The organism is Streptomyces sp. NPDC127119 (assembly GCF_042677425.1).
GTDB lineage: Bacteria > Actinomycetota > Actinomycetes > Streptomycetales > Streptomycetaceae > Streptomyces.
Genome location: NZ_JBHXTO010000030.1, coordinates 1 through 56,250, shown reverse-complemented (window position 1 = coordinate 56,250; position 56,250 = coordinate 1). Strand labels below are relative to the sequence as shown.

General features: G+C 69.4%; 52 protein-coding genes and 3 pseudogenes (1 of these 55 only partly in view). 29 read left to right on the top strand and 26 right to left on the bottom strand.

Going from position 1 to position 56,250, the window contains the following annotated elements; genetic code table 11:
- Positions 1-592, top strand: a pseudogene (locus tag ACFVH5_RS16360) (glycosyltransferase); it begins 631 nt to the left of the window's first position.
- 76 nt (positions 593-668) lie between these two features.
- On the opposite strand, the gene ACFVH5_RS16355 reads toward ACFVH5_RS16360, so the two are convergent.
- A complete protein-coding gene (locus ACFVH5_RS16355; protein WP_385834354.1) occupies positions 669-1,112 on the bottom strand; it encodes a MarR family winged helix-turn-helix transcriptional regulator in 444 nt (147 codons plus the stop codon).
- 110 nt (positions 1,113-1,222) lie between these two features.
- On the opposite strand from ACFVH5_RS16355, the gene ACFVH5_RS16350 reads away from it, so the two are divergent.
- Both ACFVH5_RS16350 and ACFVH5_RS16345 read left to right on the top strand, forming a co-directional pair.
- Positions 1,223-1,951: a hypothetical protein gene (locus tag ACFVH5_RS16350; RefSeq protein ID WP_385834353.1), complete on the top strand. Its 729-nt coding sequence runs from the start codon at positions 1,223-1,225 to the stop codon at positions 1,949-1,951.
- A gap of 16 nt (positions 1,952-1,967) precedes the next feature.
- A complete protein-coding gene (locus tag ACFVH5_RS16345) occupies positions 1,968-2,858 on the top strand; it encodes an SDR family NAD(P)-dependent oxidoreductase (protein WP_385834352.1) in 891 nt (296 codons plus the stop codon).
- A 62-nt stretch (positions 2,859-2,920) separates the two neighbouring features.
- Here ACFVH5_RS16345 and ACFVH5_RS16340 read toward each other — a convergent pair whose 3' ends face one another.
- Positions 2,921-3,424, bottom strand: a complete 504-nt coding sequence (locus tag ACFVH5_RS16340; RefSeq protein ID WP_385834351.1) for a MarR family winged helix-turn-helix transcriptional regulator — start codon at positions 3,422-3,424, stop codon at positions 2,921-2,923.
- Positions 3,425-3,572: 148 nt separating this feature from the next.
- On the opposite strand from ACFVH5_RS16340, the gene ACFVH5_RS16335 reads away from it, so the two are divergent.
- The 3 genes and pseudogenes from ACFVH5_RS16335 (at position 3,573) to ACFVH5_RS16325 (ending at position 6,159) form a co-directional block, all read left to right on the top strand.
- Complete coding sequence (locus ACFVH5_RS16335) at positions 3,573-3,998, top strand: Rid family hydrolase (RefSeq protein WP_385834350.1); 426 nt, start codon at positions 3,573-3,575, stop codon at positions 3,996-3,998.
- A gap of 487 nt (positions 3,999-4,485) precedes the next feature.
- Positions 4,486-5,349: pseudogene (locus ACFVH5_RS16330) on the top strand (chitinase); the annotation flags it as partial.
- Positions 5,350-5,382: 33 nt separating this feature from the next.
- Positions 5,383-6,159: a polysaccharide lyase family 7 protein gene (locus ACFVH5_RS16325; RefSeq protein WP_385834349.1), complete on the top strand. Its 777-nt coding sequence runs from the start codon at positions 5,383-5,385 to the stop codon at positions 6,157-6,159.
- A gap of 204 nt (positions 6,160-6,363) precedes the next feature.
- On the opposite strand, the gene ACFVH5_RS16320 is transcribed toward ACFVH5_RS16325, so the two are convergent.
- From ACFVH5_RS16320 to ACFVH5_RS16305, 4 genes are all read right to left on the bottom strand, one after another.
- Entirely contained in the window at positions 6,364-7,359 is a 996-nt protein-coding gene (locus ACFVH5_RS16320) for a pentapeptide repeat-containing protein (RefSeq protein WP_385834348.1), read from the bottom strand.
- Between the two features lie 235 nt (positions 7,360-7,594).
- Positions 7,595-8,563, bottom strand: a complete 969-nt coding sequence (locus ACFVH5_RS16315) for an ADP-ribosylglycohydrolase family protein (RefSeq protein ID WP_385834346.1) — start codon at positions 8,561-8,563, stop codon at positions 7,595-7,597.
- Positions 8,564-8,785: 222 nt separating this feature from the next.
- A complete protein-coding gene (locus tag ACFVH5_RS16310; protein WP_385834345.1) occupies positions 8,786-9,163 on the bottom strand; it encodes a hypothetical protein in 378 nt (125 codons plus the stop codon).
- Between the two features lie 333 nt (positions 9,164-9,496).
- Positions 9,497-10,027 (bottom strand): AAA family ATPase, encoded by a 531-nt coding sequence (locus ACFVH5_RS16305; protein ID WP_385834344.1) that lies wholly within the window; start codon positions 10,025-10,027, stop codon positions 9,497-9,499.
- A gap of 365 nt (positions 10,028-10,392) precedes the next feature.
- On the opposite strand from ACFVH5_RS16305, the gene ACFVH5_RS16300 reads away from it, so the two are divergent.
- From ACFVH5_RS16300 to ACFVH5_RS16285, 4 genes are all read left to right on the top strand, one after another.
- The gene (locus ACFVH5_RS16300; protein WP_385834343.1) at positions 10,393-11,499 is read left to right on the top strand and encodes a sugar ABC transporter substrate-binding protein; all 1,107 of its coding nucleotides are present in this window, start codon (positions 10,393-10,395) and stop codon (positions 11,497-11,499) included.
- Between the two features lie 142 nt (positions 11,500-11,641).
- On the top strand, positions 11,642-12,427 hold the full coding sequence (locus ACFVH5_RS16295) for an ATP-binding cassette domain-containing protein (protein ID WP_384810416.1): 786 nt from the start codon (positions 11,642-11,644) through the stop codon (positions 12,425-12,427).
- Positions 12,424-13,704 (top strand): sugar ABC transporter permease, encoded by a 1,281-nt coding sequence (locus ACFVH5_RS16290; protein ID WP_385834342.1) that lies wholly within the window; start codon positions 12,424-12,426, stop codon positions 13,702-13,704. Before ACFVH5_RS16295 ends, ACFVH5_RS16290 begins: the two co-directional genes overlap by 4 nt.
- 13 nt (positions 13,705-13,717) lie before the next feature.
- On the top strand, positions 13,718-14,923 hold the full coding sequence (locus ACFVH5_RS16285) for an ROK family protein (RefSeq protein WP_385834340.1): 1,206 nt from the start codon (positions 13,718-13,720) through the stop codon (positions 14,921-14,923).
- A gap of 105 nt (positions 14,924-15,028) precedes the next feature.
- Here the strand turns inward: ACFVH5_RS16285 and ACFVH5_RS16280 are convergent, their stop codons facing one another.
- Positions 15,029-15,847, bottom strand: coding sequence for an endo alpha-1,4 polygalactosaminidase (locus tag ACFVH5_RS16280; protein ID WP_385834339.1), 819 nt, complete (start codon positions 15,845-15,847; stop codon positions 15,029-15,031).
- Positions 15,848-16,278: 431 nt separating this feature from the next.
- Between ACFVH5_RS16280 and ACFVH5_RS16275 the strand changes: the two genes are divergently transcribed.
- Positions 16,279-17,670 (top strand): M1 family metallopeptidase, encoded by a 1,392-nt coding sequence (locus tag ACFVH5_RS16275; RefSeq protein ID WP_385834338.1) that lies wholly within the window; start codon positions 16,279-16,281, stop codon positions 17,668-17,670.
- Positions 17,671-17,925: 255 nt separating this feature from the next.
- A complete protein-coding gene (locus ACFVH5_RS16270) occupies positions 17,926-18,837 on the top strand; it encodes an alpha/beta fold hydrolase (protein ID WP_385834337.1) in 912 nt (303 codons plus the stop codon).
- A gap of 51 nt (positions 18,838-18,888) precedes the next feature.
- On the opposite strand, the gene ACFVH5_RS16265 is transcribed toward ACFVH5_RS16270, so the two are convergent.
- Both ACFVH5_RS16265 and ctaD read right to left on the bottom strand, forming a co-directional pair.
- A complete protein-coding gene (locus ACFVH5_RS16265; RefSeq protein WP_385834335.1) occupies positions 18,889-19,353 on the bottom strand; it encodes a hypothetical protein in 465 nt (154 codons plus the stop codon).
- Positions 19,350-21,191, bottom strand: coding sequence for a cytochrome c oxidase subunit I (ctaD, locus tag ACFVH5_RS16260; protein WP_385834334.1), 1,842 nt, complete (start codon positions 21,189-21,191; stop codon positions 19,350-19,352). Before ctaD ends, ACFVH5_RS16265 begins: the two co-directional genes overlap by 4 nt.
- Before the next feature lie 579 nt (positions 21,192-21,770).
- Here ctaD and ACFVH5_RS16255 point away from each other — a divergent pair.
- Positions 21,771-22,571 carry a DUF4142 domain-containing protein gene (locus ACFVH5_RS16255; protein WP_384810434.1) on the top strand — a complete coding sequence of 267 codons (801 nt, stop codon included), beginning with the start codon at positions 21,771-21,773 and terminating at the stop codon, positions 22,569-22,571.
- 84 nt (positions 22,572-22,655) lie between these two features.
- Here ACFVH5_RS16255 and ACFVH5_RS16250 read toward each other — a convergent pair whose 3' ends face one another.
- The 3 genes and pseudogenes from ACFVH5_RS16250 to ACFVH5_RS16240 form a co-directional block, all read right to left on the bottom strand.
- Positions 22,656-23,273, bottom strand: a complete 618-nt coding sequence (locus ACFVH5_RS16250; protein WP_385834333.1) for a vitamin K epoxide reductase family protein — start codon at positions 23,271-23,273, stop codon at positions 22,656-22,658.
- Between the two features lie 92 nt (positions 23,274-23,365).
- Positions 23,366-23,863, bottom strand: a pseudogene (locus tag ACFVH5_RS16245) (hypothetical protein); the annotation flags it as partial.
- Between the two features lie 231 nt (positions 23,864-24,094).
- Positions 24,095-24,673, bottom strand: coding sequence for a dihydrofolate reductase family protein (locus tag ACFVH5_RS16240; RefSeq protein ID WP_385834331.1), 579 nt, complete (start codon positions 24,671-24,673; stop codon positions 24,095-24,097).
- Between the two features lie 208 nt (positions 24,674-24,881).
- On the opposite strand from ACFVH5_RS16240, the gene ACFVH5_RS16235 reads away from it, so the two are divergent.
- Complete coding sequence (locus ACFVH5_RS16235; RefSeq protein WP_385834330.1) at positions 24,882-25,685, top strand: GAF domain-containing protein; 804 nt, start codon at positions 24,882-24,884, stop codon at positions 25,683-25,685.
- Between the two features lie 10 nt (positions 25,686-25,695).
- On the opposite strand, the gene ACFVH5_RS16230 is transcribed toward ACFVH5_RS16235, so the two are convergent.
- From ACFVH5_RS16230 to ACFVH5_RS16210, 5 genes are all read right to left on the bottom strand, one after another.
- Positions 25,696-26,112: a hypothetical protein gene (locus tag ACFVH5_RS16230; RefSeq protein ID WP_385834329.1), complete on the bottom strand. Its 417-nt coding sequence runs from the start codon at positions 26,110-26,112 to the stop codon at positions 25,696-25,698.
- Positions 26,113-26,392: 280 nt separating this feature from the next.
- A complete protein-coding gene (locus ACFVH5_RS16225) occupies positions 26,393-27,475 on the bottom strand; it encodes a LacI family DNA-binding transcriptional regulator (RefSeq protein ID WP_385834327.1) in 1,083 nt (360 codons plus the stop codon).
- 66 nt (positions 27,476-27,541) lie between these two features.
- Positions 27,542-28,408 (bottom strand): carbohydrate ABC transporter permease, encoded by an 867-nt coding sequence (locus ACFVH5_RS16220; protein ID WP_385834326.1) that lies wholly within the window; start codon positions 28,406-28,408, stop codon positions 27,542-27,544.
- Entirely contained in the window at positions 28,405-29,364 is a 960-nt protein-coding gene (locus ACFVH5_RS16215) for a carbohydrate ABC transporter permease (protein ID WP_385834325.1), read from the bottom strand. The genes ACFVH5_RS16220 and ACFVH5_RS16215 overlap by 4 nt, the downstream gene beginning before the upstream one ends.
- A gap of 12 nt (positions 29,365-29,376) precedes the next feature.
- On the bottom strand, positions 29,377-30,714 hold the full coding sequence (locus ACFVH5_RS16210) for an ABC transporter substrate-binding protein (protein ID WP_385834324.1): 1,338 nt from the start codon (positions 30,712-30,714) through the stop codon (positions 29,377-29,379).
- A gap of 181 nt (positions 30,715-30,895) precedes the next feature.
- Between ACFVH5_RS16210 and ACFVH5_RS16205 the strand changes: the two genes are divergently transcribed.
- Entirely contained in the window at positions 30,896-32,905 is a 2,010-nt protein-coding gene (locus ACFVH5_RS16205; protein ID WP_385834323.1) for a hypothetical protein, read from the top strand.
- Positions 32,902-34,635 carry an amylo-alpha-1,6-glucosidase gene (locus ACFVH5_RS16200; RefSeq protein ID WP_385834322.1) on the top strand — a complete coding sequence of 578 codons (1,734 nt, stop codon included), beginning with the start codon at positions 32,902-32,904 and terminating at the stop codon, positions 34,633-34,635. The genes ACFVH5_RS16205 and ACFVH5_RS16200 overlap by 4 nt, the downstream gene beginning before the upstream one ends.
- 54 nt (positions 34,636-34,689) lie before the next feature.
- Here ACFVH5_RS16200 and ACFVH5_RS16195 read toward each other — a convergent pair whose 3' ends face one another.
- The 3 genes from ACFVH5_RS16195 to ACFVH5_RS16185 form a co-directional block, all read right to left on the bottom strand.
- Entirely contained in the window at positions 34,690-35,775 is a 1,086-nt protein-coding gene (locus ACFVH5_RS16195) for an alkene reductase (RefSeq protein ID WP_385834320.1), read from the bottom strand.
- A 137-nt stretch (positions 35,776-35,912) separates the two neighbouring features.
- Positions 35,913-36,515, bottom strand: a complete 603-nt coding sequence (locus ACFVH5_RS16190; RefSeq protein WP_385834319.1) for an NADPH-dependent F420 reductase — start codon at positions 36,513-36,515, stop codon at positions 35,913-35,915.
- A 20-nt stretch (positions 36,516-36,535) separates the two neighbouring features.
- Entirely contained in the window at positions 36,536-37,543 is a 1,008-nt protein-coding gene (locus ACFVH5_RS16185; RefSeq protein ID WP_385834318.1) for an alcohol dehydrogenase catalytic domain-containing protein, read from the bottom strand.
- 107 nt (positions 37,544-37,650) lie between these two features.
- Between ACFVH5_RS16185 and ACFVH5_RS16180 the strand changes: the two genes are divergently transcribed.
- Positions 37,651-38,259 (top strand): TetR/AcrR family transcriptional regulator, encoded by a 609-nt coding sequence (locus ACFVH5_RS16180; protein WP_385834317.1) that lies wholly within the window; start codon positions 37,651-37,653, stop codon positions 38,257-38,259.
- 227 nt (positions 38,260-38,486) lie between these two features.
- On the opposite strand, the gene ACFVH5_RS16175 is transcribed toward ACFVH5_RS16180, so the two are convergent.
- Both ACFVH5_RS16175 and ACFVH5_RS16170 read right to left on the bottom strand, forming a co-directional pair.
- The gene (locus tag ACFVH5_RS16175) at positions 38,487-39,134 is read right to left on the bottom strand and encodes an HAD family hydrolase (RefSeq protein WP_385834316.1); all 648 of its coding nucleotides are present in this window, start codon (positions 39,132-39,134) and stop codon (positions 38,487-38,489) included.
- Positions 39,135-39,377: 243 nt separating this feature from the next.
- Entirely contained in the window at positions 39,378-39,923 is a 546-nt protein-coding gene (locus ACFVH5_RS16170) for a TetR/AcrR family transcriptional regulator (protein ID WP_385834315.1), read from the bottom strand.
- An 87-nt stretch (positions 39,924-40,010) separates the two neighbouring features.
- Here ACFVH5_RS16170 and ACFVH5_RS16165 point away from each other — a divergent pair, with 87 nt between their 5' ends.
- From ACFVH5_RS16165 to ACFVH5_RS16115, 11 genes are all read left to right on the top strand, one after another.
- On the top strand, positions 40,011-40,418 hold the full coding sequence (locus tag ACFVH5_RS16165; protein WP_385834314.1) for a nuclear transport factor 2 family protein: 408 nt from the start codon (positions 40,011-40,013) through the stop codon (positions 40,416-40,418).
- A 462-nt stretch (positions 40,419-40,880) separates the two neighbouring features.
- Positions 40,881-41,228, top strand: coding sequence for a putative quinol monooxygenase (locus tag ACFVH5_RS16160; RefSeq protein ID WP_385834312.1), 348 nt, complete (start codon positions 40,881-40,883; stop codon positions 41,226-41,228).
- 117 nt (positions 41,229-41,345) lie between these two features.
- Positions 41,346-41,561, top strand: coding sequence for a MerR family transcriptional regulator (locus ACFVH5_RS16155; RefSeq protein ID WP_385834311.1), 216 nt, complete (start codon positions 41,346-41,348; stop codon positions 41,559-41,561).
- 153 nt (positions 41,562-41,714) lie between these two features.
- Entirely contained in the window at positions 41,715-41,885 is a 171-nt protein-coding gene (locus tag ACFVH5_RS16150) for a hypothetical protein (protein ID WP_385834310.1), read from the top strand.
- A gap of 73 nt (positions 41,886-41,958) precedes the next feature.
- On the top strand, positions 41,959-43,149 hold the full coding sequence (locus tag ACFVH5_RS16145) for a sensor histidine kinase (protein WP_385834309.1): 1,191 nt from the start codon (positions 41,959-41,961) through the stop codon (positions 43,147-43,149).
- A complete protein-coding gene (locus ACFVH5_RS16140; protein ID WP_385834308.1) occupies positions 43,146-43,808 on the top strand; it encodes a response regulator in 663 nt (220 codons plus the stop codon). The genes ACFVH5_RS16145 and ACFVH5_RS16140 overlap by 4 nt, the downstream gene beginning before the upstream one ends.
- Before the next feature lie 114 nt (positions 43,809-43,922).
- A complete protein-coding gene (locus tag ACFVH5_RS16135; protein ID WP_385834307.1) occupies positions 43,923-44,561 on the top strand; it encodes a GPP34 family phosphoprotein in 639 nt (212 codons plus the stop codon).
- A 21-nt stretch (positions 44,562-44,582) separates the two neighbouring features.
- Positions 44,583-46,214: a carboxylesterase/lipase family protein gene (locus ACFVH5_RS16130; RefSeq protein ID WP_385834306.1), complete on the top strand. Its 1,632-nt coding sequence runs from the start codon at positions 44,583-44,585 to the stop codon at positions 46,212-46,214.
- A 273-nt stretch (positions 46,215-46,487) separates the two neighbouring features.
- Complete coding sequence (locus ACFVH5_RS16125; protein WP_385834305.1) at positions 46,488-47,075, top strand: SRPBCC family protein; 588 nt, start codon at positions 46,488-46,490, stop codon at positions 47,073-47,075.
- A 69-nt stretch (positions 47,076-47,144) separates the two neighbouring features.
- A complete protein-coding gene (locus ACFVH5_RS16120; RefSeq protein ID WP_385834304.1) occupies positions 47,145-47,660 on the top strand; it encodes a cupin domain-containing protein in 516 nt (171 codons plus the stop codon).
- Between the two features lie 358 nt (positions 47,661-48,018).
- The gene (locus ACFVH5_RS16115) at positions 48,019-48,204 is read left to right on the top strand and encodes a hypothetical protein (protein WP_385834303.1); all 186 of its coding nucleotides are present in this window, start codon (positions 48,019-48,021) and stop codon (positions 48,202-48,204) included.
- A gap of 29 nt (positions 48,205-48,233) precedes the next feature.
- On the opposite strand, the gene ACFVH5_RS16110 is transcribed toward ACFVH5_RS16115, so the two are convergent.
- The 4 genes from ACFVH5_RS16110 to ACFVH5_RS16095 all read right to left on the bottom strand — a co-directional run bounded on the left by ACFVH5_RS16110 (position 48,234) and on the right by ACFVH5_RS16095 (position 54,704).
- Positions 48,234-48,956 (bottom strand): TetR/AcrR family transcriptional regulator, encoded by a 723-nt coding sequence (locus ACFVH5_RS16110; RefSeq protein ID WP_385834302.1) that lies wholly within the window; start codon positions 48,954-48,956, stop codon positions 48,234-48,236.
- Positions 48,957-49,060: 104 nt separating this feature from the next.
- Positions 49,061-50,110 (bottom strand): medium chain dehydrogenase/reductase family protein, encoded by a 1,050-nt coding sequence (locus ACFVH5_RS16105; RefSeq protein WP_385834301.1) that lies wholly within the window; start codon positions 50,108-50,110, stop codon positions 49,061-49,063.
- A gap of 172 nt (positions 50,111-50,282) precedes the next feature.
- A complete protein-coding gene (locus ACFVH5_RS16100) occupies positions 50,283-53,093 on the bottom strand; it encodes an AAA family ATPase (RefSeq protein ID WP_385834300.1) in 2,811 nt (936 codons plus the stop codon).
- Between the two features lie 108 nt (positions 53,094-53,201).
- Positions 53,202-54,704: a multicopper oxidase family protein gene (locus ACFVH5_RS16095; protein WP_385834299.1), complete on the bottom strand. Its 1,503-nt coding sequence runs from the start codon at positions 54,702-54,704 to the stop codon at positions 53,202-53,204.
- Between the two features lie 267 nt (positions 54,705-54,971).
- On the opposite strand from ACFVH5_RS16095, the gene ACFVH5_RS16090 reads away from it, so the two are divergent.
- Positions 54,972-56,150, top strand: a complete 1,179-nt coding sequence (locus ACFVH5_RS16090; RefSeq protein ID WP_385834298.1) for a cytochrome P450 — start codon at positions 54,972-54,974, stop codon at positions 56,148-56,150.
- The last annotated feature ends 100 nt before the right edge of the window (positions 56,151-56,250 follow it).

Genomic DNA, 56,250 nt, shown 5'->3' with positions numbered 1-56,250 from the left:
CCGCGACTGGCGACCCGGTCTGGGCGTCGCCGGGTACTGGTGGCCGTACGACCGGGACCGCCAACTCCCGCACGCGCTGCGGGACTTCCTCGATGCCGGGCCCCCGCCGGTGTTCTTCGGGCTGGGGAGTGCCACTGTGCCGGATGCGGAGCGGCTGGGGGAGGAGGTCGTGCGGGCCCTGCGCGCGGCCGGGGTCCGGGGTGTCGTGCAGCGGGGCTGGGCCGGGCTGTCGGCCACCGGTGACGACATGTTCACTGTCGACGAGGTTCCGCACGCGGCGCTCTTCCCTCGGATGGCCGCGGTGGTCCATCACGCGGGTGCCGGGACGACCGGGGCGACGCTGCGTGCCGGTGTTCCCGCCGTGCCGGTGCCGATCCAGTTCGACGAGACGTTCTGGGCCGCGCGGCTCGTCTCGCTCGGGTTGGCCCCGGCGGCGGTTCCGCTGCGCGGGCTCACCGCGGACGCTCTCGGTGCCGCCGTGGCCCGAGCCGTGACCGACCCCGCCTACAGGCAGCGAGCGAAGGAACTGGCGGCCCGGCTCGGTGGCGAGGACGGGGTACGGCCCGTCCTCACCGCCGTGGACCGGCTGTGAGGTAGCGCAGATTCACGCTGACCTTCGTCGGTCAACGGTCAACGGTCGACGGCCAGCGATCAACGGCCGACGGTCATCAGGCATCGTCGTTCCGTGCGTTCTCGTCGGACATCGCCTTGGTCATGAGCCGGTGCAGTTGACGCTGCTCGGCATCGGTCAAGTGGGTGATGGGCGTGCGCGTGGAGGCCGCGTGGACGAGCCGTCGCCTCGCCGTGCGCCCCTGCTCGGTGAGGTGGAGAACCTTCGTCCTCCGGTCGTTGAGCGCCGGGGCGCGGCTGACATAGGACAGCTGCTCCAGCCGGTCGGCGAGGAACGTCACGGTCGACGGATCGCAGTGCAACCTGGCGGCCATCTGGCGCATGGACGGGGCAGGTGCGTCCGGATCCAGTTGCCACAGTGCGTCGGCCAAGGGGTGGGTCAGTCCGAGTTCGGCGATCATGTCGCGGATCGCGTTGTTCGTCGCACCGTCCATGGCGTGTACGAGCCGCAGCAACTGATACGTCAAAGCCTCACCGTCCATTCCAGCACAGTACTTGGACTCTCCAATGCTTGACAACTCCAAGCTTCTCTCGGCAAGGTGGCGGAACAATGCTTGGAGAGTCCAAGCAATAGATGTGTGGAGGGACGGTCATGAACGTGACCGGGGAACGGCCGCGGACGATGCGCGACCGAGTGCGTCGACGGCTCCTGACGGCCGTACTGAGCCGGATAGACAACCAGGCGTACATGCAGCACGCGACCGCCATCGACGCCGACCGGACCACCGCGAACTCGGGGAACGGGCCGTACTACGTGAGCGGCTCACCGCACCGGCGTGACATCCGGGAAGGCCGCGACGGCGCCCCGCTGCTGCTGCGCATTCGTACGGTCGAGGTGGGCACGTTGGCGCCGGTGGCGGACGCGACCGTCGAGGTCTGGCACTGCGACGCGCACGGGGTCTACTCGGGATACCAGCGGTACGGCGCGGACAAGTTCCCCGCCCTCGTGTCGTTGACGCTGCGCCGGTTCCGGCCGACGGACAGTGCGACCTTCCTGCGGGGTGAGCAGACCACCGACGGCGACGGCCAGGCCGAGTTCCAGACCATCGTGCCCGGCTGGTACACCCCGCGCACCGTCCACATCCATGTCCGGGTCAGCCGTGCGGACAAGCCCCTGCTGACGACCGAGCTGTACTTCTCCGACGACTTCGCCGCGCACATACAGTCGCTGCCGCCCTACGCCGACCGCGGGCGCAGCCCGTTCGTCAACACCAACGATGTCGAGATCCGGCTGGCCAAGGGATCGCCCGGAAGCTGGCCGACCGTACGGCCGATCACGGACGGCCATCAGGCCGACGTCACCCTGCAAGTCCGTCCCTGAACGAGGAGCACCACCCGTGAACACCCCAACTGCCGTCGTCACAGGCGCGGCCGGCGGCCTCGGACAGGCCACGGCCCGACAACTGCTGGCCGCCGGATTCCATGTCGTCGCCGTGACCCGCGACGAGCTCAGCGCGCGGACAACCCTGCGCGCCCTGGCGGCACATGCACAGGTGCCTGCGCAGGCGCCTGTGCAGGCGGGCAGGGTCCACGCCCTGCACGCGGACCTCATGGACCGCGCCGCGATCCGAGCACTCGCCGTAGGGCTGCGCGACACCGTGGCGCAGGTCGACGTGCTCGTCAACAACGCGGGCGCGGCCTTTTCGCACTACGCGGAGACCGCCGACGGCATGGAGCGCACCCATGCGCTGAACCACCTGGCGCCGTTCCACCTGACCCATCTGCTGCTCGCCGACGGGCTGCTGGCTCCCGACGCCCGCATCATCAACATCTCCAGTGACCTCGTGACGCGCGGACGCATCGAGGTCGACGCCCCGGACGTCACCGGCGTCTCCTGGCGCGACCGCTTCTCGCAGATCGCCGTGTACGGCACGGCCAAGCTCACCGGCGTACTGGCGACCACCGCGCTCGCGACCAGGCTGCCGACTGGAATCCACATCTACAGTGCCAACCCGGGTGTCGTCAGAACGGCGTTCAACAGCAAGTCCGGCGGATTGCTGAAGGCGGCGTCACTGGCCAGTGGACTGTTCGCCCAGACGCCGGAGAAGGCGGCCGGCCTCCCGGTCCGCCTTGCCGCGGCCCCGACACCCATGACTCCGAACGGCGGCTTCTTCACCAGGAAAGCAGCCGCGACCCCACCTGAACCGGCTCGGGACGCGGAGCTTGCGGCGCGAGTCTACGAGGACACGGCGCGCGTACTGGGTCTCGTCCCGCTGCCGGCGAGGTGAACCAGCCGTACCTGTAACTGCGTCGATGCCGGCTCGTCTTGGATTGTCGTGCGGGACGGCTGTCAGCCGAAGTCGTCGGGGACGATGCGGAGTTTTTGAGCGATGCGGGTGAGCGCCTTCTGGTCGGCGCTGTTGAGTGAGTCGAGGACGATGCGGCGTACGGAGCGCAGGTGTGTGGGCGCTGCCAGGCGCACGATGTCGAAGCCGGCGTCGGTGAGTTCGGCGAGGGTGTAACGGCCGTCGGCCGGGTCAGGCGTCCGTACGACCCAGCCGCGCTGTTCGCAGCGTTTGGTGACGTTGGACAGGCGGGAGAGCGACCCGCTCGCGAGGAAGGCGAGTTCTCCCATCCGCAGCTTGCGCTGCGGGGCCTCGGAGAGATGGCTGAGCACGAGGTACTCGAACAGGGTGAGGCCGTGTTCCTGCCGCAGCGGTGACTCCAGTTTGCCGGGCAGCAGCAGGACGAGGGAGATCATCCCCGTCCACGCGGCCTTCTCCTGCTCGTCGAGCCATCGCAGCTCCTCGTCGTCCTCGTGTTCGGCCGCGCCGGTTTCGCCTGCGCCGTTCATGGGTCCTCCTGTGCTGGTCACGAAGCTCCCCGCTCTTCGGTGAAGCCCGCCATCACTTTACGCGTGAAGTCATAGAGTGTTAGTCTCACTTTACGCGTGAACTCATGGATGAGGAAACGCGCCCCCATGAACAGGAAGAGGAAGCATCATGAGCACTGTCACCTTCGGCGTGGTTCCGGGCTACGGCGAGAAGCTGCACGCGGCCCTCGGTTACAGCGGGGCCGTCCGTGTCGACGACCGGGTCGAGATCTCCGGCCAGGCCGGAGTGGATGACGACCTGGTCATCCCCGACTCGCTGGAGGACGAGATCATTCAGGCCTTCGACAACGTGGAGCGCACGCTCGCCACGGTCGGCGCGACATGGAAGGACGTCATCCATGTCAACTCGTACCACAAGGTCGCGCCGGGAGATGATGTCATCGGGGACGACCACAACAGCGTCATGGCCGAGCAGTTCCGTCGCCGCCTCGACGGCCGCGCGCCGATCTGGACGGAGACCGGCGTCACGGTCCTCGGGCTCGCCGCCATGCGGGTGGAGATACGAGTCACGGCCATCGTCGGCTCCGGGAACTGAAGCACGCCTTTTGCTGCGGGGGTTGACCGGCGCGATCGTCCATCCGCTCGTGCGCGCGGGCGCCGATGTTGTCGGTGAGGAGGTGGGTGGTCCTCGTCAACCCTCGCCCGCGATTCGCCGCTGAGTGTCTGAACCGCGGTGGGCGGTGGGGCAGTTGTCCGGCGCGACCGAATGGAAGCTCTGAGTCGGCGGGGCCCGACTGTGGACCGCCGGCGTCCTGCCCCGTACCTCTTGACGCCTTTGGTTCAGACCTTTAGGTTCTTCCGCACACCGCGTGTTCATAGGTGAACTCATCGTTCACCACCATGAACCAGCCTCCCCCACCGTCTGCTCCTGACGAAAGGCTGCGATCACCCCCATGACCGTGCGAACCCGAACCCGAATCCATTCCCACGCCCTCCGCGGCGGACTCGCCCTGGCGGCCCTGCCCCTGGCGGCCGGTCTCCTCGCCGCCCCGCACGCCGACGCCGCCCCGGCGGCCCCCTCGACCGCCGTCGCCCCGTACCTCTACAACGGCTGGGGCAACCCGCCCAGCCCGACGACGATCACCCAGGCCACCGGCGTGAAGTCGTTCACGCTCGCCTTCATCCTCAGCAACGGCTACTGCAACCCGCAGTGGGACGGCAGCCGCCCGCTCACCGGCGGCGTCGACCAGCGCACCATCACCACGATCCGCAACGGCGGCGGCGACGCCATACCGTCGTTCGGCGGATACAGCGGCAACAAGCTGGAGAGCTCCTGCTCCAGCGCGAGCGAACTCGCCGCCGCCTACCAGAAGGTCATCGACGCCTACACGCTCAAGGTCATCGACATCGACATCGAGGCCGCCGCGTACGACAGCCCCACCGTGCAGCAGCGGACCGTCGACGCCCTGAAGACCGTCAAGTCCCGCAACCCGGGCCTGAAGGTCCACATCACCATCGGCACCGGACAGAGCGGTCCCGACACCAGCCTGATCAAACGCGCCGCCGCGTCGGGCCTGTCGACCGACAGCTGGACCATCATGCCCTTCGACTTCGACGGCGGAAGCCAGAACATGGGCACCCTGACCCTGCGCGCCGCAGAAGGCCTGAAGACCGCGCTGAAACAGGCGTACGGCTACAGCGACGACCAGGCCTACCGGACCATGGGCATCTCCTCCATGAACGGCGTCACCGACCAGAACGAGAAGGTCACCGTCGCCGACTTCCGCACCATCCTCGGCTACGCCCAGCAGCACCACCTGGCCCGGCTCACCTTCTGGTCCGCGAACCGCGACCGGCCCTGCACCGGCGGCGACTCCGAGAGCTGCTCCGGCGTCTCCCAGGCCGCCTGGGACTACACCCGTGTCTTCGCCCAGTACACCGGCTGACCCCCACCGTTCCTCGTCGCGGAAGGACCACACATGATGCGCTTCAAAGTCCTGGCCACCGCAACCGTCGCGGGCCTCGTCAGTACGATCGCCGTCCTGAGCACCGGCAGCGCCGCCGCGGCCGACCCGAACAAGGCTCCGGGCGGCAACTTCGACCTCTCCGTATGGCAGTTGCAGGAGCCCGTCGGCTCTCCCGGCTCACCGACCACCATCTCCTCGTCCCGGCTCCAGGGCGCTAACGGCTTCCAGGACTCGTACTTCTACACCGACACCCGGGACGGGGCGATGACCTTCTGGGCCCCCGAGAAGGGCGTCACCACACCCAACTCCAACTACGCCCGCTCCGAACTGCGGGAGATGAACCGCAACGGCAGCGCCGCCGACTGGTCGCTGAGCGGCAACCACCGTATGAACGCGACCCTGCGTGTGGTGTCGGTGACCTCCAACGTGTGCGTGGGCCAGATCCACCTCGGCTCCGGAGGGTCCTCCACGAAGCCGCTCGTCGAGCTGTACTACCGTGCGAACGGCGACATCGTGGCGGGCATCGAGAACTCACCCGCCGGCGGCCAGACCCCGCACACCGTCGGCCACGTCTCGCTCGGCAAGACCTGGACGTACTCCATAGCCGTCTCGAGCGGCCGCACCATCGACCTGACCGTCAACGGCAGCACCACGCACTACACGATCCCGACGTCGTTCGACCCGTACAAGCAGTACTTCAAGGCCGGTTCGTACAACCAGTCCTCCTCGGACAGCACGACGAAGGGGGCCCGAGTCGCCTTCTACGGCTTGACGGTCGCCCACAACTGATGCCGGCTGGGGGTGCGGGTCACGGGTGCGCACCCCCAGGAAGCGGCGGTAGCCGGGGGAGGCCGACTCCGTTCAGCGCGTCGTCGACGCAACCTTGCGGTTCTGGTCGTTTGTGCGCGCTTTGTTGCCGTCCACATGTACCTGGGCCGGAGGCATGGCCGGTCAGCTTGCTGAAGGTGCCACCGAAGCAGGCCGCTGAGGAACCTAGAGAGCTGGCGGTTGCCAGGAAGCCGGCAGGAAGAGGCCGTCTGGCAGGGGGAGGTCTGCTGTCGGAATCAAACCGGTCGGAGCGGTTCCCACCGCTTCGCTGAAGTCGACTGTGCCGCCTGAGAAGGTCGCCTGGCTGAAGTCGACTGTGGCGCCTGAGAACACTGCCCTGCTGAAGTTGACGGAGCCGCCGGAGAACGTCGCCTCATGGAAGTTGACCGTGCCGCCCGAGAACAGCGCTTCGCTGAAGTTGGCCGTGCCGCTGGCGAAGTCCGCTCCGCCCAGGTGATCTGCGCCGCCGAAGTTGACGGTGGCGCCGGAGAACACGGTCTTTCTGAAGTTGATTGCGGTGCCGGTGAACACCGCCCCGTGGAAGTGGACCGCGCCGCTGGAGAACACCGCCCCGCCGAGGTCTCCGCCGTCGAATATGACGCCGGTGAAGTCGAAGTTGTGGCCCTGCCAGGAGTGTTGATGATCGAGAGGGAGCCGGAGGTGATCGCGGATGAGCCGAATGGTGGTGCGCCGGACCTCCCGCAGGGCCAAGTAGGTGTGCCGGGCTTCCCTATTGTCGGCCGGGAGGTCGGGTTCGTGAGTGTAGGGCAGTCGAAGGTAGGCGCACACAACATCGATGCATGTCTGGCGTAGTCCGCGGGTGGGTGCGTCGTCGGCGAGGCCTGCCAGCGCGTGGATGCCGCCGAGGCGTACGGCTACGGATTCGTCGCCGAGCTGCGAGACGGCGGTGGTGAAGCGTTCGGTGTGCAGGCGCGTGGCGTCGCGCAGGGCGCCGTCCTCGTCGACGCGCTGACGCCGGTAGGCCATCACCAGGGCGACCAGAGCTCCAGCGCCCGCTACGACGCCGAAGGCGAGCTTGATCAAGTCGAACAGCGTTGTCGAGTCGACGCGACGTTCGGGCTTCAACTCGCGCGCGCCGAGCAGGTCCCAACCGGCATAGAAGACCGTGGCCCCGACCAGAACCGCAGTGGTGAAAGCCAAGGCCAGGACTATACCGACGGGCCACAGGCGCAAGCCGTGCCGTTCGTTCCGGTGCCGAGGCAGACGTGGACTCATGACCATCAGGACTGCCCAGGCGTACGACTGTGTGCAGCCGGCCGCCATGACTTCGGCACTGTGGAGAGGGGAGCAGCATGGCTACGCGGCCTCGGTGTTCCGTGGGGCGGCGGCGACGCCGAGAATCGGCCCGGCCGTTGCGCGGGTTCCCACACCTGTCTCAGCGACAACGTCCGTCCTCCAGCAGATCACCCGCGTGAGCACCTTCGAGGCGGTGTGCAAGATGGAGCAGGTCCGTCAGATGCAGGACCCGTCCGCCGAATCCTGGGAGGGGGACATGGAGCGGCTGGGTCCAGTGGGCGGGGATCGCGTCCAGTCCGTAGTACGCCCCCGCGAGGCCTCCTGTCACCGCGGCGACGGTGTCCGTGTCGCCGCCGAGGTCGATCGCCGCGCGTACCGCTTCTTCGAAACTGGAGTTGGTGCGCAGGGCCCAGACGGCGGAGCCCAGGCAGGGCCAGACGGCACCGTTGAATTCGGTCGCCTGATCGGGGTGCCAGTCGAGGGTGAGGACGGTTGCGTAGCGGTCCCGGTGCTCGGGATGGACGACGGCCAGGATGTCCGGGAGCGCGGTGAGGGGGTCGGCGTCCTCGAATATGAGGCGGATGAGTTCGTGGAAGATCGCGGTGCCTTCCCAGGCCGCGCGGTCGCCGTGGGTGAGAGCGGCGATGCTGCGGGCCGCGTCCATGGTGACCTTCTGGCCGCCGGCCGCAAAGTAGACGGCGGAGGTCGATGCCCGCATCAAGGAACCGTTACCCGCGGCCCGTTGGTTGACCTGGAAATGGATCGCTGAGGCCAGATCCCAGGGCATGCCGTTGGTCAGGACGTCTTCGGTCTGCAGGCCGATGTCCTTCGGCTCCGACGCTGCCCACCGCTGGAAGCGGGTGAAGATGTCCGGCAGATCCAGTCCGCCCTGCTCCAGGAGCGACTGCGCGACCAGCACGGCCATCTGAGTGTCGTCGGTGGCCTCGCCGGGATCCCAGCCACCACCTCCGCACATCTCGGCACCCGCACCGTGCACGGGAAACCGCGCGGAGAAGGCTCCCGGGGGCCCGAACTCGAAGGGGCCGCCCAGCGCGTCGCCCACCGCTGAGCCGACGACCGCGCCAACAGCCCGCTGAATCCGCTTCATTCACGCAGGCTATCCACGTCGCGCCGACGGGTGCGCGGCATTTGTTCCTTCTACCGTTCACCCGCCATCGGCGGCAAGCGTGCCCCGCTCCACGGAGCGCACCGTCTGAGAGGCCTCAGCTGGGAGATCGCCGATGCCGTGCGGCGATCTCCCTGTGCAGCGCGTCATACCGTCGTGGTGGCCTTCGTTGTCAACGGGCCGCAGATTGAACGATGTTCCTGTTCAGCACTCGCCACGCCAGGTGAGACTCTTCAACTCCACCCCTTGTGGGCCGAAGGCCACCTTGTACTCGCCCGGTCCCGGGTTGAAGTGGAGGCATCTGTTGTAGGTGCCTCCATCGAAGACCCAGGTGGCCTGGATGTGGTCGGATCCGGGGCTGGGGAAGCCGTTGTTCATGATGAAGCCCACCTTCAGTGACCCTGTCCAGTTGCCTTCCGTCTTGAGGATCGTGGGACTGTTGTAGGCAGAGGAGCTCCAGGCACAGACATTTCCCGTGGGGCAGTCCGGGGGGCTGGGCTCGGCGGATGCGTTCGGCGCGATGGCGACGGTGCCGAGGATGGCGGCAGAGGCAGCAAGAGCCGCAGAACTGAGCTTGCGCATGATGATCTCCTGGAGCTGTCGAAAATGAACAGGCTGCGCTCCAGCCGCAGTGACCACCGATGTGTCACCCCGAGCCGGCGCGGCCTCGAACGGTAGAGCCCGTCACCGACGTTCCGTCCCTGACAGATGTCAGGGGGAGCCGGATGGGCGGGGACGCGAGTGGGGGATCACTGGCGAGGTGGGGATCAGGGCGGGGCGCGACGCCAGTTGACGGGGCGGCGCGAGCGGCCGGGGGCGTCGCGGAGGGACATCAAGCGGATTCCGCGACCCTTTCGGGTCTGGCCGGCGTGACGCACCCATGAGCCAGCCTGACCCCAAAGCCCTGACCACCCCTCACCCAAAAGACGGCCACCGATCGGCGGCCCACTCGGCCCACCCCCGCCAATCAGCAGGCGCCGCACCAATCCCCTCCCCGTCCCCGTCGAGTTCCGCAGCGTCCGGCTCCTCGAACAGGGCCTGCCAGCGCAAGAGATCCCCCTCGCTGATAGGGAAAGTCTGTTCCGGAGTGGTCGACTGGCGGTGGGCGATCCTGGCCCGCTGGGTCTCGACGTCCACCGGTACGTACACGAGGCGGCAGGACGCCCCCACGGACTCCGTCAGCCAGCGGATCGCTGATCTCTCGTCACGAGACCAGCATCCGAAGTCGAGGAACACGTTCGTGCCGAGTCTCAGCGCCTGCAGGCCGAGTGAGAGGAGCCGTCCCTCCAGGACGTCCCGCTTGCCGTTCGCCTCCGACTCGCCGAACAGCGGAATCATCCATTCATCGGGCGTCAGCCGAAGCGCGTCGTGCTCCTCGGCCAACTGCCGGGCCGTTGTGGTCTTTCCGGCCCCCGGCAGGCCGACGGTCAGGAACAACGTGGTCACACCCGGATGGTTCATGGAATCCACCTGAAGGACAACCGCTTTCCCGCCGCCGTCGTTGGCGCGGCATCGAGCCGACGTCCTACGACACGCCCCACCACGTCAAGACCAGCGCCCACCCCACCCCCATCGGATCGCCGCGTTGAGGCAGCGTCACCTAATTGTTATGGCGGATGACAAATAGCGCTTCCCGCGCTCTGGGCACGGACCCCGGAGCGTCGTAAGTTCCCGCTCACAACATTCAGTCCGGGCGGATCATCCGACACCCGGCAATTCCCCCGAGAGCGCGTTTCTCGGCTTCCTCCTCACCGCCCTCGTACGTCCGGTCGTGCGGTTGTCCGGTCGTGACACCAGAAAGGACCCTGCCCATGCGCAAGGGATTCCTCCTCCTCACCGCCGCCTCGGTGGTGCTGGCCAGTTCACTCACTGCCTGCGGCGACTCCTCGTCGGACGACGGTGACTCCGGGTCCGGCTCGGGATCCGGCTCCAAGCCGAAGATCGGTGTGATCCTCCCGGACAGCAAGTCCTCACCCCGTTGGGAGACCGCGGACCGCAAGTACCTCTCCGAGGCGTTCAAGGCGGCGGGCGTCGAGTACGACATCCAGAACGCGCAGAACGACAAACAGGAGTTCCAGACCATCGCGGACCAGATGATCACCAGCGGTGTGAACGTCCTGGTGATCGTGAACCTGGACAGCGGCACGGGCAAGGCGGTTCTGGACAAGGCCAAGGGGCAGGGCGTCGCCACGATCGACTACGACCGGCTCACCCTCGGCGGCTCCGCCCAGTACTACGTGAGCTTCGACAACGTCGCGGTCGGCAAGCTGCAGGGCGAGGGCCTCAGCAAGTGCCTGACGGACATGAAGGCCAAGAAGCCCATCATCGCCACCCTCAACGGCTCACCGACCGACAACAACGCCACTCTCTTCGCCCAGGGCTACAACAGCGTCCTCGATCCGAAGTACAAGTCGGGCGAGTACGTGAAGGGCCCGGACCAGTCCGTCCCGGACTGGGACAGCGGCCAGGCCAGCACGATCTTCGAGCAGATGCTCACCAGCCAGCCCAGGATCGGCGGCGTGCTCGCCGCCAACGACACTCTCGGCAACGCGGCCATCGCCGTCCTGCGCAAGCAGAACCGCAACGGCGAGGTGCCGGTCACCGGCCAGGACGCCGGCGTGCAGGGCCTGCAGAACGTCCTCGCGGGCGACCAGTGCATGACCGTCTACAAGGCGGTCAAGAAGGAGGCCGATGCCACGGCCGCTCTCGCCGTCTCCCTCGCCAAGGGCAAGAAGGGGGAGACGAACGCGACCGTCAAGGACCCCGAGGGCAAGCGCGAAGTCCCCTCCGTGCTGGAGACGCCGGTCGCCATCTACAAGGACAACGTCAAGGACGTCGTGGACGACGGCTTCGTCACCAAGGAGGAGCTGTGCAAGGGCAACTACGCCGCCCTGTGCACCCAGGCCGGCATCAAGTAGCCCTGCGCGGCCGACCGGACCGTAACCACCCATGGTCCGTCCGAGCGGGCGGGCCCGACCCGTCCGACCGGCCCCACCGCGGGTCCCGGGACTCCCGTTCCCCCGGGACCCGCGGCCTCACGACCCCAAGGAGCCGTCTTCCATGACAGCGACCCCGACGACCCCGATCCTTCGACTGCGCGGGATCGACAAGAGCTTCGGCGCCGTGCAGGTGTTGCACGACGTGTCCTTCGACGTCCGTCCGGGAGAGGTGACCGCCCTCGTCGGAGACAACGGCGCGGGCAAGTCCACCCTGGTCAAATGCGTCGGCGGGATCCATCCGACGGACGGCGGTGAGTACTGGTTCGAAGGCGAGCAGGTCCAGGTGCACAGCCCGCGCGAGGCGGCGGCCCTGGGCGTCGAGATCGTCTACCAGGACCTGGCACTCTGCGACAACCTCGACATCGTGCAGAACATGTTCCTCGGCCGTGAGAAGCGCCGGGGGCTCGTCCTGGACGACGCGACGATGGAGGAGATGGCCACCCAGACCCTCGAAGGTCTTTCGGTCCGCACCGTCAAGTCCATCCGCCAGCAGGTCTCCAGTCTCTCCGGCGGCCAGCGGCAGACCGTGGCCATCGCCAAGGCCGTGCTGTGGAACAGCAAGGTCGTCATCCTGGACGAGCCGACCGCCTCGCTCGGTGTCGCCCAGACGGCACAGGTCCTCGAACTGGTCCGGCGCATGGCCGACAACGGTCTCGCCGTGGTCCTGATCTCGCACAACATGAACGACGTCTTCGCGGTGTCCGACCGGATCGCCGCCCTCTACCTGGGCCGGATGGCCGCCCAGGTCAGCACGTCGGACGTGACGCACTCCCAGGTCGTCGAACTCATCACCTCGGGCCGCAGCGGAGACCTCGGCCTCGCCCAGAGCAACGGAGTCACCGCATGACCGCCGCAGTCGTCCCCGAGAAGCCGGAACTGCCGCGCGGTCCCGGCACGCCGAAGAAGAACGGAGCGGCCGGAGCCGCGAGCCTGCGCTCGGTCGCACGGAACTACGTCGACCGGGTAAAGGGCGGCGAGTTGGGCGCCCTGCCCGCCGTACTCGGCCTGATCGTCCTGTGCGTGTTCTTCGCCGCCCTGCGCCCGGTCTTCCTGTCCGAGCTGAACTTCGCCAACCTGCTCACCCAGGGCGCGGGCAGCATCGCCATCGCCATGGGTCTTGTCTTCGTCCTCCTCCTCGGCGAGATCGACCTGTCCGCGGGGTACGCCAGCGGGGTCTGCGCCGCCGTCCTGGCCATCCTGCTCACCGACCACGGATGGCCCTGGTACGGCGCGGCCGGCGCGGCGATCCTCACCGGCACGGTCATCGGCCTGCTGCTCGGCCTGCTGGTGGCGAAGGTCGGCATCCCCTCGTTCGTGGTCACGCTGGCCGCTTTCCTGGGCTTCCAGGGCATCGTGCTGATGCTGCTGAAGGAAGGCACCAACATCTCGATCCGGGACGAGACGATCCTGGCCGTCGCCAACAACAACCTCTCCCCGGAGCTTGGTTGGGCCCTGCTCGCCGTCGGTGTCGGGGCGTACGCGGCGATCCAGTTCCGGCAGAGCCGCAACCGCCGGCGGCGCGGGCTCGCCCCCGCTCCGGCCGCCCTGCTCGCCGTCCGGATCGGCGGCCTGGCGGCGCTCGGTGCGATCGCCGTCCACCTGCTCAACCAGGAGCGCAGCCGCAACGTCATCGTCGACTCGCTCAAGGGTGTGCCGATCGTGGTGCCGGTCATCGCCGTCCTGCTCGTCGCCGGTACGTTCCTGCTGCAGCGCACCTCGTTCGGCCTGCACATCTACGCGGTGGGCGGTAACGCCGAGGCGGCCCGCCGGGCCGGCATCAACGTGGCCGCCATCCGGATCTCCGCGTTCGTCATCTGCTCCTCCCTGGCCGCGGTCGGCGGCATCATCGCCGCCTCCCGTGGCAACTCGGTGGACCCCAACACCGGCGGCAGCAATGTGCTGCTGCTGGCCGTCGGGGCCGCCGTGATCGGCGGGACGAGCCTGTTCGGCGGGCGGGGCAGGGTCGTCGACGCCGTGCTCGGCGGCATGGTCGTCGCGGTCATCCAGAACGGCATGGGTCTGATGGGGTACAGCTCAGGGGTCAAGTACGCTGTCACGGGTTCCGTTCTGCTGGTGGCCGCAGGCGTGGATGCGCTGTCCCGTCGCCGGGCCGTACGACGATGATGTCTGGGGTGCCATGAAAGCCGGTCCCTCGCAGGAGGAGATCCGCCGGCACAACCTCGGCACCCTGCTCCGTCATGTGCACATCGGCGGATCCATGTCGCGAGCCGTCCTGGCCGAGCGCATGGGGCTCAACCGCAGCACCATCCTGGGCCTGGTGAGCGAGCTGGGCTCGGCCGGCCTGGTCCGCGAGGAACTGCCCCGGGACACCGGCAGGGCCGGCCGGCCGTCCCTGGTCGTACGGCCAGAGTCCGACCGTGTGTACGTCCTCGCCCTCGACGTGGGAGTGGACCGGCTGGCCGCCGCCCGCATCGGCCTGGGAGGGGTCTTCCTCGACCGCAGGGAGATCCCGGTGCTTCCCGGCCGCCGTCACGCGGGCAAGGTGGCCGAGATTCTCGCCGGCTCCGCGCTGGACATGGTGGACGCGGCAGGGCACGGCACCTACTGCGTCGGTGTGGCCGCGGCCGTCCGCGGGATGGTGCGCCGACCCGACGGATACGTCCGTTCCGCGCCCCATCTCGGCTGGGAGGACGAGGAGTTCGGCGAGGACCTCATGCGCCTGCTGGGCCTCGGCCTGCCGGTCTCGGTGGGCAACGAGGCCAGCCTCGGCGCGCTCGCGGAGCATCTGCGCGGGGCCGGGGCGGGCTGCCAGGACCTCGTGTACCTGCACGGCGACATCGGCATCGGCGGCGGTGTCATCACCGGCGGCCAGTTGCTGGCCGGCGACCAGGGATACGGTGGCGAGATCGGCCACATGGTCGTCAACCCGCGGAACGGCAGGCCCTGCGGCTGTGGGGCGCACGGCTGTCTCGAAGCCGAGGCGGGGGAGCGCGCCCTGCTGGAGGCCGCGCGGCGCGACCCGTCGGCCACCGGCCGGGAAGCCGTGCACGCCGTGGTCGAAGCGGCGGACCGGGGTGACATCACCGCCCGCGCCGCCCTGCACGACATCGGTGACTGGCTCGGTATCGGCGTCGCCAACCTGGTCAATGTGTTCAACCCGCGCACGGTCGTCTTCGGCGGGACGCTCCGCGAGGTGTACCTCGGCTCAGCGGCCCAGATCCGCAGCCGTATCAACCGCATCGCCCTCAGACCCTCCCGCGAGAACCTGCGGCTGCGGGTGGGGGAGCTCGGTGACGACGCGGTGCTCATCGGCGCCGCCGAACTCGCCTTCTCCGAGATCCTGGTCGGCCCCCTGGAGACGCTGGCCCGCGCCGGAGCGTAAGGGCGAATCGGGGCGTAGTGCCGAATCCGACAGGGGACGGGCCGGCTCACGGATGGAGCCGGCCCGTCCGGTCGTGTCAGCGGCTCAAGCAGGCCTCAGCGGGCCTCAGCAGGCCTTGCGAACGTATCCGCTGCCGCCGGGGGCGGTGACCAGTACGTCACGCAGGACGACGCTGAGGCGGCTGCCCCACTGGGCGCACGTCTCGTCGAAGTACTTCTGCTGGTACTCGATCACGATGACGTTGTCGTTGAAGCCCTCGGTGTAGTCGCCGCACTCCTTCCACTCGCCGCACTCCTCGGCGACGGCGAAGTCCAGGCCGGTCGCGGAGCGCTCGGTGGAGAGTTCGGGCGTGTTCTTCTGCCCGATGGCCAGGCCCTTGTCGTGGGCGTGGTCCGCGAGCAGCCTGACGAACGCCTTGGCGTTGGCCTTGCTGATCAGGTCGGTCCGGGTGAAGGAGTCGAGGTTGTCGGGCTCGACGGCGTCGAAGCCCTTGTCGGCGCAGCTGTCGATCCAGGCGTTGACCTTCGCGGCGACCTGCTGGCGCTTGGTGGCGGTGCGGATGTCGAGGAAGGCCTCGTCCCAGTCCGGGTCGTAGACGACCTCTCCGTCGGCGTCCGTCAGCAGCAGGCCCTCCCACTCGTCCTCGGCTCCCGGCTGAGCCTGGAAGGCGTTGACGTAACAGATGTTGTACAGGCCGGCGGCCGGGGAGGCGGTGTGGTCACGCGAGACGACCTTGACGTCGGCTGCCGGGGTGTAGGCCTGGCCGATCTGGTAGTCGAAGGGCGCGTTGACCGGGGGCAGTTCGACCGCCGGAGCGGCGGCGTTCGCGTTCGACGAGACGAGCAGGGCGCCGACGACGGCACACGTCAGGGACGCTGCCACGACGGCGGGCTTGCGGGATCGCACGCGATGGGCGTGGGGCATGTGGAGCTCCAGAAGGTGGGGGTACGTCCCCGCCTCGGACTGCGCTTGAATGCGTCCGTCCTGGCGACTGTGTCCGGACTTGCGGTCGCGAGAACCGCACTACCGGCTGGGCGTACCTCTGGCGCCAGAAAGCTGATGTTGGCGTTGCAGGGAGTAAACCGAGCGGCCCAGGCCATGTCAACCGGCCGGTTCCGGTTGCGGAACGTTCACCACCAAACTCGTCTTTGGCACCGAGCGGTCCGCTTTCTCGACCAGTTGAGGCACTTTGACGACGTGCCGGCGAACCGCCGCGATTCAAGGCGCGGGCCTCAACTGCCCCGTGAAACCTGATGACTTGGTAAAAATCCGGACCCAAGTCATGTACACGCCCATTCGGGAGAGTGCAGAGTCTGCGTGTCCGTTTCATCGGAGCACGCGCGAAGGGATGACCCATGGCACTCTCCCGTTCGGCACGTCTGGGGGCGTTGGCCACAGCCGCCGCCTCCTTCTGCCTGATCGCCGCCGCACCCGCGCCCCACCCGGGCGCCGACGGCGTGGGCGACCCGTACTTTCCCCAGCTCGGCAACGGCGGCTTCGACGTCCGCCACTACGGCCTCGACGTGGCGTACAACCCCGACACCGACCGGCTCGACGGCCGCACCACGATCACCGCGCGCGCCACCCAGAACCTCTCGTCCTTCGCCCTCGACCTCCAGAAGCTGGAGGTGACGAAGATCGAGGTGAACGGCAGACGGGCGCAGTTCACGCGCGAGGGCGACGAGATCCGTATCAGCCCGCGCGACAGCCTGCGCAAGGACAGGACGTTCACCGTGACCGTCACCTACGGAGGCGTGCCCGAGCCGCTGAGCGGCCCCATCGTCTTCGGCTCCGACTACGGCTGGATGAAGACCACCGACGGCGTCTTCGTCGCGTGCGAGCCCAACGCCGCGTCGACCTGGTTCCCCTCCAGCGACCACCCGGACGACAAGGCCACCTTCGACATCCGCATCAAGGCCCCCAAGGGCCTGACCGGGGTCTCCAACGGCCGCCTGGTCGGCACGTACGACAAGGGCGACCAGACCGTCGCCCACTGGCGCGAGACCGAGCCCATGGCCACGTACCTCGCGACCGCCACCATCGGCAAGTTCAACGTGAAGCAGGGCACGACCCCGGCGGGCACCCCCATCTACGTCGCCATCGACCCCGTACTGGAGAACAGCAACAACGTCGACGTGTACGGACTCACGGCCGAGGCCACCGACTACTGGTCGAAGATCTTCGGTCCCTACCCCTTCGAGGAGACCGGCGCGATCGTCGACGACATGCCGCAGGCCGGCTTCTCCCTGGAGACCCAGACCAAGCCGGTCTACTCCGCAGTCCGCAGCGAGGGAACCATCGTCCACGAACTCGCCCACCAGTGGTTCGGCGACTCCGTCTCGGTCGAGAAGTGGCAGCACATCTGGCTCAACGAAGGCTTCGCGACCTACTCCCAGTGGCTGTGGAGCGAGCACAGGGGCACCCAGAGCGCCCATGACGCCTTCCTCGCGGGTTACAACGCACGGCCCGCCGAGGCTGCCTTCTGGCAGACGGTCGTCGGCGACCCGCAGCGCGACACGATGTTCGCCTCCGCCGTCTACCAGCGCGGCGCGATGACGCTCCAGGTCCTGCGCGAGCGCATCGGTGACAAGGCGTTCTTCAAGCTGCTCCCGACGTGGACCAGGCAGCACCGGTACGGCAACGTGAACACCGACGAGTTCATCCGGCTCGCGGAGAAGATCTCGGGCCAGCAGCTCGACGACCTCTTCCAGACATGGCTGTTCACGAAGGGCAAGCCCGCCCTGTAGCGGACGACGGCCCGTGCCGGGAGGCCGTACAGCGGTCACCGGTGCCGCCGGCGCATGTGGACGTGCTGGATGTCCGCGTCCAGCACGTCGCGCAGAGCGTCGCTGTCCCCCGTGCGAGCTACGCGCAAGAAGCCTCTGACAGGTGACGATCCGAGCGCGCCGGAACCGTAGCGTCTTCGTTGTCGCCGCGATTCGGAATGAGCGGCTTCCTCAACCGCCCTACCTCTGAGTCCCCTTGTCGCTTTGGAGATCCACGTGAACCGCACCCTCAAGACGACCGCACTGGCGACGACGTTCTGCGCGGTGGCAGGCGCCGCCGTCGTCGGCTACGGCCAGGTCGCCGCGCAGGCCCAGCAGAATGTGGCCGCGACGTCCGTGCGGCACGGTCACGGTCACGAGGACGCCTTCACGGGGGTCAAGAAGATCCGCGTCGACGGCCACGCGGTCAACGTCTCGTGCTCCGGCAGGACCGTGGCCCGTAAGCCCGTCGTCGTCCTGATGGCCGGAGGTGGCGACGGACTGGAGACGATGGCCGCGCTGCAGGGGACCCTGAGCGACAAGGGCAGGGTCTGCTCCTACGACCGGCTCGGGGAGGGCGCGAGCGATCAGCCGAACGGGATGCAGACCGTCGACGACAGCGGCAGGATCCTGACCGGCGTGCTCGACCGGATCGTCGGTGACCGCCCGGTCGTCCTGGCCGGCCACTCGCTGGGCGGCTACATCGCCGCCCGGTACGCCCCCGACCACCGGGACAGGATCGCGGGCCTGGTCCTGATGGACGCCACGATCCCGGCCCTCACAGCAGGCATCCGAAAGGCGATCCCCGAGTCCGCGACCGGTATGCCGGCCGAACTGCGCGACCAGACCATCGCGGTGAACGAGGGGCAGAACCCCGAGCAGTTCCTCATCGCCGACGCGCCGGTCCGTTCGGCGGGGCGCATCCCGGTGCGGATCATCAAGCACGAGTCCCAGTTCTCCGAGGTCCCCGACTACGGGCCCGCCCTGGAGCGGATGTGGGCCGAGGGCCAGCAGGAGTGGCGCGCCCTTTCCGCCCGCAGCCGCGTCAGCACCGCCGCCCGCAGCGGGCACTACATCCACGTCGACCGCCCCGACGTCGCCCTCAAGGCCATCCGGCAGGTGACCGCACAGGCCACGATCAACAGGTGAGCCACCACGGGTGCCGGGAGGCGTCCGAGGCCCGGCGGCGATGAGCGAGCGTCAGTCAGGGGTGAAGGCGGACGCGACGCCCGTCACCAGCAGGAGCGTCGCTGCGGTCAGGGCCGTGGCCAGCCCGGACGCGACCAGTACGGCGAGGGTTCCGCGGAAGCGGTCGGGGCCGGGCGGGGGCCGGTGCCCGTACCGGGCCAACTGCGCCCAGTGCCGGGCCGTCTCCCGCGCCTCCCGGCGGTGTTGTACGGCGGCACGCAGGCGGAGGCCGACCGTGACGGCCGTGCCCGCCACCGCGACGGCACAGGGGGCTCGCCAGGTCCCGCTCACCAGGAGCACGGCCGCGACGGTCCCGGTCGTGCCCCAGCCGCTCAGGCAGGCCGCGGCGGCGGTACGGCGGGACAACGGGCGGTCGGTTCCCGCGCGCAGCTCGGCGAGGGCCGGGACATACCAGACGTGACCGGCCGCCGTCAGCAGCGCGGCGCCCAGCGCCAGGACGGGGTGCGACACGGTCACTTCACCGTCCTGGGGGCCGGGGCCGGGGCCGGGGCCTGGGCCGGGTACGAGGTGCCACCCAAGGTCGCGGCGCCGTTCGTGGTCGCTGCGGTCCCGGCGCTCTCGCCGATCCCCGCGATCTCCGGATGATGCAGGTCGAACGCCGGGGACTCCGACCGGATGCGCGGCAGCGCGGAGAAGTTGTGCCGCGGTGGCGGGCAGGACGTGGCCCACTCCAGCGAACGTCCGTATCCCCAGGGGTCGTCCACCTCCACCGGCTTCGCGTACTTGGCCGTCCGCCACACGTTGTAGAGGAACGGCAGGATCGACAGGCCGAGCACGAACGAACCGATCGTGGACAGGGTGTTGAGTGCCGTGAAGCCGTCCGCCGCCAGGTAGTCGGCGTACCGGCGGGGCATGCCCTCCGCGCCGAGCCAGTGCTGGACCAGGAACGTCAGGTGGAAGCCGACCGTGAGCGTCCAGAAGGTGAGCTTCCCGAGGCGCTCGTCGAGCATCTTGCCCGTGAACTTCGGCCACCAGAAGTGGAATCCGGCGAACATCGCGTACACGACCGTACCGAAGACCGTGTAGTGGAAGTGCGCCACGACGAAGTACGAGTCGGAGACGTGGAAGTCCATCGGCGGCGACGCCAGGATGACTCCGGTCAGACCGCCGAAGACGAAGGTGACCAGGAAGCCCACGGTCCAGAGCATCGGGGTCTCGAAGGACAGGGAGCCCTTCCACATGGTGCCGATCCAGTTGAAGAACTTCACGCCTGTCGGCACCGCGATGAGGAAGGTCATGAAGGAGAAGAACGGCAGCAGGACTCCGCCGGTGACGTACATGTGGTGCGCCCACACGGTCACCGACAGGCCGGCGATCGCGATGGTGGCTCCGACCAGGCCCATGTAACCGAACATCGGCTTGCGCGAGAACACCGGGATCACCTCGGAGACGATGCCGAAGAACGGCAGCGCCAGGATGTACACCTCGGGATGCCCGAAGAACCAGAACAGGTGCTGCCACAGCAGCGCGCCACCGTTCGCAGGGTCGAAGACATGGCTGCCGAACCGGCGGTCGCACTCCAGCGCGAACAGCGCCGCCGCCAGTACGGGGAAGACGATCAGGATCAGCACGGCGGTGAGCAGCACGTTCCAGGTGAAGACCGGCATGCGGAAGACGGTCAGGCCCGGGGCGCGCATGCAGATGATGGTCGTGATGAAGTTGACCGCGCCGAGGATGCTGCCGAACCCGGACAGGGCCACGCCCATGATCCACATGTCGGCGCCGAGGCCGGGTGAGTGCACGGCGTCGGACAGCGGGGCGTACAGGAACCACCCGAAGTCCGCCGCGCCGCCTGGTGTGAGGAAGCCGAACGCGGCGATCGACGAGCCGAACAGGAACAGCCAGTAGGCGAGCATGTTCAGCCGGGGGAACGCCACGTCGGGCGCGCCTATCTGCAACGGCATGATCCAGTTCGCGAATCCGGTGAACAGCGGCATCGCGAACATCAGCAGCATGATCGAGCCGTGCATCGTGAACGCCTGGTTGTACTGCTCGTTGGACAGCAACTGCGTTCCGGGGCGCGCCAGTTCGGCGCGCATCAGCAGGGCCATGACGCCGCCGACGATGAAGAACACGAACGCGGAGACCAGATAAAGGGTGCCGATCCTCTTGTGGTCGGTGGTCGTCAGCCACTCGACCCAGGTCGGACGGACGGGCGTCCGGCTGCTCTCGTCCGGCTGCGCTGGGCCGTTGCTCCCGTCGCCCCGTACGGGTGCTTCGCCCACCCTGGGGGTCGCGGGGGCCGCGTCACGCGTGCGCGCGGCCTCCGGCTGCTGTCTCTGTGCCTCGTCCACCGGACGGTTCCCTTTCCTTCGCCCTTGCGCTCAGCGCTGTGCTTGCGGCGCCTCCCGGCTGCCGCTCCATGATCGGCTCGGGGGTACGAGGGTCGGGTAGGGCCGAACAGTCCCCGCGGCGGGCCGGTGGGGTGGGCCCAAGGACCCCTCTTCGCCGTGGCCCGGGGAACGGTTGAGCACGTCCAGCCATGTGCGAGCACCATCGCGGTGGCGGTCGGCGGCGGACGACGTGCGTCCCGCACAGGACGTCCAGGGCTGACCAGTCCGGCGTCAAGGGCCGTTCGGCCCCTGGTGCGCGGGACCGTCCGGCCCTGTCCGTGCCACTCGGCGGAATGATCTCCTGACGCCGCAGCCGGGTGCCCCGACTCCGGACCTCGTCCCCATGCCCCGGCCGGGGAGACGGAGCCGGAGTACCCGGTACGCGCCAGGCAGACAACCGGCTCGCGTGCACCCCGTGCACACGCACGCCGGATCCGGGCCCGGTTCGGGTTCGGGTTCGGGTTCGGACAAGGCTCGCAGCCGCAGTCGGCTGTGGGTGGCCGCTGCCTGTCCCTTGTCGTCCACTCACCGGAGGCTCATGTGCGGCGCATCAACGGTTCGTTCCTCATCGCGTTGGGGATCGCCGGTTCGATCGGCTCGGTCGCGTACCCGGTCTTCTACTCCTATCCCCACCGCTTCGACGCGGTGAAGGCGACCCGGCCCGCTCCCGCCGAGACGGTGAACACCCGATGGGGTCCGTTGACCGCCGCCGACCGGGACCTGGTGGTACGGGTACGGCTCGCCGGGCTGTGGGAGATACCGGCGGGGCAGCAGGCGATCGAACGCGCGCCCACGAAGGCAGTCAAGGAGACGGGCGACCACCTGGTGGTCGGCCACAACGACCTCGACAAGCGCGTCCGGATCATCGCCGCCGACCTCGGCATCGAGGTGCCGAACCAGCCGAACGCCCAACAACAGGGCTGGCTGGCCGAGCTGACGGCCTCTCAGGGCAAGGACTACGAGCAGAAGTTCGCGAACCTGCTGCGCTCCGCGCACGGCAAGGTCTTCGCGGCGGTCGCGGAGGTCCGCGCCACCACCCGCAACTCGCTCATCCGGCAGCTGGCCTCGGACGCCAACCAGACCGTGCTCGACCACATCACGATGCTGGAGAGGACCGGGGACGTCGACTTCGACGCGCTCGCCGTCGATGCCGCGAAGGGGCTGACCGCCAGCCCGACCGGGCCCCCGCCGCCGAAGCCGGGTGCGTCGGCGGCCTCGGCGCCGCCCGCCCGGCCGACCGGTGACCCCACCCTGACGTCGAGCCCTTCGGCGCTGCCGACGGACGGCACGGTCAGCACGGAGCGCCCTGAACCGTCGGACTCGGAAAGCGTGTTGCGGTAGCGGGGTCGCCCGATGCGGGTGCCGTAAGCCGTAAGCCGTAAGCTACGTGCTCAGTGCGCGCGGCGCCCGGCTTACGCACCCGTCTCACGGCCGCAGCAACGTCTGCCAGTAACTCCACCAGCGAGTGGCGATCAGCATGACGACGGTCAGGTACCAGGTGACCGGCACCGCCCAGTGGAACTCCGTGACACCGGCGACGACGCGGCGCGGGGCGCGGACGATCCCGTGCCGCAGGTTGTGCACGGTGGTGTACCAGAACAGGGCGATGGTCGCCGCCCACGCCAGGCAGCACCACAGGCACAGCGCCCCGATCTCGTACAGTGCCTGGCTCATCAGCCACATGCAGAAGGCCGCGCCGAGCATGGCGCCGGTGTTCAGCGCGAGCCAGAACCAGCGGCGGAAGCGGGCCCCGGCCAGCAGCGCCGCACCGATCGCGACGACGACCGGGTAGGTGAGCAGGCCGAGCAGGGGATTGGGGAACCCGAACACGCCCGCCTGGTCGCTGCGCATCACGCTCGAACAGGACAGGACCGGGCTGAGGTTGCACGAGGGGGCGAAGCCCGGGTCCTGCAGCAGCTGGAACTTGTCGAGGGTGATCACGAAGGAGGCGAGGGCACCGAGACCGCCGGTGATGATCAGCAGCCAGGCGAGGGCGCGGCCGGCGCCACCGGTACTGCTCGTCTTGTCCGCGATGCCGGTCATCGGGGCTGTTCCGGCTCGTCGCAGTGCCGGACGGGTGCCGGTACGGCGGCGGGCGACGGGTGGTCGCCGCCGCGCGGACGGCATCCGCCGGACGGCTGCCGCGGTGTGCCGGGTACGTGCTCGCGGGCGGCCCCCTCCGGCCACAGGACCTCCACCGGGACACCGCGGGCGCGGGCGTAGGCCACCAGATGAGCCGTGGCGTCGCGGCCGTCGGACGGCGAACCGTCCCACACGGCCAGCACCTTCCGGCATCCCGCGATCAGCCGCTCGTCCGCGCCGACGCAGGCGTCCCGGTCCGCCGGGTCGTACGTCAGCAGCCGCACCTGCCGGGCCAGGGACAGCAACTCGCCGGCCGCCAGGCGGTCACGCTCGGGCGGCATCGCGGGAACGGCCGCCTGCGCGGGCAGCACCACGACGAGGTGCCGCCCGGCCGTCCGCACCGCCCGTCCGAAGGCCAGCGGCACACCGGCACCGGCGCGCACCACCCCCTGGGCCCGCCCCAGGAACCGCTCCAGCCTCGCCCGCAACTCGGCTTCCACCAGTTCGAGCGTGCCGCGGGTCAGATCGGCATGCCCCACCGCCAGAATCATTCCCAACTTCCCTTTCGCCGTACGGCTTTCCACTCCTCCCCGTACCGCGAACCCGGTCCTCTCCGCCTTCGGGCGACACCACGGACCGCCCCGGGACGGGACTGCGGAATCAGTGAAGTCACCGCGCCCCGGACCCAACTAGGGCCGAACGGCCCCGCCGGGAGGAGTTCGGCACTTTTCGGCGCGGGCGGCCGTGCACGAGGCTCCCCCCGGATGTCACGTACCAGCTCGTCAGCTGTCCGTGGTGGGCGGTCCGTCCAGGACGGTGGGTGCGTACTCCAGCAGTTGGAGCCGGCCGTCGAAGGTGCGGCTCTCGATGAGGTCGAGGCGGACGTCCGGGTATGCGTCGAAGATTCGTTCCTGGCCGGTCGCGCCGGTGATCACCGGGAAGACGACGACGCGGAAGCGGTCCACGAGACCGGCCGTGAGCAGCGATCGGCACAGGGTGAGGCTGCCGAGGGTGCGCAGGGGCTGGGTCGTGTTCTTCTTCAGGTCCCGCACGGCCTCGACGGCGTCTCCTGTGACCAGCTCGGTGTTCTGCCAGGTCAGGGGCGCTTCAAGGGTCGATGAGAAGACGGTCTTGGGCATGTTGTTGAGCTGGGCGAAGCCGGGGTCGTCCGGCGCCTGCGCGGCGAATCCTGACATCAGCCGATAGGTTGTGGCGCCCATCAGGCTGACGTGCTGCTTCTCGCTGTCGTCGTCGAGCCAAGCGAGGTATTCGGGCCCTTCCATGCCCCAGAATCCCGGCCAGCCGTCGGCGGACGCGTAGCCGTCGAGCGAGATGATGAAGTCCACCATGAGACGTGCCATCGGACTCCTCCGAAAAGTAGGTGTGCGTTGTAGTGGTTGACCGGAGCCGCCCCGAAAACTCATTGCTCCGCCCCGGACCCGAGCGGCCGTCGGCGTGCCGGCGAACTTACCGCCAGAAGTGCTGTTCATGTCCGAAACACCCTGTTGAGGCTGCTCGGACTTCTACGCTGAATATCTGTGTTCAAGATGGTTGGGGCAGGTGGAATCCGTGGTGCAGTCGTTGTCGGCATCGCCCATCGAGACGTCGGTCGTCGCACGGCCTGGGCGGACGGTCGTCCATGTCGAGGGACAGCTCGATCATGGCGGGACCATGATGTTGATGAAGGAGCTCTCGGACCTGCCGGCCCACTGTCGTCGGCTCGTTCTCGACTTCAGCCGCGTCTCGTTCCTGGGCTTCGCCGCAGTCGAACTGGTGGAGGTCGTGGCGGAGCAGGTACGGGCGGCGGGCGGACAGCTGGAGGTGCGGGGAGTCGACGACCCCCGGCTGAGGGCCCTTCATCTGAGCGGCGGCCTGCGGGCGTTGCGGATCGCGGAAACACCTGGTGTGTCCACCGGTCGCGCCGACGGGAGGCGCAACGAGGTGGTGCTGCGTCAGGCGCTGGCCACGGCATTGCGTGTGACGGGGGCTCCGATGGGCAATGTCCAGTTCCTGGACCCCGCGTCGGACACGCTGCGCATCAGCGCACAGCGCGGGTTCCATCATCCGTTCCTGTCCTATTTCCGCAGCGTGGAGGTCGCGGGGCACGGGAGTGCGTGCGGCGCGGCAGCCCGGCAGCGGCGCCCCGTCTTCGTGGAGGACATCCGTGCGTCGCCGCTGTTCGTGGGCACTGCCGCCGGGGACGTCCTCCATGACGCGGGCGTGCGGGCCGTGGCGTCGCTGCCGGTCATGACGCCAGGGGGTGAGCTGGCGGGGATGCTCTCCGTGCATCGCGCCAAGCCCACCGTGTGGGCGGCCGAGGCGCGCAGCGAACTGGGCTACGTGATCCAGGCGGCCGACCGGCTGGCCAGGTAGCGGCGCCCGTTCACGCCGCCGAACCCTTCTCTCCGGAGCCAGCCGCGTCGGCCGACGCGACGACCGCTCGCAGGCACTGGAGCGGCAGGTCCGGCGCCTTGACCGGCCACTCCTCGGCCTCGACGGCCGGCTGCAGACTGGCCGACCACACGGTCATCAGCAGCTGCGCCGCCGTTCCCTGTTGGCCGCAGGTGGCAGAGAGGGCCGTCTGTCCGACAGCGCTCTTGGCCAGCTGCCAGAGAATCGGTTCCGCAGCGCCTCCGTCGATGACTCCGTACATCACCACCGTGTACAGCGGCATGAAGACCTGCGCGTCCTCGGCGTCGAGCTGCATCGTGTCCTGCGCATAGCGCACGAGCTCGGACAGTTGTGCGAGCAGAGCGGGCAGCGCCTCGCAGGAACCGTGCCGGTTCGAGGAGTGGTCCATGGCACCCCGCCCGCCGGATCCCGAGCGGGCACGCCTTCCCGGGCCAGTGCCGCGAGCGACCCCTCACGACATGCCCACGAGAATTATTCTCCTGTCGGGCGCCTCATTCATGAACAAACCGCCATAAGGGTTTCACGGACGGACTGCGCAGCGCCGGGTCCACGGCTCGCGTCTTGCGTCGCGGAGGCGTCAGACGCGTGCTGACCTGCATTGATGCGATTGTGGAGGGAACAAGCCCGGCCCAAGGGGAGTGGGATCGGTAAACCGCCGTACGCCGACTTCATCCGTACAGGGGATGCTGGTCCGCACGCATGGTCGGCGCGGGAGCGGTGGATCCCCGGAGGCGGAGTTCGGGCTCGACGAGGATCTCCTGCGTGCTGACGGTCCGGTTCGAGATCAGCGAGGTGACCAGGCGCGCGACGTTCTCCGCGATGCGTTCGATCGGCTGGCGGACCGTGGTGAGCGGGGGGCCGATGAAGTCGAGTACGGGCGAGTCGTCGTACCCGACGACCGAGACGTCCTTCGGGACGCGCAGCCCGGCACGCTCCGCGGCCCGGTAGGCGCCGAAGGCCATCTCGTCACTGGACGCCACGATGCCCGTGGTCCCCTGCGCGAGGAGCGCGCTCGCGGCCTGCTGGCCGCCCTCGACGTTGAAGTGCTGGCGGACGACGAACTGTTCGGGGTGGTCGATGCCGCGCTGTTCGAGAGCGCGGAGGAATCCCTCGACGCGCCGGTCTGCGGGCAGGTTGTCGGTCGGTCCCGCGAGGAGGCCGATCTTGCGGTGCCCGAGGTCGTGCAGATGACCCACCGCCAGCTCGGCGGCACGCCAGTCGTCGGTCGAGACGACCGGGGTGTCGGAGTCGGGGAAGCCGCCGTTGATGCTCACGTAGGGGATGCCCCGTGACTCGACGAACTGCACGACGCGATGGTCCTCGTCGCGGAGGGTGTTGCTCGACGACAGGAAGACGATCGCCGCCACACCCGCGTCCACGAGCGATTCCACGTAGTCCCGCTCACGCGGCGTCCCCGGGTACACGGGGCAGATGATCGATGTCAGACCGTACGGGTTGAGCTCGTTCTCGACGCGTTCCGCCTGCAGGGCGAAGATCGGGTTCTTCAGGTTGGGGGTGAGCATGACGACGAGCCGGTTGTCGAGGGGGCGCTCGTAGCCGATCTGCTTCAGCGCTTCCTCCACCGCCTGCCGAGTGGCGGGCGCGACACCGTACTTGCGGTTGATGACCCGGCTGACGGTCGCTTCGCTGACCTCGGCTGCCTGTGCGACCTGGGCCAGTGTGGTGGTGCCGGCGGCCGCTCGGGATCCCTTGCGCCGCTTGGGCGGTTCGGTGGCATTCCCTGTCGTCATCTCAAACCTTCCGGTCGCAAGCCATGCGTGTTCGTCCGTCGTACGGAGTGCAGTGCTGTGGGATGTTCACTGTTTCACGGAGCCGGCGAGGAGGCCCGCGACGAAGTACCGCTGCAGGAAGAGGAACAGCACCAGGACCGGCAGGACCGAGATCAGGGTGCCGGTCAGCAACTGCCCGTAGTCCGTGGACTGTACGCCGTGCAGGGTCGCCAGGGAGACCGGCAACGTGTAGGCCGCCGGATCGCGTTGGACGATGAGCGGATAGACGAAGTCGTTCCACTGGCCGAGGAACAGGAAGATGGCGAGGGCGGCCAGAGCCGGCCGCATGGTGGGAACGACGATCTGGAAGAACGTACGGAACTCGCCGGCGCCGTCGACGCGTGCCGCCTGGAGGAGTTCGTCGGGCACTGACTGCATCGCCTGGCGCATGAGGAAGATCCCGAACGGCAGCGCGAGGTTCGGCAGGATGAGTCCCTGGTAGGAGTTGAGCCAGCCGAGCGCGACCATCATCTTGAACAGGGGCACGAGCGTCACCTGGCCCGGCAGGGCGAGGGAGGCGATGATCACGGTGAACATCGCGTTGCGGCCCCGGAACCGGAACTTGGCGAAGGCGTATCCCGCCGTGCTGCACACCAGCATGCCGAGCGCGGTGTAGACCGTCGAGACGACCAGGGAGTTGCGGACGGCGGTGCCGAACTCCAGCGAGTCGAAGAGCCCGGTCAGGTTGGTCCAGAAGCGGTCGCCGGGCAGCAGCGCCGGCGGGGACGAGAAGATCTCGTTCGTCGAGTGCGTCGACGCCACGACGAGCCAGGCGAAGGGGACGAGCATGAGGACTGCGCCGAGCGCGACGAACGTGGTGAGGACGGCGCTGAGCGATCTGGTCGAGCCGGGCTCGCGGCGTCGGCGCGGTGCCGGATGCTGCAGGGCGGTCACTGGGCACGCCTCCTGAGGACGAGCGTCTGGATGACGGAGACGGCGGTCACGATGAAGGCGAGGACGTAGCCGATCGCGGAGGCGTATCCGAAGTCGAAGTTCTTGAAGGCGCTGTTGTAGAGGTACATGCCGATGGTGAGGGTGGCGTTGTCGGGGCCGCCTCCGGTGAGCACGTACGGCTCGTCGAACAGCTGCAGGGTCCCGATCGTCGACAGCACCACGGTGAGCAGGAGCGCCGGCCGCAGTCCCGGGAGGGTGATGTGCCAGAACTGCCGGCGCCTGTTCGCCCCGTCCATCTGTGCGGCCTCGTACAGCTCGCCGGGGATGGACTGCAGCTGGGCGAGGTACATGACCGCGTTCTGGCCGGTGTAGTGCCAGGTCATGGCCATGATGATCGATGCCTTGGCCCAGAACGGGTCGGTGAGCCAGGGGATCCGGGGCAGCCCCACCGAGGTGAGGAGGTAGTTGATGAAGCCGTTCTGGTAGTTGAGGAGCGCGGAGAAGAGGATGCCGTACGCGACGAGGCCCATGACGATCGGGACGAAGTAGGCGACCCGGAAGAAGGAACGCCACTTGAGCAGCTTGGAGTTGAGGGCGACGGCCAGCACGATCGCCAGACCGAGCATCAACGGCACCTGGATGACCAGGATCTCGACGGTGTTGCGCAGGGCGGTCCAGAAGAGCGGGTCGTCGAGGAGCCGTCCGTAGTTCGCGCCGCCGACGAACTCGGTGACACCGCCGACGTTCTGCGTGAAGCTCAGCGCCAGGGCGTAGAAGACCGGATAGACCTTGAAGCCGACGAACAGCACGATGACGGGCAACAGGAACACGTACGGTGTGGCGCGGGTACGCCAGGTCCTGCGCGATGACCGCCGGCGAGGCGGTTCGACGGCGGACCGGGAGGCCGCGGCGGGCGTCCCGGCCGGCCGGGGGCTGGAATTCGTGGTGAGGGACATGGTGCTCTCCGGTCAGTCCTTCGCGGTCTTCCGGCCGGTCTGCTGTGCCAGCAGCTTCGCGGCCTGCTGGAGTGCCTTCTCGGGATCCGCGTCCTTGACCAGGACCTGGGTCTGCGCGTCGTCGTAGACCTTGAGCGCTTTGGGGTAGTCCTTGGTGTAGTGGTCAGGGGGTGTGTCCTGACTCAGCGCCTCGATGACGAGCTCGTTGGTGTTGAACCCGAAATAGGGGTTCGGCTCCTTGAAGGCGGCGGTCTTCCACATGGGTTCGTAGCTCGGGAAGAGTCCGTCGGCCTTGGTGATGACCTTCTGGCCGGCGAGCGTCGCCATGCTGTACTGGACGTATTCGTAGGCGAGTTTCGGCTGCTTGCTCGCCTTCGAGACGGTGAGGTAGGTGCCGCCCGCGGACGACGCCGTGTACCCGCCCTCCTTCATCGCGGGCGGCATCCGCACGCCCCACTTGCCCTTCATCTCGGGCGCCGTGTCCTGGAAGCTGCCGACCATCCACGAGGCGCCGGGCATGATCGCGACGGGCGCCTGACCCTTCATCTGGGATGTGGTGCCCTGGCTCTGCGGGATGTCCGTGACGAGGTGCTTGTCGTTCGCCGCCTTGAGGAAGGCGAGCGCGTCGACGCTCTCCTTGCCGGAGAGCGCGATCTCGCCCTTGCCGTTGAAGAAGAACGTGCCCTGCAGACGGGCGAGCATCATGAAGAAGTTCGCCGAGTCGGCCTGCGAGGCCGCCTTGTCGACGGCGAAGAGATCGGCTCCGGTCGCCTTCTTGATCTTCACTCCGGCGGCCAGCATCTGGTCCCAGGTGCGGATCGAGTCGATGTCGACGCCGGCCTTCCGGAACAGGTCCTTTCGGTAGAACACCAGGTTGGTGTTCACCTCGAAGGGCATGCCGTACTGCTGTCCCTTCGCGTCCTGGCCGCCCTTCCACAGGCCGCTCGGGAAGTCCTTCTCCAGCGAGCCCGCACCCATGTCGCCGAGGTTCGCGAAGCCGTCGGGGAACGTCTCCAGGTAGTTGCCCATGTAGTCGCCGCCGATGTCCATGACATCGGGGAGACCCTGGCCCCCGGCTGCCATGCCGGTGGTGATCTTGTCCCAGATCGCCGGGTTGCCGACGTCCTGGACCTTGACGGTGACTCCGGGATGCGACTTCTCGAACGCCTTGGCGGTGGCCTTCATGCCGGCCGCGGGGGCTCCCCAGGCCCAGGCGGTGAGCGTGTCCTTCCCGGCGGAGCCGTCCGAGGACGACATGGAACAGCCGGTCAGAAGTCCGGCGGACAGGGCGGTGACTGCGGTGAACGCGCTGACCTGGGTGCGCCAGGGGCGACACGGCGAAGCGGTCATGGCTATCGATCCTCCTTGATCGAGATGCAGCACTCGGCTTGGTGGGCGTCATCATGGCCCGGCTTACGCATGTCTTGCAAGATTGTCTTGCAAACTTCCAACCTCGATTTGCATACTGGCTGACGCCAGCACCGTCGCAAGCGGCGGGGACGCCATCGTCATGAAGGAAGCCACGACACCGATGCCCCTGAGCACCCCAGAGCGCGCGCTGCCCACCGACGGGACACCGACACGCGTCGACGAACGCACGTGGACGGTGACGGCGGCCGGGGGGTCCGAGCCCCGGATCCGCTTCGACGCATCCGCCGGGCCCAGCGTGCTGCTCGCAGTCGAGACCGCCGGGACCAGCCAGAGTGCCGGGGCTGCCGGCCCCGCCGGGACCGCCGACACCGTGGTGTCCACCGACACCGCCGACACAGCGGGGCCCACCGACACCGTCGGGCAGCGACACCTTCTGCCGGACGACGGTTCGTCCCCCGTCCACCTGACGGGCTCCGGTGCGGCCTGGCTGCTTCCCCCACACCCCGGCGCGTCCGAGCCCGCCTGGCACGTCGTCGCCGACGGCGTGATCGAGCTGCACACCGACGGCGACCGCCGCACCCTCACCGTCCACGCCGGCACAGCCACCCTCGTCGCCCACCGGGCCCGCCCCCACGCCGACGTCGACGGAGCGCCCTTCGCCCTCGACCTCCCCGGCGGTGACGTCCTCGCCGACGCCCTCGCGGGCTTCTACTGGGGCACCGTCCTGCCCTGCGTCGTCGAGCGCACCACCGCCGCCGAGTACCCGGACCGCGACGGCTACGTGATCAGCACCCTCGCCGACAAGTACGTCGGCACCTATCCGGACGTCGACCACGAGTTCCAGATCAAGGGGCGGATGGCCTGGGGGAGCCGCACCGACCAGGACGTCGTACGGCGCATGCTCGACCTGCAGCTGCGCATGATGCGCGAGGACCCCCAGCAACTGTGGCGCGACCCCTGTGCCATCCAGCCGGACGGCGACCGTGAGTACCACGTACGCAGGAACAGCCTCGACGGCTCCCAGAACGCCGTCATGTTCCTCGTCACCGGCAACGTCGAGGTGCTGGAGTCCGCGTGGCTGTACTTCGCACGTACGAAGGACACCGGCTGGCTGCGGGAGCGCATCGAGGACCTGGAGGGCGCGGCGTCCTGCGTCGTCGACTGCATGGACCGGCAGGGACGACTGTGGTCCGACGTGTACTACGAGGACCAGGTCATCAAGGACGGGCGGGAGACCATGGCCGCCTCGCTCGCCGCTAACTCCTTCGAACTCCTCGCCGCCCTGGAGGACGTCCTCGGCCGCGACGAGCAGGCCCGCTCCTACCGGGAGTCGGCCGCGCGCCTCGCCGCCGCCGTCCGCGCTCCGCTCCCGGCCGGGCACTGGGACGGCGCCACCAGCCGCTTCGTCGACTGGATCGACCGCTCAGGACGCGTCCACGACCACGTGCACCTCCTCGCCAACGTCCTCCCGGCGATGTTCGGGCACGCCGACGGCACGCAGACCGAGCACGTCCTCGCGCTGATCGACCGCGAACTCGACGAGTTCCAGCGCTTCCCGACCTTCCTCGCCGCCCGCGTACAGGACTACACCGACGACGAGATCGGGGACGGCGGACCCTACGACCTGTGTGCCGCGGGCAGGTACTGGTGCTGGGACGCCGCGTTCTGGTCGTGGCGCCGCAACGGGGGGATGCTCCGCCGGCAGCTGGAGACCGTCGCCGCACAGGGGGCCTCGGACGACTACGTCATGGGCGAGCGCTACGACATGAACCACGTCCATTACGTGGACGGGTCCGACTGGCACGGCGCCGCGCACTATTACGAATACCCGTGTGTGTACGCCTGGGTGCTCTTCACCGAGTACCTCGGGGTCCGTTCGACGCTCACCGCGGACCTGCTCATCGCCCCCCAGGTCGTCGGCTCGGGCACCGTGACACTCGGCCAGCGAGCCTACGAACTCACCTACCGGATCGACCAGGACGGCTTCGAACTCGTCAACGACGCAGGACGAACACGCTCGTTCGAGCTGGACCTCTCGGCACTCGGCGGCACCGGCGACGGCACGAGGGGCCCCGCCGTGCCGCGTACGGTCTCGCTCGGACCCGGCGAGTCGGTCCGCGTCGCGCTGCCGGACACCAAGGCCACCACCGGAGCGGAGGGCCAGGCATGAGCGCCCCGCGCCTGCTCGACATCGACCTCGGCACCACCCCGTTCAGCCGCCGCGGGTCCTACTTCGCCGTCTCACGCGTCACCGACCAGCAGGACGGCGGCGTCTACCTGCGGACCGTGCGCGGTGACGCCCGCCACCGCGAGATCGTCCGCCTCCTCCTGGACGGCGGCACCGAGGCCCAGTCCCGCACCACAGCGGGGAAGTTGACCCTTCAGCACGGCACCACCCGGGTCGAAGCGGTCCTGGACGGACCCGGCCGGGCCTGCCTCCGTGTCCGGGAGGGCTCCCTCACCCTCGACTTCCGCGCCACCTCGCAGTACGACGCCGTCTTCCAGGAGAACGACAACACCTGGCGGTTCATCGACAGCGGCGCCAACCGCAACTACCGCATCCGTGTCATCGGCGGTCAGACCCGGTTCGACGCCCGCTGGGACGGCGTCCGCAACTCCGAGGCGCGGCTGAGGATCACCGCACCCGACGGCACGGCGACGATCGTCGTCGACGAATACGGCAGCGCCGTGCCCACCGCCCCCCTCGACGACCCGGACGCCCTCGCCGCCGTCGCCCAGGCCGACTTCGACACCTGGTGCCGTACACACGGCGGCGCCGAACGCGACGACCCGGTGATGGGCGACACCGTCCGGCTGGCCGCGTTCGTCACCTGGGCGGCCATCGTGCCGCCGGGCGGCGCACTGCGACGCGAGTCCATGCTCATGTCGAAGAACCGGATGACCAACGTGTGGAGCTGGGACCACTGCTTCAACGCCATGGCCCTGTGGCGGGACCCGCGGGCGGCGGCCGACCAGCTCTTCGCCGTCTTCGACCACCAGGACGAGCACGGCTGCCTACCTGACTACGTCAACGACGCCGGTGTCGAACGCAACTTCGTCAAACCACCGATCCACGGCTGGTCCATCGCCCACCTCATGGACCGCGGCGGCCTCACCGACGACGCGACAGCCGCGCTGTACGAACCGCTGCGCCGGTGGACCGAGTGGTGGTTCGAACATCGCGTGTACGGCGACGACGGCATCCCGTCCTACAACCACGGCAACGACTCCGGATGGGACAACGCCACGACCTTCGGCGTAGGCGTGCCCGTACAGAGCCCGGACCTGCTCGCCCACCTCGCGATGCAGATGCAGACGCTCGCGCTGATCGCCCGCCGCACCGGCCGCCACGACGAGGCGGCGGCGTGGACGCGACGGGCCGCCGCGACCGTGCGGACGCTGTGCGACCGGTTCTGGACCGGAGAGCGCTTCGTCGCACGGGACACCCTGACCGGCGAGGTGATCGACTCGGAGAGTCTGCTCACCTTCATGCCGCTGATCCTCGGAGACCTCCTGCCGGCCGCACTGCGCGACACGACCGTGCGCCGCCTCCTCGACGGTGGCTACCTCACCCCCCACGGGCCCGCCACCGAGCCACCGGGCAGCCCCCACTACGAGGCCGACGGCTACTGGCGCGGCCCCATCTGGGCGCCGTCCACGATGCTGCTCGCCGACGGACTGCGCCGCAGCGGGCAGCCCGACCTGGCGGACGACATCGAGACCCGGTTCATGGCGACCTGCGCGGGAGCCGGCATGGCGGAGAACTTCGACGCGATGACGGGCGCCGGCCTGCGTGACCGCAGCATGACGTGGACCGCCTCGGTGTACCTGTCGATGGTCTCCGATCGCGCCGAGCGCCGGGCCCTCGCCGCCGACACCCTGTGTGAGCGTGCGTCATGAGCCGCTTCGGTGCCTTGGCCTGCTCCTTGCTCCTTTCCTCGCCCCGTTCCTTGCTCAGGCGGCGGTGAAGGCGGGGTAGTCCGTGTAGCCCTCGCTGTGGCCGGCGTAGTGGGTGTCCTGGTCGTCGTCGGCCAGCGGGTGGCCGTGGGTGAAGCGCTCGACGAGGTCGGGGTTGGCGATGAAGGGGGCGCCGAAGGAGACCGCGTCGACGACGCCGTGGTCGAGGATCTCGTTGCCGAGGGCCTGGGTGAAGCCGAGGTTGGCGACGATGTTGCCCTGGTAGTGGGCGCGGTAGCGGGAGAAGAGGGCGAGGCGCTCCTCGATGGTGCCGGGGGTGCCCAGAAGGTGCAGGTAGGCGAGGTCGCTGTCGTTGAGCTTCTTGAGCAGCTGGTCGTAGTCGGCGAGTGTCTCCTCGTCCGCGGTGAACGCGGCTCCGCTGATCCAGCCCGGGGACATCTTCACGCCGATACGGTCGCCGCCCCACACGTCGCTGACCGCGTCGAGGATGTCGAGGAGGAACCTGGCCCGCTTCTCGCTGCTGCCTCCGTAGGCGTCGGTGCGCCGGTTGAGACGGGGGTTGAGGAACTGCGGGATCAAGTGGGAGACCTGGGCGTGGATTTCCACGCCGTCGAAGCCGGCGCGGCGGGCGTTCTCGGCCGCACGGCGGTAGTCGGCGATGGTGTCGGCGATCTCCGCGGCGGTGTAGGCGCGCGGGGTGACGGTGTCCTTCGGGCCTGAGGAGGTGTAGGACTTCTCGCCGGGGTTGACGGCAGAGGGTCCGGCGGGCAGGCGGCCGTCGAGGTGGTCGGGGTGGGAGGCTGCTCCGACGTGGCCGAGCTGGGAGACGATCCGCCCGCCCGCCCCGTGGACGGCTTCGGTGACCTTCGCCCAGCCGGCGGTCTGCGTGTCGGTGTAGATCCCCGGGACGTTGATGTAGCCGATCGCGTCGGCGTTGACCCAGGTCCCCTCGGTGACGATCAGTCCGGCACCGGCGCGCTGCGCGTAGTAGGTCGCCTGCAGGTCGGTGGGGGCGAGCTCGGCGTTGTGAGCGCGGGCGCGGGTCATGGGGGCCATGACGATGCGGTTGGGGAGCTCCAGCGCGCCGAGGCGGACGGGCTGCAGCAGGGGCTGGGTGGTCATGAGTGACTTCCTTGTGCCGAGGGGTGGATGAGGAGAAGGACGAGGGATGGAAGAGGGGGGAGGGGGCGAGGGGGAGGGGGTGGGGGTGAGGAATGGGCGGTGAGGAATGGGGGTGGGCCCGGCTCCGGGGGTCCCGCTCAGTCCTGTTTGAGTGCGTGCAGGCCGGAGAGCGGCCCGCCGAGTTGCATGAGGCGTCCGCCCTCACGCAGGGAGCCGAGGTCGACGGGGGCGAACCCGAAGTCCGCGGTGAGGTCCTTGACGGTGGTCTTGGCGTCGGCGTCGTCACCGGCGAGGAACAGCACCTGGCGCCCGGCCGGGTGACGCGGATCGGCGGCGATGTACTGGCCGTAGAGGGTGTTGAACGCCTTGACGACGCGCGCGCCGGGGAGCAGTGAGGCGACGTGTTCGCTGCCGGTCAGCTCGCCCAGGTCGGCGATCTTCGTGTGCGGGGGCAGGGACGCGAACTGGTTGGTGGCGTCGATGACGATGCGTCCGGCGAAGTGCGGCAGGCCGGCGGTCGCGTCCGCGATCTGGGGCCAGCCGACCGCGAGGAGTACGAGTTCCGCCGCGGCGGCTTCCTCCGGGGTGCCGGCGTGGGCGAGCGGTCCGAGTTCGTCGGCGAGCCCGGCCAGGGAGGCGGGGCCGCGGCTGTTGCTCAGGACGACCTGATGGCCGTGGGCCACGGCATGACGGGCGATGGCCTGGGCGACGACTCCGGAGCCGAGGGTTCCGATCTTCATGGCGGTGTCCTTCGTGGGGTTCAGGATGCGGGGCTGGTGAGCAGGACGGTTCCGCTCTTGCCGGGGCGGCGGACATGGTCGACGGCCTTCGCGAAATCGGCGAGGTCGTACTCGGCCGCGACCTCGAAGAGCTCCGCGTCGGTCGCGGCCAGACGGGCGGCGAAGGCGACGTCCTCGGCCCGTTCCTCGGGCGCACGAGTCATCCACCGGCCGATGGACACGCCCCGCACGGTCAGGTCCCTCGCTGTCAGCGCGACCGACTCCAACGGCGTGCTGCCGGAACCGAGTTGTCCGTAGGTGATCAGCGTGCCGCCGTCGTCGAGCAGGCCCGCCAGCTCACCGGTCAGGGATCCGCCCACCGCGTCCAGCACGACCTGGGCACCCTGGCCGCCGGTCGCGTCCCGGACCTGAGTACGCCAGTCCGCGTCGGCCGTCGAGATGGCCGGCAGAGTGGGGAAGCGCTGCCGCAGGGCCTGTGCTCCCGTGGCGCTGCGTACCAGGTTGACCAGCGGGATGTCGTGCCTGAGCGCTGCCGCGCTGACCAGCTTGCCCACCGACGAACCGGCGGCCGTCTGCACCACCGGACCTGCCTGGCCGTGCCGGGCGTCCTCGACAGCCCGCAGCAACATGAGCAGGGTGAGCGGGTTGACCAGCATCAGCGCCGCGGTCTCGTCGCTGACGCCCTCGGGTACCGGCACCACCAGATCGGCCGGTGCCGTGAGGAGTTCGCTCCACGCGCCCGGCACCGGGAAGAACGCGACCCGCTGACCGGGCCGCAGATCCCGCACGCCCTCACCGACGGTCTCGACGACGCCCATTCCCTCCAGGCCGGGAATCCGTGGCGTGGCGAACGGCTGCTGCGACGCGCCCGGAAATCCCTGCACTCCCGCCAGGTCGCCGGGGTGGACGGGCCGGGACAGCACCCGCACCCGAACCTGCCCGGCCGCGGGCGCAGTTGGGGGTGGCTGCTCGCTCAGGCGCAGTACCTGCGCGGCTTCTCCGTGCTGGTCATAGGTGATGGCACGCATGACGCTCCCGTTCCATGGGTCTTTGATGATGTGCATCATTGAAACTCTTGTTATGATGAGAGGCATCATTGAAAACGTCAAGTCGATTGCGACGCGAGAGGACGGCCATGCCGCGGATCACCAAGGAGGACAAGGCCCGCAACCGGGAGAACATCCTCGAAGCGGCGGGCCGCATGTTCCGCTCGCAGGGCATCGACGCGGTCGGCATCGCCGAGCTGATGAAGGAGGCCGGGCTCACCCACGGCGGCTTCTACAACCACTTCGCCTCCAAGGACGACCTGGTCGTGGAGGTGTGCGGGGCCTCCTTCGCCGCCTCCCTCGGGAGCCTGGCCCGGACGGTGGAGGACGGTCCGGACCAGGGCGGCACCCCGCTGGAGCGGGTCGTGGCCGGATATCTGTCCACCGCACACCGTGACGCCCCGGACGGCGGCTGCCCTTCCGCCTCCCTGGTCACCGACGCGGGACGGCACAGCGAAGGCGTGCAGAGCGCGTACGCCGAAGGGGTCGAGGGCTATCTGACCGGCTTCGCCGCCGAGTTCCTGCGCGAGGCCGAGGAGGAGGGCCGCGCACTCGACCCGGGCGAGGCCCGTCGTAGGGCCATGCGCCTGCTCAGCGAGATGGTCGGCGCGATGATGCTCGCCCGGGCGATACGCCACGTCGAGCCCGAGCTCTCCGAGGAGATCCTGCGGACCGGCCGCGGCCACGCCCTCGACTGACGCGGTTCAGCGCCGTCGCGGACAGGGGTGCCCGGAGGGGCCGTTGAGGCCGGGGCCGGGACCATCCGCCCGTCGGCCGGGACTCATGAACGGGCACCTGAGCGCTCGCCGGTGCCGCCGGTGCCGCCCTGGCGGGCGGGCCGCGTGCGGCTCGGACACGCGGCCCGTGCAGGACACTTGGCCAGTGCGGGTCACATAACCCGGTCACCGCCGTCGTCGACGTCGGGCTACTCCTCGGAATGGGTGAGGAGGTGGTCGACGGCCTCGGTGACGTCGTCGACGGTGTGGTGGGGTGTGGCGAGGCCTTCTGGCCAGGGCCGGCCGCGGACCCAGATCGCACGCAGGCCAGCGTTGTAGCCACCGGCGATGTCGGTGAGCGGGTCGTCGCCGGTCATCCAGTCGCCGGGGGTGAGCTGGGTGCCGCATCGTGCGGCGGCGAGTTCGAAGAGCCGCGCATCGGGCTTGCGGAGGTCGATGTCTCCGGAGGCGGCGATCCCGTCGATCAGCTCGGCGAGGCCGGTGGCGCGGATCTTGGCCCGCTGGATGTCGCTGGCGCCGTTGGTGGCGACGCCGATGCTCCAGCCCGCGTCCTTGAGCCGGGTCAGGCTCGCGAGGACAGCGGGGCGGCAGGTGACGGCGGCTGCCATGCGGTCGACGTAGACGCGCCACAGATGGCCGGCGGACTCGCTGAGCTCGAAGGTGGCGGCAAGGCGGTCGAAGTCGCTGCGGTCGGCCCGGTCGGCGAGTTCGGTGAGCAGCCAGTGCTCGATGTCCGGACCGTAGCCGTGGTCGTGGCTGAGGGAGGCTATGGCATCCGCGAAGGCGGCCGTACGGTCGATGAGGGTGCCGTCCAGGTCGAACAGAGCGAGGCGCATGGGGGCGACCCTATCTGGGTTGCCACCTGCACTGATCCGCCTCCGACAGCGCCCCGGCGACTGCGCGTCCGGGACGGGGGATCCGGGGGATCGGGGCCGCATGCAGGGGCCGTCCCCCGGGCGCGCGGGGACGGTTCCGGTCCGCGGGAGTCCTGCGCCCGGCCGAAGGGGTGCAGCACATCCACGACTTCGTGACGGAGGTGTTCGGCGTGGCCGAGTACCGGGAGCAGGTCGTGGTCTGCGCTACCCGCGGGGCTCCAGGCCGTCCAGGATGACGCCGATCAGGCGGGTGCGGGTCTGCGCGTCCGCGGTGGCCTGGGCGGCCCGTCCGGCCGCGATCAGCAGGGCGATCAGATCGTCGAACGACACGTCCTCGCGTACGGCCCCGGCGGCTTGAGCGCGCTGGAGCAGGGCGCCGACGGCCGAGCGCAGCCGGGCCGTGACCTCGGGGTCGGCATCCATCTGTAGATCGCTCAGGGCGTCGGCGAGGATCAGTTTCTCGGCCGACGTGGTGGCGATGTCGGTGAAGAACTCCCGGAACCAGGTGGGCGGGGCACTGTCGGTCCCGATGGTCGAGGCGCGGGCGGCCAGGAGTTCAAGGCGCTGCTCGTACACCGCCTTGAGCAGGGATTCCTTCGTCGGGAAGTGGCGGAAGACGGTACCGATTCCGAGTCCGGCCCGTCGGGCGATCTCCTCCGTCGATGCGGTGACCCCGTGTTCGACGAAGACCTCGTCGGCGGCTCGGAGTACGGCGGACCGGTTGCGTGCGGCGTCGGCTCGGGGAGACACGAGAACCCTTCCTTGACAAGCGGAGTCGTCACTCCGTAACGTCTTTTACCGGAGTGGTCACTCCGATTCTAACTTCTGGAGGCAATCATGCCCGACAACGCGGTTCGTGGTCCCCGTGAGGTGTTCGAGCTTCTGCTGAAGTCGCTCGCAGACCGGGACCTGACGACGGTGTTCGGTCTGTACGCCGAGGACGCGGTGGTGCGGCAGCCGTTCGCCAAGCCGGTCGAGGTCGTGCTGACGGGCCGGACCGAGATCGAGCAGCACCTCGCCGCGCTCGGTACGGCCCCGATCACGCTGTCGCCGCGGAACATCGAGGTGCACGAGACCACCGACCCGCAGGTGGTCGTGGGGGAGTGGGACAACGACGTCACCCGGACGACGGACGGCACGACGGTGACCACGCACAACATCGCCGTGTTCTGCGTCCGGGACGGACGGGTCGTGTGGTCGCGCGACTACCACGACCACGCCGCCCTGGCCGGCCTGCTGTCGTGACCTGAAGCCCGATCGGGTTTCAACGGTTGGCCGCCGGCTGACCCGATCAGCAGCAGGTCGAGCCCCTTCTCCCGCCGGACCATTCCATCGAGTCTCCCGCCAGACCGTTCCACCGAGCGGATGCCGACAGGACAGGCTCCCTGGTCTCCCCGGCGCAACGACGGCACGGCCGGGCTCGTTCCCGCAACCACGCGCGCGGGTACGAGCCCGGCCACCGGCACGTGGATGCAGGAGCCCTCGTTCCCCCTTCGGAATTGCCTCGTGTTCCGCCCCGGTGACAGACCCGGAGCTGTAACCCCCGCTCACCCTGGGGCACATCCAGCTGATCCACCGCCCGCGGAACTCATCGGTGCTGCTCACGTCCGCGTACCGGACTTGCCCCTGACATCAACGTCAGCTCCTACGCTCCGGGCAGCCGGCCAACAACGCCGGCGGAACCGACGGACGACGGAGTGGAACCTCATGAGCACTGACGACATCATCGACGGCCTCATCCCCGCCGACATCCTCGCTTCGGACACGCCGGTCGCGGTCTACGGATACGCCCGGGCCAAGGCGGGCGAGGAGGGCCGGTTGCTGGGCGAGATCCAGGCGATCATCGGCCTCACCCGCAAGGAGGACGGATGCGAGCAGTACGTGGTGCACACCACGCCGGATCAGCCGGGCGCCTTCGCCTTCTATGAGCGCTGGTCCTCCGGCGCCCACCTGCTGGCGCACGTCTCGCAGCCGTTCATGCAGACGTACTTCGCCGCTATCGCCGACCTGATCGAGACAGCACCGGAGGCCCACTGGCTGCACCCTCTCGCCTGACCCACGGCCAAGGGCCGGGGCCGCGCGCCACGCGGAACCCCGGCCACCTCCGGTGAGCACTGTCGGTTGCACTGCATTGCTTGAACCTCGCGCGGCGTGAGGATGCATCGTTGCTCCATGACCACCGCGGAAACCTGGAAGGTGGGCCGGTTTGCCGAGGCCAGCGGGCTGACCGTGCGCACGCTGCACCACTGGGACACCATCGGTCTGCTCAGCCCCTCACAGCGCTCCACGGGCGGGCACCGGGAGTACAACGAGGAAGACCTCGTCCGTCTGTATCAGGTGCTGGCGCTCCGCAGTCTGGGGCTGGCTCTGGACACCATCGCCATCTAGATTCAGGTCCCGCGGACTCGCACCGCCGCACTGGGACCTGCGATGCGCTACCTCCGTGAGGTCGAGTGGCCTGAGCTGTACCGCAGGGCGGAACGGCTTCGTGTAGCCGGAACTCCTCCGGCTGATCGGGAGATCCGTCGGCTGGTGGCCCGCATGGATGAGCTGAGCGCATGGTTCACCGGCGGCGATGCCGGTATCTCCGCCGGTGTGAGGGCTGCCTGGCAGGACGATCCAGCCGCCATGTCCGGAGACGGCGGTGCTCCCGCCGACGACTGGCGAAAGCTTGCCGACTACCTGGACCGCGTCCGCAACAGCCCCGCCTGACCAACACCGACGACACGGTGGAGGTGTCTGCCTCCTGGACGGCCCGGCCCGAGCCGCTGGATAGGGTCGCGGTGTGGACCGTAGCAGCAGAGAGTCGGAGGACGCGTTTGCCGGGGGAGCGGGAGGTGGGCTGTCGTTCCGTGCTGCTCGGGCGTTGTGGTGGGGGTCGGCGCTTCTGGTGCTCGGGGTGTTGGGTCCCTCCGTGCTCGTCGCCGGCATGGACCACGGTTGGCGGGCGCCCGTGGCGTTGGGCCTGGTTCTTGCGCAGGTCTGTGCTCTGAGGTGGTTGGCGCGCGCTCCGGTGGCCGTACTGGCCGTGGTCGCGGTGGCGGGGCTGGGAGTGTGGGTACTGCTGCCGACGGTGACCTTGACGGGGGCGCTGCTCGCCGCGCAGGTCGCGTTGTGCGTGGTGTCCGCCACCAGGCCGCGGCGGGTGTCGGTCGGGGCGCTCGCGGCGATGGTCCTTCCGGCGCCCCTGGCGTACGGGGCGGGTGGCCCCGCGGGGCTGGCGGTCTATCTGCTGGCGGTGGTCCTGGCGTGGACCGCGGGGCAGTGGCGCAGGGCGCAGCGGGAACGGGCGCGGGCGGAGTTGCGCCGGGCGGTGGTGGAGGAGCGCGCACGGATCGCGCGCGAGGTGCACGACGTCGTGGCGCACACCCTGTCGGTGATGGTCATTCAGGCGGGCGCCGCCGACGACGTGTTCACCCGGCAGCCCGAACAGGCGCGTCAGGCGCTACGGGCCATCGAGACGGGCGCACGCTCTGCGCTGGGTGAACTGCGTCTGCTGCTGCGCGCGTTCCGGCCCGAGGCGGAGGAGGGCGGGGTGGGGGAGGAGCAGGAGCCGGGGCCTTCGCTCGCGGGCCTGGACGAGCTGGCCGACACGGTGCGCGCGACCGGGATGACGGTGCACGTGCACCGCGAGGACGCCACCACCGGGCTGCCGGCCACGGTGGATCTGGCGGCGTACCGGATCGTCCAGGAAGCCCTCACCAACACCTTGCGTCACGCGGACGGCGCCGATGAGGTGCACGTACGCGTGACATCCGAGGGCGGGTGCGTGCTGGTCACGGTGGTCGACAACGGGCGTACGCCTCAGGGCAGGGGCCGTACGGCCCAGGGCAGGCCGGTCGCGGTGGGGGCGGGGCGCGGTCTGGTGGGGATGAAGGAGCGCGCGCATCTGGTGGGCGGCAGCCTGCGCGCCGGAGCGCTGCCCGGCGGCGGGTTCGAGGTGGCGGCGCGGCTGCCGGTGGAGCGTACGTCATGACACTTCGTGTGGTGGTGGCCGACGACCAGGCACTGGTCCGTACCGGATTTCGTATGATCATCGACGCGCGGGACGACCTCACGGTGGTCGGTGAGGCGTGCGACGGCCGGGACGCGGTGCGGCTGACGCGGGAACTTGAGCCCGACGTCGTGCTGATGGACGTACGCATGCCCGGCGGCGTGGACGGTATCGAGGCGACCCGGCAGATCGCCGAGAGCGGCAGTCGGGCCCGGGTGCTCGTGCTGACCACCTGGGACGTGGACGCGCACGTGGTCGCCGCGCTGCGGGCCGGGGCGAGCGGCTTCCTGCTGAAGGACATGCGCCCCGGCGAACTCGTCGACGCGATCCGGCTCACCGCGCGCGGCGACGCGCTGCTGGCGCCGGCCGTGCTGAGCCGTGTTCTCGACCGGTTCCTGCGCACGACGCCCGACCCGGCACCGCCGCCCGCCCTGCGGGATCTGTCCGGCCGGGAACGGGAGGTGCTCACGCTGATCGGTCAGGCGCTGTCGAACGCGGAGATCGCCCGGCGGCTGCGCGTGTCGGAGGCCACCGTCAAGAACCATGTCACCGCGGTGCTGCGCAAACTGGGCCTGCGCGACCGCGTCCAGGCGGTTGTCGCCGCCTACGACCACGGACTCGTGCAGCCGCGCCGCCCCTGAGCACGCCGTCTCCTCCTCAGGGAGGAGACCGGGCCGCGATCCTCCCACGCTCCCAGTGCCGGTCCCTCCGCGCGGCCGATCCGCGCCCGGGGCACGTGCCCATAACGTCGAGGTGTGAACGATGACTTGGCCTGCCTCATGTATCTGCTCGCCCACGACGACGCGGCCCAAGGGCCCTACAACCGGTCCCGCACGCAGCTGCTGGTGCGCGCCGCCGCCCTGATCGACCTCGCGTCGCGCGGCCGGCTGGTCGAGGACGCCGACACGGTGACCGTGTCCGGCACCGAGCCGATCGGCGACCCGGTCCTGGACGGAGTTCTGCGCGACGCCGCGGGCGGGCACGGCTGGAAGCACCTCGTACGCCGCCACCGCAAGCGCACCCTGACCCAGGTGGAGGACCGACTGGCCAGGGCGGGCCTGCTGACCGTGAAGGCGCCCCGCACTCCCTTCGGCACGCGGCGGCTGACCGTGACGGACCACGCCGTACCCGCCGCCCTGCGCGCCCGCGTCATCGCGGTGCTGCACGCGGACGGCCCCGTACGGGACATCCCCGTCGCCGACGCCGCGCTGCTGGCGCTGGCCGTGGCGGGCAGTATCCGCTCGGTCGTTCCACGGCAGGACCAGAAGGCGTTCCGGGCCCGTATCGACGCCTGCACGCGGCGTCTCGCCGCCCTCGCGCCCGGCCTGGAGAAAGCTGTACGCGCTCTGCCGACGACCATGATCGCCGCGCAAGGCGGCATGGGCGGCAGCTGACCGAACGGGGAGACGATCACCATGCACCGCGTCCTGACCAGCCTGGGCTGCGCCCTGACGGCCGTACTCGCCACGGCCTGGTCCGCACCACCACCGACGGAACCGGCCCGGCCCGCCACCACTCCTGCCGCTGCCGCTGCCGCTGCCGCTGCCACTGCTTCTGCTTCTGCTTCTGCCAGTGACAGTGCCGCCGCCACGACGGTACGTACCCGCGACGGCCTGGTGAGGGGCGCCGCCCATGACGGCTACCGCACCTTCGAGGGCATCCCTTACGCCGCGCCCCCGGTCGGCAGCCTGCGCTGGGCGGCGCCCCACCGCCCGGCCCCCTGGTCCGGGACACGGGACGCGACCCGGCCCGCGAGCCCTTGCCCGCAGCCGTCCGGCGAGGTGCCCGGCGGCAGCACCGACGAGGACTGTCTCCACCTCAACGTCACCACGCCCGACGGCGCGGGACCGACCCGCCCCCGGCCGGTCATCGTCTGGCTGCACGGCGGCGGCTTCACCACCGGAGCGGGCAGCTCCTACGACGCCCACCGCATGGCCACGCGCGGCGACGCAGTGATCGTCACCGTCAACTACCGCCTCGGAGCCCTCGGTTTCCTCGCGCACAGCGGACTGCCCGGCTCCGGCACCTTCGGCCTGGCCGACCAGCAGGCCGCGCTGCGCTGGATCCGCACCGAGATCGGCGCCTTCGGCGGAGACGCGCACAACGTGACTCTGGCCGGCGAGTCGGCGGGCGGCTACAGCGTCTGCGCCCAGTTCGCCTCACCCGCAGCCGCAGGGCTCTTCGACCGGGCGATCATCGAGAGCGGCCCCTGCACAGGGCGCCCCGACCGGCCGTTCGCCCCGTCCTCCGTCCCCCTGACCGAGGCGCGTGCCACGGGCGCGGACCTCGCGGCACAGGTCGGCTGCGGCTCCGCGCGCCACGTCCTGGCCTGCCTGCGGCGCGTGGACGTCCCCCGTCTGCTCGCGGAACAGGACACGGACCAACAGCCCGCTCACACCACCCCGTTGCTGCCGAGCGATCCCGCTGCGGCGATCGCTGCCGGCCGTTTCCAGCACGTTCCCGTACTCATCGGCAACAACCACGACGAGGGCAACGGCTGGACCGCCGGGATCGTACAGGCCGGCCATCCCGTCACCCCTGACACCTGGCCCGACGTCGCGGCCACCTTCTTCCCCTCCCCGGGGCAGGCGAAGGCGATCGTCCGCGAGTACCCGGTGCACGGCACCGATGGGGGACCGGTGTTCGGTGCCGTCATCGGCGACGCGAACTTCGCCTGCCCGACCGTGCGCACGGGGAGCCTGTTGGCGGATCATGTACGCGTCTGGCGCTACGAGTTCGCCGACGAGCACGCCCCGCCACTCACCTCGGGTACGCCGCCGTTCCCGCTCGGCGCACCGCACGCGAGCGAACTGCCCTACTTGTTCGACCTGGGAGGCCGTCCCCGAGACCTGACCGCAGCACAACACCGGCTGGCCGCCACGATGATCGACTACTGGACGCGCTTCGCCCGCACCGGCGACCCCAACGGCCCGTCGTCACCGCCTTGGCCCCGACAGACGGTGCTGTCCCTGGCGCCGGACCACATCGTCCCCACTCGTACGGCGTCCACTCGCCACTATTGCGGGTTCTGGGACGCCCTCGGGTGACCGTGGAGCCGGCTGCCGACTTGCTCCGCCAAGTTGCTGAGCGAGGGTGGCTTGGGACCGTGCCCACAGCGGGTCGGGCGCCGAGTAGGGGACCTGGGGAACTGGCCGGCGGCCCTGAACTCGCTGATCGGGGCGGCTGGTACCGGTGCAACGAACTCGGGCCAGTCGCCGGGTCGCGAAGGTACGTAGTGATTACCCATGCGACGGCGTGCTGCCCGCCAACAGGATGTCGGTCGGAACGGAACCACTGAGCAAGCAAGAGGGAACCACTTGATGACATCACGGAACAAGGTCATGCAGGGAGTGGCTGTCGCCGCTTTCGTCACGGCGACGGCGCTGGCGGCGCCGTCATCGGCCGCTGCGCATGAAGCGAAGCCCGGTGGCGGGACCTATCAGGAGTGCCGGGGCGTGACCGTCGACAAGAGCGCACCGGTCGTCAGCCGCGCCACCGTCCTCATCAAGGCGCCGGTGACCACGATCTGGGACCTCCACACGGACATCGACGCGTGGGACACCTGGATCCCGGAGATCACACCGGCGCGGAAGCAGACGCCGGGTCCGCTTCGGCAGGGCTCGGTCTTCGAGTGGTCGCCGCAGAGCATGCATGTCACGTCTACGGTCAAGTCCGTCGCGCCGCGCAGGTGCACCGCTTGGGCCGCGCCCGTGAACGGCATCGACGGTGTCCACCTGTTCACCTTCAAAAAGGTCAAGGGCGGCGTGCTCGCCACCACCGAGGAATCGTGGGCCGGCGCGCCCGTGGAGGCCGACATCCCCGGGAACCAGGCCGCTCTCGACGCAGGCCTCGCAGACTGGGTGAAGCGGCTCAAGACCACGGCCGAGTCGACGAGTTGCGGAAAATAACTCGCCGCTGAGCCGACTGCGGCCTTCGCGCCGCAGTCGGCTCGGCAACCCATCACCCAAGGACGATCAGTGACCCGTATCCCCTCCTTGTCCTCCAATCCGGACCATCCCGATCGTCAGTACGCGCTCGGTCAGGAACTCCGGGTCTCGGTCCTCACCTCGGCGGAGGAGACCGACGGCCGTCATGATGTGACGGATTCCTTCATGCTCGCCGGTGCGGCCACACCGCTGCATGCCCACACCAGGTACGAGGAGCGGCTCTGGGTCTCCTCCGGCTCGCTGACGGTATGGGCGGGTGACGAGAAGGTGACCTTGCGGGCGGGAGACTTCTACACCATCCCCCTGCGCGTACCCCATGCGATAGCGGCCGGTCCGGACGGCGCCCGCGCCCTCAACATCTCCACACCGGCCGGATTCGCCGAGGTCATCGCCCGTACGGCCACGCCGCTCCACCTGTTCACGGACGCGACCGCACTCGATGTGGAGCTCTTCAACGCCGTGGCAGAGGAACTGGGTGACCTTATCCTGGGTCCACCCGGGACCACACCCGCCGACCTCGGGTCAAAGCCCCCGGGATCCATCTGACGCTCCCAGAGGCCGGCCCGCGCGGAGCCACGTCGCGGACCTGCCTTGCGCGGGTTCACCCAGGAGCAGAGGGCGCACCCAGTCACTGATCTCGCCGCGGTAGCCAGTGCAGTCGAGCGGCTCGCCCAGCCGCTCGACTGCACCCGGTGGGCCTCACCTCGTCCGAAGCACCAGCCGGGCGAGGCAGCCCGATCCGGCGACGTCGGAGCAGCAACAACCTCCGCGGCCTTCAGGCAGGGTGAGCCCGGCTCCCCGCGCGCCACGCGCATGGCCAGGAGCACGGTGGCCCGGGGTAGCCGGCGAGTGATACCGAGGTGATACGACGAAGGCAAGGCGTGAGGGCAGGCGGGGTGCCGGAATGGCACCTGCGGTGGCCCTCGTATTGGACCACCTCGGCATCACCCTGGACGATGCCGTCCTCGCCGGGCCCTGGCCCAGCCTGACTCTCACCGCGGACGACGCATCGGTGGGACCACTGTGCGACACCTACGCGGGCGAGGGGCCGGTTCCGCCCGGCACTGTCGAGATCCTGCGGCCGAACTGACGAAGTCAAGGATGCCGTCGGCTCCGGATCTAGGTCAGGTGCGCGAGTGAGCCGATGACACGTTCGGGGATGCCCTCGGGCCAGAGGAAGGACGGCGAGACGACACGCTGGTGGGCGAGTCCGTGCAGGCCCGCCCACAACGCCATCGCGTCGGCGGACACATCCGTGCTGGTGGCCGCGCCCGCGGCGACACAGGCGCCCAGGGCGTCGATGAGCATCAGCAGGGACGACGCGCCGAGTACGACGAGATCCGTCTCGGTCAGCGAGCTCTCACCCAGGCGTGGCCTCCACAGGCCGCCGAACATCGTGCGGTAGCGCTGAGGGTGGCGCCCGGCGAAGTCGAGGTAGGTCGCGCAGACGGCCAGGAGCCGTTGCCGTGGATCGCCGCCGGCCCGCTCCACCGCCGCGCCCAGGCTGCTCTCCAGTCCGGCGAACTCCCGTTGCACGACGGCCAGCATGATGGCCGGCTGATCCGGGAAGTGCGGGTAGATCGAGGGGGTGGCGATGCCGACCCTGCGGGCCACCGAGCGCAGCGTGACGGCGTGTTGCTCACCCGTCTCGTCGAGCAGTTCGGCCGCAGCGTCGATGATCTCCTCGCGCAGACGCCCGCCTTCTCCACGGCGATTGTGTGCGCGGGCCGGGGGAGCCTGCCCCGAAGCCGAAGCCGAAGCCGAAGCCGAAGCCGAAGCCGAAGCCGAAGCCGAAGCCGAAGCCGCCGCAGCCGGCGCTCGTGCCGATCCCGTTCGCTTCACCTCGTCACCTTCCGTCGTGGAGTGGGTAGCGCGACCGTGCCCGAACAGCAGTGGCCCGACCAGCAAAGGACCAGCCAGCAAGGGGAGTTGCGGAGCGCCGGATGTCACACCTGGGGAACGATGACGACCTTTCCGGCGACGGTGCGGGACTCGGCGAGCTGCAACGCGGCGACGGTGTCGGTCAGGGCGAACTTGGCGGCGATCTGCGGGACGAGGGCGCCGTCGGCGACCAGGCCAAGGACCTGGGTGAGGTCGTCGGTCATGCGCTGCTGCCAGGTCTTCTGGCAGCGACGCTTGCCCGCCCAGAGGTTGTAGAAGTGGGCGCTCCTGCCGTTGGGCAGGGCGTTCCAGGTGTTGAGGCGGGCGAAGAGTTTGAGGACGGGGAGCTGGGAGTTGCCCTCTTCGTCCTTGCTGGCCGCGGTGCCGTAGGAGACGAGTGTGCCTCCGCGGCGCAGCAGTTGCCAGGAGTCCTCGATGGCGGGGCCGCCGACGTGGTCGAAGACCGCGTCCACGCCGTCGGGGGCCAGTTCGCGGATGCGGGTGTACATCTCCGGGTCGCGGTAGTCGACCGGGGTAACGCCCAGGTTCCGCAGGGCGTCGTGATGGCGGGGTGACGCGGTGCCGATGACAGTGATGCCGGCGTGCCGGGCGAGCTGGACGAGGGTGGAGCCGACGCCGCCGTTGGCGCCGAGGACCACGATGGTCTGGCCGGTGCGGACCTTGGCGGTGCGGTAGAGCATCTGCCAGGCGGTGACGCCGTTGACGGTGACCGTCTCGGCGACGGCCGGGTCGATGTCGTCGGGCACGGGCATAAGGTCGGCGGCGTCGACGGTCAGATGGCTGGCCCAGGCGCCGGTCTTGGTGATCGCGGCGAAGCGGCGTCCCACGAGCGTGGCGTCGGTCCCGGGGCCGGTCGCGACGACGGTGCCGACCAGGTCGTAACCGGGGACGAAGGGGAACGGCGGCTGGTCGTAGTACTTGCCACGGCGCATCTGCTGCTCGGCGAAGCACACCCCGGTGGCCTCCATCCGCAGCACGACCTGGCCCTTGCCCGGGGCCGGCAGCTCATGGGTCCGGGTCTCCAGTCCTTCGGGCTCGACCTTGCCCGGCAGGACGATCTCGGTCGCGGTGATGGTGGGTGTGGTGCTGCTCATGGCGTGCTCCCGTGGGTTCCTGCCGTGTAGTTACGTCCGTAAGGCTATAGGTGTTAGGTCAGGTCAAGCAAGGGGCTACGGGTATAAAGTTACGCGCGTAAGTCTCCGATCTGGGCATGAAAAAGGGCGCGACCGGATTCGAGTCGGTCGCGCCCTCTTCATCAGTCCTGGTTCAGGGCGATCTGTCCACGGATCGCAGATCGGGCCGGTCCCTGAGCTGCCGACGCGAGTTGATGCCCAACTTGCGGTAGATGCTGCGCAGGTGGGCGTCCACGGTGCGTGGACTGATGAACAGCCGCGAGGCCACTTCCTTCGATGTCGCGCCCGTGGCGACCAGTCGCGCGATGTGCAGTTCCTGCATGGTGAGTTGGTCACGGGCGAACCCCGTGCGGCTGCGCGCCGTCTCTCCCGTGGCGCGCAGCTCGTCGGCGGCTCGCCGGGCGAACGCCTCCAATCCGGCACCGGAGAACAACTCGTGCGCCGTACGCAGCTGGGGCCGGCAGTCCTGCCTGCGGCCCTGGCGCCGCAACCACTCCCCGTACAACAGGTGGGCCCTGCCCCGGTACGGGAGCAGCGGTGTGTCGGTGAGGCGGTCGATCGCTTCCCGGTAGTCGCTCTCCGTTCCCTCCACCAGCCCCCGCGCGTACGCCGCGATGCCCAGGCCGGAAGGGGTGCCACTGGCCTGCGTACGTTCGGTCAGCGAGGCCAGCGCGTCGACGGCCGAGGCGTGGTCACCGCATCGTACGGCGGCTTCCACCAGCTCCGGCAGTGCGAACCCGGCGACGAAGAGTTCCCCGTCGGCTGCGGCACGTCGTGCGGCAGCCAGTGCCTCCTGGTATTCGGCCAGGCCGTTGTGGAGCACCGCGCTCGCCCAGTGGATGTTGGAGATGATCTGTCCCGTGGCGGTGGCTGTCGCGGTGACGGCTTCGAACAGCGCGACAGCCTCCTCGCGGCGTCCGCGCATCGCGGCGAGTTGCAGCCGGTGGTAGATGACGGTGGGCGCACCGGTCGCGTCGGCGATCGCCTCCTCCTCGGCGAGCGCGGCCATCGCCTCGTCGAGGTCGCCGGTGAGGGCGGCGGCGGAGGCGGCCTGGGCGAGACCGAGCCGCAGGACCAGCGGTGATCCCGACGCCCGGCCGTTCTTCAGCAGCCACTCGATGATCCGCATGTGGGTGACCGGGTCCCACAGCTCGGCCGCGAGGATGATCGCGAGCGCTGGGTGTCGGGCCCACAGCGGGCCCTCCGCACCGTCTAGGGCCTCCTTGATCAGGGGCACGGCCGCATGGTGTCCGTCCGAGGTCAGGGTGTCCAGCGCGTCCAGGATGTCCGGGGCGTGCGGCGAGGTGGTCGTGGCCGCGGTCCTGGCCTCGGCGAGGACCATGCCCATCACCCCGTTCGCGCGTCCGACGAGCAGACTCATTTCGAGCGCTTCCACATAGCTCTCCCGGGAGCGCGCGGGATCCAGCAACGCGAACCGCCGCGCGGCGCGCAGCATGGCCGCCGGGCCGTCGCTGCCGTCGACCCGGGCCAGGGCGATTCGGCCGCGCAGCAGATCGGCCTCCGCCTGTTGCAACTCGTACGAGCCCGAGCCCGAGCCCGAGCCCGAGCCCGACTCCGATCCCGATCCCGAGTCCGAGCCGGTCCCAGGGCCGGTGCCCGAGCCAGGGGCCGAGCCTTCGACCGTCGCTAGCAGAGCGGTCGTCGTGAGCAGCGCGGCAGCCCTGTCGGTGGCGCCCGCGTCGAGATGGGCGCGCGTGGCCGCGAGGGTCCGTTCGATACGCCGTTCGGTGTCGAGCGACAGCTCCGCCGCGCGTTCGAGGAAGGCGGCCGTGGCCACCGCGCCACCACGGGCCAGGGCGCGGGACGCCGAGCGCTCCAGCTCCGCGGCGACGTTCTCGTCCGGGACGGCAGAGGCCTGTGCGCGATGCCACGCGCGCCGGTCGGGGTCGGTGACCGGGTCGGTCACGTCGGCCAGCGCGCGATGGGCCTGCTGACGCTCACCCGCCGTGGCGTCGTCGTACGCCGCGCTGCGTGCCAGTGGGTGGTAGAAGCGCACGCGGGCGCCGAACTCGACCAGTCCGGTCGCGGCGGCGGCCGTACCGGCCGTTGCCAGGTCGATGTCCAGCCTGCGTGCCGCGGGCCACAACAGGCCAGGATCGCCGGTCGGGTCGGCACCGGCGAGCGTGAGCAGGAGCCGCGCCTGCGCGGGCAGACCGGACAGCGTGGTCCGGAATCCGTGGCCGACCCGGTGCGGCACCGAGGCCGGTTCGGGCGGGGCGAACCCACCGGCCCTGGGCAGGGCGAGCAGAGCCAATGGGTTGCCCCTGGCCTCGGCCACCAGCCGGTCACGTACCTGCTCGTCGAGCGTCTCGTGGCTCTGCCGGGCGAGCAGTGCCCGCGCTTCGGCGTCGCTCAGCCCGTCGACGTTCAAGCCTGGGAGGGCCTCCAACTCACCTTCTCCGTACGGCAGTCGGACGGCGAACACCATGGCCACCGGCTCGGCGAGGACGCGCCGGGCGAGGAAGGCCAGTGCCTTTGACGAAGCCGCGTCGAGCCAGTGCGCGTCGTCGATCACACACAGCACGGGGCGTTCCCGGCCGGCCGCCGTGAGCAGCCCCAGCGTCGCCAGGCCGGCCCGGAGCACGTCCGGGGTCCCGGACGCCAGGTCGAAAGCGATCTCCAGGGCCTGGCGCTGCTGGACGGGCAGTTCGGTCAGGCGGTCCATCACCGGGAGGCAGAGCTGGTGCAGTGCGGCGAACGGTAGTTCCGCCTCGTGCTGGGCCCCGCCCGCCCGGAGGACCTGGAACCCGGACGCCACCTCCTGCGCGCGCTCAAGCAGCGTGCTCTTGCCGATTCCTGCCTCACCGCGCAGGACCAGAGTGCCGCCCCGGCCTGCCCGCGCCGCGCCGATCAGCTCACCGAGGCGCTGTGTCTCGTACTGCCTGCCGAGCAGCGGACCGCGAGTATGGGCCAACGTTTGCACAGCGCGTAGCCTACCGAGCCGGCGGCGGACCTCGATCCGGTCCCGGGGAACGGGTGATTCAGAAGAATATCGGGTGTTTTCGGGCGGTGCGGGTTTCGAGGGCGGTTCTCAGGAATGATGGTGTGTCGGCTGCACGACGCCGACCTTCTCGTCCTTGCCGAGGACGACGAACTGGCCCATCATCCCGTCGTCCTCGTGCTGCAACAGATGACAGTGGTACATGTACGGCGTGTTCGGATCGGTGTGTCCGCGAAAACGCATCGCCAGCCGGTAGTGCTTTCCCTGGGCCAGCAGGACGGTGTCCTTCCAGCCGCGCAGGTGCGGTTCCGGCTTCCCGCCGCCGACGGTCAGCACCTGGAACTGCACGTCGTGAACGTGGAAGTTGTGCAGAAAGCCGTTGTCGTTGACCACGTCCCACACCTCGACCGTGCCCTCGCGGACCCCGAAGTCGATCCGGTCCATCGCCATCGACCTGCCGTTGATCTGGTCCGACGCGAGCACGAAGGAGCGTTCCCGCGCGGCCTTTTCGCCGGCGAGGTCCGGTGCGACACCGAGGGTGTCAGGGAGGGTGCCGACGTCGGACAGGGTGGCCGCGGCCCGGAACTGGCAGATGTCGAGACGGTCGTCGAAGCCGTCGATCCGACCCAGCGTGCCGCCGTACTCGGACGGGTAGGAGCGCAGTTCGACCCGCTCGCCCGGCTTGAACGCCACCAGGATCTCCGCACGTTCGCCGGGTGAGAGATAGAGGCGCTCGGTGTTCCACGGCTCGGCGAGCAGACCGCCGTCGGTGGCGATGAGCGTGAAGCGCCGGTCGTCGGAGAACCCCAGGTTGTACAGGCGCGCGTTGGACCCGTTGAGCAGCCGCAGTCGTACGAGCTTGGTGGTGACGTCGACGTACGGTCCGATCGCGCCGTTGACGAGCACCTCTTTGCCGATCACGCCCACCGAGCCGCCCAGTGGCACTCGCTTCTCGAACTGGTTGTCCCCGTCGAACGCCCGGTCCTGAACGATCATCGGGATGTCGTCGACGCCGTACTCGGACGGCAGTGTCGATGCCTCGGAGTCCGCGTCGTCGACGATGAACAGTCCGCTGAGGCCCCGGTACATGTGGTCGGCGGTCGCTCCGTGCATGTGCGGGTGGTACCAGAGTGTCGCGGCGGGCTGGTCGACCGTCCAGCGCGGCCGCCAGGTCTCTCCGGGCGCGACGACCTGATGGGGTCCGCCGTCCATGGCCGCGGGAAGGTGCATCCCGTGCCAGTGGAGCGAGGTGTCCTCGTCCAGTCCGTTGCGCACGGCGAACTCGACCTGCTCGCCGCGCCGCACGCGAATCGTCGGACCGAGATACGTGCCGTTCACGCCCCAAGTGCGGGTCGTGGCACCGGCCTTGAACCGGGTCCTGCCCGACCGGATGTTGAGGGTGAACACCCGGGCCCCCTGCGCGCCCTTCTCCGACTCTGCCAGGGGCGGTATCGGCAGAACCTTGTCGAAGGCGATCTCGCCGAACGTGTCCTGCTGCGCGGCGTAGTAGTAGATGCCGTAACCACCACCAGCGAGGACAACCGCGCCCCCGGTGCCGAACCCGAGAGCCTTCAGCGCTGTGCGTCGTTTCATACGGTCACTGTCGTGCGCGGACCGGTCCCTTCGCGTCGGTGCAGATTACGTAGACCGGGTTCTCCACGGACGGTTTCGCCGGCGAGGCACACCGCCTCCACGCGCATGGCCGAGACATACGTACTTCCCACCGACGCGAAGGACCCACGCCGCGCGAGAGATTCTCCGGGGGCCCGTTCCAGCCGGGCCGCGCACACCGTACGCCGCTTGCCGTGACCTGTACGCCCCCGGACCGGACACCCCGAAGCACCCTCTCTTGGAGCACAGTTGCCCTATATACCCGTCAGTGACGTCGATCTCTACTCCGAATCGGCGCGCACCGACCCGTACGACATCTATGCCGAACTCCGGGCGGTCGGGCCAGTGGTGTACCTGTCCCGCTACGACCTGTACGCGTTGCCCCGCTACGACGAGGTGCGCGCCGCGCTGATGGACTGGCGGACGTTCTCCTCGGCGCGCGGCGTGTTCGTGGATCCGGGCGTGAACGCCCAGCTGGAGGGGATCACGCTGTGCAGTGACCCGCCCGAGCACACGGCGATGCGCTCGGTACTGGGACGGCCCCTGCGGTCGGATCGGATGCGCGAGGCGACTCCGCGGATCGAGGCCGAGGCCGACCGCGTCGTCGAACGGGTCGTCGGGCGAGGCCGGTTCGAGGTGGTCACCGAACTGGCGGAGTATCTGCCCATGACCGTGGTCTCGGACCTGGTCGGACTCCCCGATCACGGACGGGAGAAGATGCTGGAGTGGGCCGCGGCCATCTGGAACACCCAGGGCCCCGCCGACGACCGGGCAGCCGCGGCGGGACCCGCCGTCGAGGAGTTCATGGCCTTCGCCATGCATGACGCCGTGCCGGGAAAGCTCCACCCAGACGGCTGGGCCGCGCAACTCTACGAGGCCGCCGACCGTGGCGAGATCCCGCGCGACAAGTGCCCGGTGATGATGCTCGACTACGTCACGCCCAGCCTGGACACGACGATCCTCGCCATCGCCAACACGGTCGCGCTGTTCGCCCAGAACCCTGACCAGTGGCACCTGTTGCGCGCGGACCGCTCGTTGATCCCGCACGCGATCAACGAGTCACTGCGCCTGGAGACCCCGGCGCCCCAGTTCAGCCGGGTACTCACCGAGGACCACGAGATCGGCGGGGTTCCGCTGGCCGCCGGCTCACGGGTCGCGCTGCTCTACGCCTCCGCCAACCGCGACGAGCGTCACTACCCGGACCCCGCGCGCTTCGACATCACCCGCCGCCCCTCGGACCACCTCGCCTTCGGGCGGGGCGAGCACGTGTGCGTCGGAATGCACCTCGCCCGACTGGAGATGAGCACGCTGCTGGAACGACTCGCCGACCGGGTCGCCCGCTTCGACATCATCGAACGCCAACCGCTGATCAACAACGGGTTGCGCGGTCTGGACCGCCTGGAGGTGGCGGTCACACCTGTGTCTTGACGACAGGGCCTAGGCCCTGTCGTCAAATTCCCGCCTGCCGGCCGACGCCTGGCACGCCCTCTCGCCGCACCGGGCGAAAGCCCAAGTACGTCCAGTACGA

What these genes read in the sequence shown, in the direction of transcription:
- ACFVH5_RS16250 (WP_385834333.1), bottom strand. Translation starts at nt 23,273, where the DNA reads ATGACCGGCATCGCGGACAAGACGAGCAGTACCGGTGGCGCCGGCCGC.
- ACFVH5_RS16285 (WP_385834340.1), top strand. Translation starts at nt 13,718, where the DNA reads ATGAAAGCCGGTCCCTCGCAGGAGGAGATCCGCCGGCACAACCTCGGC.
- ACFVH5_RS16140 (WP_385834308.1), top strand. Translation starts at nt 43,146, where the DNA reads ATGACACTTCGTGTGGTGGTGGCCGACGACCAGGCACTGGTCCGTACC.
- ACFVH5_RS16175 (WP_385834316.1), bottom strand. Translation starts at nt 39,134, where the DNA reads ATGCGCCTCGCTCTGTTCGACCTGGACGGCACCCTCATCGACCGTACG.
- ACFVH5_RS16315 (WP_385834346.1), bottom strand. Translation starts at nt 8,563, where the DNA reads ATGAAGCGGATTCAGCGGGCTGTTGGCGCGGTCGTCGGCTCAGCGGTG.
- ACFVH5_RS16275 (WP_385834338.1), top strand. Translation starts at nt 16,279, where the DNA reads ATGGCACTCTCCCGTTCGGCACGTCTGGGGGCGTTGGCCACAGCCGCC.
- ACFVH5_RS16155 (WP_385834311.1), top strand. Translation starts at nt 41,346, where the DNA reads ATGACCACCGCGGAAACCTGGAAGGTGGGCCGGTTTGCCGAGGCCAGC.
- ACFVH5_RS16105 (WP_385834301.1), bottom strand. Translation starts at nt 50,110, where the DNA reads ATGAGCAGCACCACACCCACCATCACCGCGACCGAGATCGTCCTGCCG.
- ACFVH5_RS16295 (WP_384810416.1), top strand. Translation starts at nt 11,642, where the DNA reads ATGACAGCGACCCCGACGACCCCGATCCTTCGACTGCGCGGGATCGAC.
- ACFVH5_RS16185 (WP_385834318.1), bottom strand. Translation starts at nt 37,543, where the DNA reads ATGCGTGCCATCACCTATGACCAGCACGGAGAAGCCGCGCAGGTACTG.
- ACFVH5_RS16350 (WP_385834353.1), top strand. Translation starts at nt 1,223, where the DNA reads ATGAACGTGACCGGGGAACGGCCGCGGACGATGCGCGACCGAGTGCGT.
- ACFVH5_RS16240 (WP_385834331.1), bottom strand. Translation starts at nt 24,673, where the DNA reads ATGGCACGTCTCATGGTGGACTTCATCATCTCGCTCGACGGCTACGCG.
- ACFVH5_RS16355 (WP_385834354.1), bottom strand. Translation starts at nt 1,112, where the DNA reads ATGGACGGTGAGGCTTTGACGTATCAGTTGCTGCGGCTCGTACACGCC.
- ACFVH5_RS16215 (WP_385834325.1), bottom strand. Translation starts at nt 29,364, where the DNA reads ATGTCCCTCACCACGAATTCCAGCCCCCGGCCGGCCGGGACGCCCGCC.
- ACFVH5_RS16180 (WP_385834317.1), top strand. Translation starts at nt 37,651, where the DNA reads ATGCCGCGGATCACCAAGGAGGACAAGGCCCGCAACCGGGAGAACATC.
- ACFVH5_RS16200 (WP_385834322.1), top strand. Translation starts at nt 32,902, where the DNA reads ATGAGCGCCCCGCGCCTGCTCGACATCGACCTCGGCACCACCCCGTTC.
- ACFVH5_RS16095 (WP_385834299.1), bottom strand. Translation starts at nt 54,704, where the DNA reads ATGAAACGACGCACAGCGCTGAAGGCTCTCGGGTTCGGCACCGGGGGC.
- ACFVH5_RS16290 (WP_385834342.1), top strand. Translation starts at nt 12,424, where the DNA reads ATGACCGCCGCAGTCGTCCCCGAGAAGCCGGAACTGCCGCGCGGTCCC.
- ACFVH5_RS16210 (WP_385834324.1), bottom strand. Translation starts at nt 30,714, where the DNA reads ATGACCGCTTCGCCGTGTCGCCCCTGGCGCACCCAGGTCAGCGCGTTC.
- ACFVH5_RS16300 (WP_385834343.1), top strand. Translation starts at nt 10,393, where the DNA reads ATGCGCAAGGGATTCCTCCTCCTCACCGCCGCCTCGGTGGTGCTGGCC.
- ACFVH5_RS16310 (WP_385834345.1), bottom strand. Translation starts at nt 9,163, where the DNA reads ATGCGCAAGCTCAGTTCTGCGGCTCTTGCTGCCTCTGCCGCCATCCTC.
- ACFVH5_RS16205 (WP_385834323.1), top strand. Translation starts at nt 30,896, where the DNA reads ATGCCCCTGAGCACCCCAGAGCGCGCGCTGCCCACCGACGGGACACCG.
- ACFVH5_RS16335 (WP_385834350.1), top strand. Translation starts at nt 3,573, where the DNA reads ATGAGCACTGTCACCTTCGGCGTGGTTCCGGGCTACGGCGAGAAGCTG.
- ACFVH5_RS16230 (WP_385834329.1), bottom strand. Translation starts at nt 26,112, where the DNA reads ATGGACCACTCCTCGAACCGGCACGGTTCCTGCGAGGCGCTGCCCGCT.
- ACFVH5_RS16115 (WP_385834303.1), top strand. Translation starts at nt 48,019, where the DNA reads ATGGCACCTGCGGTGGCCCTCGTATTGGACCACCTCGGCATCACCCTG.
- ACFVH5_RS16190 (WP_385834319.1), bottom strand. Translation starts at nt 36,515, where the DNA reads ATGAAGATCGGAACCCTCGGCTCCGGAGTCGTCGCCCAGGCCATCGCC.
- ACFVH5_RS16280 (WP_385834339.1), bottom strand. Translation starts at nt 15,847, where the DNA reads ATGCCCCACGCCCATCGCGTGCGATCCCGCAAGCCCGCCGTCGTGGCA.
- ACFVH5_RS16160 (WP_385834312.1), top strand. Translation starts at nt 40,881, where the DNA reads ATGAGCACTGACGACATCATCGACGGCCTCATCCCCGCCGACATCCTC.
- ACFVH5_RS16125 (WP_385834305.1), top strand. Translation starts at nt 46,488, where the DNA reads ATGACATCACGGAACAAGGTCATGCAGGGAGTGGCTGTCGCCGCTTTC.
- ACFVH5_RS16340 (WP_385834351.1), bottom strand. Translation starts at nt 3,424, where the DNA reads ATGAACGGCGCAGGCGAAACCGGCGCGGCCGAACACGAGGACGACGAG.
- ACFVH5_RS16195 (WP_385834320.1), bottom strand. Translation starts at nt 35,775, where the DNA reads ATGACCACCCAGCCCCTGCTGCAGCCCGTCCGCCTCGGCGCGCTGGAG.
- ACFVH5_RS16130 (WP_385834306.1), top strand. Translation starts at nt 44,583, where the DNA reads ATGCACCGCGTCCTGACCAGCCTGGGCTGCGCCCTGACGGCCGTACTC.
- ACFVH5_RS16165 (WP_385834314.1), top strand. Translation starts at nt 40,011, where the DNA reads ATGCCCGACAACGCGGTTCGTGGTCCCCGTGAGGTGTTCGAGCTTCTG.
- ACFVH5_RS16225 (WP_385834327.1), bottom strand. Translation starts at nt 27,475, where the DNA reads ATGACGACAGGGAATGCCACCGAACCGCCCAAGCGGCGCAAGGGATCC.
- ACFVH5_RS16150 (WP_385834310.1), top strand. Translation starts at nt 41,715, where the DNA reads ATGGATGAGCTGAGCGCATGGTTCACCGGCGGCGATGCCGGTATCTCC.
- ACFVH5_RS16325 (WP_385834349.1), top strand. Translation starts at nt 5,383, where the DNA reads ATGATGCGCTTCAAAGTCCTGGCCACCGCAACCGTCGCGGGCCTCGTC.